48 protein-coding genes (2 of these 48 only partly in view) are annotated in these 57,671 nt (G+C 69.2%); 30 read left to right on the forward strand and 18 right to left on the reverse strand.

Going from position 1 to position 57,671, the window contains the following annotated elements:
- On the forward strand, positions 1 to 556 hold the 3' portion of the coding sequence (locus Ssi02_RS07875) for a MurR/RpiR family transcriptional regulator (protein WP_239128687.1). 302 nt of this gene lie to the left of the window's left edge; the window shows 556 of its 858 coding nt (coding positions 303-858); its start codon lies beyond the left edge, outside the window; its stop codon occupies positions 554 to 556.
- Positions 557 to 566: 10 nt separating this feature from the next.
- On the opposite strand, the gene Ssi02_RS07880 is transcribed toward Ssi02_RS07875, so the two are convergent.
- The 3 genes from Ssi02_RS07880 to Ssi02_RS07890 form a co-directional block, all read right to left on the reverse strand.
- The gene (locus Ssi02_RS07880) at positions 567 to 1,316 is read right to left on the reverse strand and encodes an ABC transporter permease (RefSeq protein WP_204022718.1); all 750 of its coding nucleotides are present in this window, start codon (positions 1,314 to 1,316) and stop codon (positions 567 to 569) included.
- 191 nt (positions 1,317 to 1,507) lie between these two features.
- Positions 1,508 to 2,464: an ATP-binding cassette domain-containing protein gene (locus Ssi02_RS07885; protein WP_204022719.1), complete on the reverse strand. Its 957-nt coding sequence runs from the start codon at positions 2,462 to 2,464 to the stop codon at positions 1,508 to 1,510.
- A 49-nt stretch (positions 2,465 to 2,513) separates the two neighbouring features.
- Positions 2,514 to 3,020 (reverse strand): PadR family transcriptional regulator, encoded by a 507-nt coding sequence (locus Ssi02_RS07890; RefSeq protein ID WP_204022721.1) that lies wholly within the window; start codon positions 3,018 to 3,020, stop codon positions 2,514 to 2,516.
- A gap of 84 nt (positions 3,021 to 3,104) precedes the next feature.
- Here Ssi02_RS07890 and Ssi02_RS07895 point away from each other — a divergent pair, with 84 nt between their 5' ends.
- From Ssi02_RS07895 to Ssi02_RS07955, 13 genes are all read left to right on the forward strand, one after another.
- Positions 3,105 to 4,292 carry an allantoate amidohydrolase gene (locus tag Ssi02_RS07895; protein WP_204022723.1) on the forward strand — a complete coding sequence of 396 codons (1,188 nt, stop codon included), beginning with the start codon at positions 3,105 to 3,107 and terminating at the stop codon, positions 4,290 to 4,292.
- Positions 4,289 to 5,674 carry a formimidoylglutamate deiminase gene (locus tag Ssi02_RS07900; RefSeq protein WP_204022726.1) on the forward strand — a complete coding sequence of 462 codons (1,386 nt, stop codon included), beginning with the start codon at positions 4,289 to 4,291 and terminating at the stop codon, positions 5,672 to 5,674. The genes Ssi02_RS07895 and Ssi02_RS07900 overlap by 4 nt, the downstream gene beginning before the upstream one ends.
- On the forward strand, positions 5,671 to 6,819 hold the full coding sequence (gene hutI, locus Ssi02_RS07905) for an imidazolonepropionase (RefSeq protein WP_204022728.1): 1,149 nt from the start codon (positions 5,671 to 5,673) through the stop codon (positions 6,817 to 6,819). The genes Ssi02_RS07900 and hutI overlap by 4 nt, the downstream gene beginning before the upstream one ends.
- Before the next feature lie 212 nt (positions 6,820 to 7,031).
- Positions 7,032 to 7,946, forward strand: coding sequence for a sigma-70 family RNA polymerase sigma factor (locus tag Ssi02_RS07910; protein ID WP_239128689.1), 915 nt, complete (start codon positions 7,032 to 7,034; stop codon positions 7,944 to 7,946).
- 472 nt (positions 7,947 to 8,418) lie between these two features.
- Positions 8,419 to 9,783 carry an ammonium transporter gene (locus tag Ssi02_RS07915; protein WP_204022730.1) on the forward strand — a complete coding sequence of 455 codons (1,365 nt, stop codon included), beginning with the start codon at positions 8,419 to 8,421 and terminating at the stop codon, positions 9,781 to 9,783.
- Positions 9,780 to 10,118 carry a P-II family nitrogen regulator gene (locus Ssi02_RS07920; protein ID WP_204022731.1) on the forward strand — a complete coding sequence of 113 codons (339 nt, stop codon included), beginning with the start codon at positions 9,780 to 9,782 and terminating at the stop codon, positions 10,116 to 10,118. Before Ssi02_RS07915 ends, Ssi02_RS07920 begins: the two co-directional genes overlap by 4 nt.
- Positions 10,119 to 10,184: 66 nt before the next feature.
- Positions 10,185 to 12,479 carry a [protein-PII] uridylyltransferase gene (locus tag Ssi02_RS07925; RefSeq protein ID WP_239128690.1) on the forward strand — a complete coding sequence of 765 codons (2,295 nt, stop codon included), beginning with the start codon at positions 10,185 to 10,187 and terminating at the stop codon, positions 12,477 to 12,479.
- Between the two features lie 217 nt (positions 12,480 to 12,696).
- Positions 12,697 to 15,951: a sensor histidine kinase gene (locus Ssi02_RS07930; protein WP_204022732.1), complete on the forward strand. Its 3,255-nt coding sequence runs from the start codon at positions 12,697 to 12,699 to the stop codon at positions 15,949 to 15,951.
- The gene (locus Ssi02_RS07935) at positions 15,948 to 16,373 is read left to right on the forward strand and encodes a roadblock/LC7 domain-containing protein (protein ID WP_275410620.1); all 426 of its coding nucleotides are present in this window, start codon (positions 15,948 to 15,950) and stop codon (positions 16,371 to 16,373) included. The genes Ssi02_RS07930 and Ssi02_RS07935 overlap by 4 nt, the downstream gene beginning before the upstream one ends.
- A 21-nt stretch (positions 16,374 to 16,394) precedes the next feature.
- Positions 16,395 to 16,757: a DUF742 domain-containing protein gene (locus tag Ssi02_RS07940; protein WP_204022734.1), complete on the forward strand. Its 363-nt coding sequence runs from the start codon at positions 16,395 to 16,397 to the stop codon at positions 16,755 to 16,757.
- A complete protein-coding gene (locus Ssi02_RS07945; RefSeq protein WP_239128691.1) occupies positions 16,738 to 17,322 on the forward strand; it encodes a GTP-binding protein in 585 nt (194 codons plus the stop codon). The genes Ssi02_RS07940 and Ssi02_RS07945 overlap by 20 nt, the downstream gene beginning before the upstream one ends.
- A gap of 364 nt (positions 17,323 to 17,686) precedes the next feature.
- Positions 17,687 to 18,517, forward strand: coding sequence for a phosphoribosylaminoimidazolesuccinocarboxamide synthase (locus Ssi02_RS07950; protein WP_204022969.1), 831 nt, complete (start codon positions 17,687 to 17,689; stop codon positions 18,515 to 18,517).
- Positions 18,518 to 18,740: 223 nt separating this feature from the next.
- Complete coding sequence (locus Ssi02_RS07955) at positions 18,741 to 18,917, forward strand: hypothetical protein (protein WP_204022736.1); 177 nt, start codon at positions 18,741 to 18,743, stop codon at positions 18,915 to 18,917.
- 96 nt (positions 18,918 to 19,013) lie between these two features.
- On the opposite strand, the gene Ssi02_RS07960 is transcribed toward Ssi02_RS07955, so the two are convergent.
- From Ssi02_RS07960 to Ssi02_RS07980, 5 genes are all read right to left on the reverse strand, one after another.
- Positions 19,014 to 19,883 (reverse strand): DUF11 domain-containing protein, encoded by an 870-nt coding sequence (locus Ssi02_RS07960; RefSeq protein ID WP_204022739.1) that lies wholly within the window; start codon positions 19,881 to 19,883, stop codon positions 19,014 to 19,016.
- 1,045 nt (positions 19,884 to 20,928) lie between these two features.
- Positions 20,929 to 21,879, reverse strand: coding sequence for an ABC transporter substrate-binding protein (locus Ssi02_RS07965; RefSeq protein ID WP_204022742.1), 951 nt, complete (start codon positions 21,877 to 21,879; stop codon positions 20,929 to 20,931).
- Positions 21,880 to 22,043: 164 nt separating this feature from the next.
- Positions 22,044 to 23,033: an ABC transporter substrate-binding protein gene (locus tag Ssi02_RS07970; protein WP_204022744.1), complete on the reverse strand. Its 990-nt coding sequence runs from the start codon at positions 23,031 to 23,033 to the stop codon at positions 22,044 to 22,046.
- Positions 23,030 to 24,979 carry an ABC transporter permease gene (locus tag Ssi02_RS07975; RefSeq protein WP_239128692.1) on the reverse strand — a complete coding sequence of 650 codons (1,950 nt, stop codon included), beginning with the start codon at positions 24,977 to 24,979 and terminating at the stop codon, positions 23,030 to 23,032. Before Ssi02_RS07975 ends, Ssi02_RS07970 begins: the two co-directional genes overlap by 4 nt.
- Positions 24,976 to 26,088 (reverse strand): quaternary amine ABC transporter ATP-binding protein, encoded by a 1,113-nt coding sequence (locus Ssi02_RS07980; protein WP_373870096.1) that lies wholly within the window; start codon positions 26,086 to 26,088, stop codon positions 24,976 to 24,978. The genes Ssi02_RS07975 and Ssi02_RS07980 overlap by 4 nt, the downstream gene beginning before the upstream one ends.
- A gap of 420 nt (positions 26,089 to 26,508) precedes the next feature.
- On the opposite strand from Ssi02_RS07980, the gene Ssi02_RS07985 reads away from it, so the two are divergent.
- From Ssi02_RS07985 to Ssi02_RS08000, 4 genes are read left to right on the forward strand one after another with little or no spacing between them, the layout of a single operon-like run.
- Positions 26,509 to 29,472, forward strand: a complete 2,964-nt coding sequence (locus Ssi02_RS07985; RefSeq protein WP_239128693.1) for a sensor histidine kinase — start codon at positions 26,509 to 26,511, stop codon at positions 29,470 to 29,472.
- Positions 29,469 to 29,891, forward strand: coding sequence for a roadblock/LC7 domain-containing protein (locus Ssi02_RS07990; protein WP_275410622.1), 423 nt, complete (start codon positions 29,469 to 29,471; stop codon positions 29,889 to 29,891). The genes Ssi02_RS07985 and Ssi02_RS07990 overlap by 4 nt, the downstream gene beginning before the upstream one ends.
- Positions 29,892 to 29,911: 20 nt before the next feature.
- Positions 29,912 to 30,397: a DUF742 domain-containing protein gene (locus Ssi02_RS39760; protein WP_373870097.1), complete on the forward strand. Its 486-nt coding sequence runs from the start codon at positions 29,912 to 29,914 to the stop codon at positions 30,395 to 30,397.
- A complete protein-coding gene (locus Ssi02_RS08000) occupies positions 30,378 to 30,953 on the forward strand; it encodes a GTP-binding protein (protein WP_204022748.1) in 576 nt (191 codons plus the stop codon). The genes Ssi02_RS39760 and Ssi02_RS08000 overlap by 20 nt, the downstream gene beginning before the upstream one ends.
- A gap of 97 nt (positions 30,954 to 31,050) precedes the next feature.
- Here the strand turns inward: Ssi02_RS08000 and Ssi02_RS08005 are convergent, their stop codons facing one another.
- Positions 31,051 to 31,608, reverse strand: a complete 558-nt coding sequence (locus tag Ssi02_RS08005; RefSeq protein WP_239128694.1) for a TetR/AcrR family transcriptional regulator — start codon at positions 31,606 to 31,608, stop codon at positions 31,051 to 31,053.
- Between the two features lie 66 nt (positions 31,609 to 31,674).
- Between Ssi02_RS08005 and Ssi02_RS08010 the strand changes: the two genes are divergently transcribed.
- The gene (locus Ssi02_RS08010; protein ID WP_204022754.1) at positions 31,675 to 33,522 is read left to right on the forward strand and encodes an ABC transporter ATP-binding protein; all 1,848 of its coding nucleotides are present in this window, start codon (positions 31,675 to 31,677) and stop codon (positions 33,520 to 33,522) included.
- Between the two features lie 97 nt (positions 33,523 to 33,619).
- Here the strand turns inward: Ssi02_RS08010 and Ssi02_RS08015 are convergent, their stop codons facing one another.
- The 3 genes from Ssi02_RS08015 to Ssi02_RS08025 form a co-directional block, all read right to left on the reverse strand.
- A complete protein-coding gene (locus tag Ssi02_RS08015) occupies positions 33,620 to 34,477 on the reverse strand; it encodes a DUF1707 SHOCT-like domain-containing protein (RefSeq protein ID WP_204022756.1) in 858 nt (285 codons plus the stop codon).
- 339 nt (positions 34,478 to 34,816) lie between these two features.
- Entirely contained in the window at positions 34,817 to 35,776 is a 960-nt protein-coding gene (locus Ssi02_RS08020) for an SIS domain-containing protein (RefSeq protein WP_204022758.1), read from the reverse strand.
- Positions 35,773 to 36,948, reverse strand: a complete 1,176-nt coding sequence (locus Ssi02_RS08025) for a hypothetical protein (protein ID WP_204022761.1) — start codon at positions 36,946 to 36,948, stop codon at positions 35,773 to 35,775. The genes Ssi02_RS08020 and Ssi02_RS08025 overlap by 4 nt, the downstream gene beginning before the upstream one ends.
- A gap of 158 nt (positions 36,949 to 37,106) precedes the next feature.
- On the opposite strand from Ssi02_RS08025, the gene Ssi02_RS08030 reads away from it, so the two are divergent.
- Genes Ssi02_RS08030 through Ssi02_RS08045 form a run of 4 tightly spaced genes read left to right on the forward strand, consistent with a single transcriptional unit; the run spans position 37,107 to position 40,976 of the window.
- Entirely contained in the window at positions 37,107 to 38,231 is a 1,125-nt protein-coding gene (locus Ssi02_RS08030; protein WP_204022763.1) for a polyamine ABC transporter substrate-binding protein, read from the forward strand.
- 9 nt (positions 38,232 to 38,240) lie between these two features.
- Positions 38,241 to 39,164: an ABC transporter permease gene (locus Ssi02_RS08035; RefSeq protein WP_204022766.1), complete on the forward strand. Its 924-nt coding sequence runs from the start codon at positions 38,241 to 38,243 to the stop codon at positions 39,162 to 39,164.
- Complete coding sequence (locus Ssi02_RS08040) at positions 39,157 to 39,930, forward strand: ABC transporter permease (RefSeq protein WP_204022767.1); 774 nt, start codon at positions 39,157 to 39,159, stop codon at positions 39,928 to 39,930. The genes Ssi02_RS08035 and Ssi02_RS08040 overlap by 8 nt, the downstream gene beginning before the upstream one ends.
- Positions 39,927 to 40,976 (forward strand): ABC transporter ATP-binding protein, encoded by a 1,050-nt coding sequence (locus tag Ssi02_RS08045; protein ID WP_204022769.1) that lies wholly within the window; start codon positions 39,927 to 39,929, stop codon positions 40,974 to 40,976. The genes Ssi02_RS08040 and Ssi02_RS08045 overlap by 4 nt, the downstream gene beginning before the upstream one ends.
- Before the next feature lie 60 nt (positions 40,977 to 41,036).
- Here Ssi02_RS08045 and Ssi02_RS08050 read toward each other — a convergent pair whose 3' ends face one another.
- On the reverse strand, positions 41,037 to 41,639 hold the full coding sequence (locus tag Ssi02_RS08050; RefSeq protein WP_204022771.1) for a TetR/AcrR family transcriptional regulator: 603 nt from the start codon (positions 41,637 to 41,639) through the stop codon (positions 41,037 to 41,039).
- A gap of 163 nt (positions 41,640 to 41,802) precedes the next feature.
- Here Ssi02_RS08050 and Ssi02_RS08055 point away from each other — a divergent pair, with 163 nt between their 5' ends.
- The 6 genes from Ssi02_RS08055 (at position 41,803) to Ssi02_RS08080 (ending at position 49,732) form a co-directional block, all read left to right on the forward strand.
- The gene (locus Ssi02_RS08055) at positions 41,803 to 43,092 is read left to right on the forward strand and encodes a glycosyltransferase (protein ID WP_204022773.1); all 1,290 of its coding nucleotides are present in this window, start codon (positions 41,803 to 41,805) and stop codon (positions 43,090 to 43,092) included.
- Between the two features lie 161 nt (positions 43,093 to 43,253).
- Positions 43,254 to 44,660: an aminobutyraldehyde dehydrogenase gene (locus Ssi02_RS08060; protein ID WP_204022775.1), complete on the forward strand. Its 1,407-nt coding sequence runs from the start codon at positions 43,254 to 43,256 to the stop codon at positions 44,658 to 44,660.
- A 356-nt stretch (positions 44,661 to 45,016) separates the two neighbouring features.
- The gene (locus tag Ssi02_RS08065; protein WP_204022777.1) at positions 45,017 to 48,259 is read left to right on the forward strand and encodes a sensor histidine kinase; all 3,243 of its coding nucleotides are present in this window, start codon (positions 45,017 to 45,019) and stop codon (positions 48,257 to 48,259) included.
- Positions 48,256 to 48,678, forward strand: a complete 423-nt coding sequence (locus Ssi02_RS08070) for a roadblock/LC7 domain-containing protein (RefSeq protein WP_275410623.1) — start codon at positions 48,256 to 48,258, stop codon at positions 48,676 to 48,678. Before Ssi02_RS08065 ends, Ssi02_RS08070 begins: the two co-directional genes overlap by 4 nt.
- Before the next feature lie 21 nt (positions 48,679 to 48,699).
- Positions 48,700 to 49,155, forward strand: coding sequence for a DUF742 domain-containing protein (locus tag Ssi02_RS08075; protein WP_204022779.1), 456 nt, complete (start codon positions 48,700 to 48,702; stop codon positions 49,153 to 49,155).
- Positions 49,136 to 49,732 carry a GTP-binding protein gene (locus Ssi02_RS08080; RefSeq protein WP_204022781.1) on the forward strand — a complete coding sequence of 199 codons (597 nt, stop codon included), beginning with the start codon at positions 49,136 to 49,138 and terminating at the stop codon, positions 49,730 to 49,732. The genes Ssi02_RS08075 and Ssi02_RS08080 overlap by 20 nt, the downstream gene beginning before the upstream one ends.
- 87 nt (positions 49,733 to 49,819) lie before the next feature.
- Here the strand turns inward: Ssi02_RS08080 and Ssi02_RS08085 are convergent, their stop codons facing one another.
- From Ssi02_RS08085 to Ssi02_RS08105, 5 genes are read right to left on the reverse strand one after another with little or no spacing between them, the layout of a single operon-like run.
- Complete coding sequence (locus Ssi02_RS08085) at positions 49,820 to 50,824, reverse strand: methyltransferase (protein ID WP_239128696.1); 1,005 nt, start codon at positions 50,822 to 50,824, stop codon at positions 49,820 to 49,822.
- Positions 50,821 to 51,588: an ABC transporter ATP-binding protein gene (locus Ssi02_RS08090; protein ID WP_204022783.1), complete on the reverse strand. Its 768-nt coding sequence runs from the start codon at positions 51,586 to 51,588 to the stop codon at positions 50,821 to 50,823. The genes Ssi02_RS08085 and Ssi02_RS08090 overlap by 4 nt, the downstream gene beginning before the upstream one ends.
- 15 nt (positions 51,589 to 51,603) lie before the next feature.
- Positions 51,604 to 52,419: an ABC transporter permease gene (locus Ssi02_RS08095; RefSeq protein ID WP_204022786.1), complete on the reverse strand. Its 816-nt coding sequence runs from the start codon at positions 52,417 to 52,419 to the stop codon at positions 51,604 to 51,606.
- Entirely contained in the window at positions 52,416 to 53,192 is a 777-nt protein-coding gene (locus Ssi02_RS08100; RefSeq protein ID WP_204022789.1) for an ABC transporter permease, read from the reverse strand. The genes Ssi02_RS08095 and Ssi02_RS08100 overlap by 4 nt, the downstream gene beginning before the upstream one ends.
- 13 nt (positions 53,193 to 53,205) lie before the next feature.
- Positions 53,206 to 54,108, reverse strand: a complete 903-nt coding sequence (locus tag Ssi02_RS08105) for an ABC transporter substrate-binding protein (RefSeq protein ID WP_239128697.1) — start codon at positions 54,106 to 54,108, stop codon at positions 53,206 to 53,208.
- Positions 54,109 to 54,709: 601 nt separating this feature from the next.
- On the opposite strand from Ssi02_RS08105, the gene Ssi02_RS08110 reads away from it, so the two are divergent.
- A protein-coding gene (locus tag Ssi02_RS08110; RefSeq protein WP_204022792.1) for a sensor histidine kinase crosses the window boundary here: on the forward strand, positions 54,710 to 57,671 show its 5' portion. 26 nt of this gene lie beyond the right edge of the window; 2,962 of the gene's 2,988 nt are visible here — the first part of the coding sequence; the start codon lies at positions 54,710 to 54,712; its stop codon lies off the right edge, out of view.

Consider the following 57,671-nt stretch of genomic DNA (forward strand, 5'->3'; position numbering starts at 1 on the left):
GAGCGGCGAGATCGCCAACCTGACCCAGGTGCGCGACCGGCTCGCCGGCGGCCTCGGCGACCGGGTGCGCGAGCTCGGCGCGGCCCTGGCCGCCGCCGAGCCGCTGCCGGTGCTGGGGCTCCGGGTGTCCTCAGGGCTCGCGAGCAGCTTCGCCTACTACGCCAGGCGCATCCACCCCGACGTGCGGCTGCTCGTCCACGGCGGCTCCGAACTGCGCGACCGCCTCCACACGGCACGCAGAGCCGGCGCCGAGTGGCTGCTCGCGGTGGTCCTGCCGCGCTATCCGGTGGAGGCGGCGCAGGCCCTTGACTACGCCAGGTCGCTGGGCCTGCGCATCGCGTTGATCACCGACGTGCCCGAGGTGCCGTTCGCCGCCGACGTGGTCCTCGACGCGCCCGTGGGCGACCGGCTGGTCTTCGACTCTCACGCCGCCCCCTTGGTGCTGGCGATGGTGCTGGTCGAGGCCATGGCGGACGCGTTGCCCCTGCGCACGCAGGCCCGGCTGGAAGAGCATGAGCGCATGACCGACACCACGGGGGTGTTCCTCCAGCCGTGACTCTTCCGGGTTACAGGGTGATGCGCCGGATGGAGGAGATCGACCAGCGGGTGGTGAGCATGGCGAGCGCGATGAGGGAGACGAAGGCGATGGCGATGGAGAGCTCCCCGAAGTCGCCGCGGAACAGCGCCTTGCCGGCCTCGACCGTGTGGTAGAGCGGGTTGAACTGCACGACGGCCTGCATCCACGCGGGGGCGAAGCTCATCGGCAACATGATGCCGGTGAGCAGGATCAGCGGCATCGACAGGAACGACAACATGGGCGACAGGGCGTTCACGTCGCGCACGGCCAGGGCCAGGCCGTAGGACAGGCCGGAGGCGAAGACGCCGGTCACCGCCATGAGCAACAGCATGACCAGCAGGCCGGGCAGGTGCGCGCGCATGCCGAAGGCCATGGCGATCACGACGAGCACCAGCGACTGCAGGATCAGCATGGTGACGTCGCGCAGGGTGCGGCCGAGCACGATGGCCGGGCGGCTCGCCGGGCTGACCGCTATGCGCTCCAGCACCCCGTTGCCGATCTCGCCGATGATGCCGAAGCCGACGAACAGCGAGCTGAAGAGCGCCACCATGACGAGCAGGCCCGGGGTGAAGTCGCGCAGCGCGTCGCCGAAGGGGACGCCGGGGGTGGTGTTCGCGACCAGCGGGGCGAACAACACGAGGTAGAAGAGCGGCTGCATGATGCCGAAGAGCGACCACGCGGGATTGCGCATCGTGGCCCGGATCTCATGGCCGTAGAAGAGGGCGATGTGGCGAAACATGGGTTTCCTCCAGGGGAGGGAGATTGGCGGCCCGGCGGGGGACACGCGGCCGGCGACGGCGGCGCCGTACTGTGCCGTGCCGTACGGTGCCCCCGGCCGGTGTGAGGAGTCGGTTTCCATAGGACGGCATGTGCTGGGAGGGCCTCTGAGCTCGGATCTCGGCGGACGCCCCGCGTGGTCCGCCGAGGGGGCTAGGAGGCGTCGCGCAGTGAGCGGCCCGTCTGGGTGAGGAAGACGTCGTCCAGGCTGGCGTGCTGCATGCCGAGCGACTGGAGGGTGAGGCCGTGCTCTTCCAGGAGCCGCAGCAGCACGGGCAGGGTGTGCTCCCCGTCGTCGACGTAGACCCGCAGGGTGTCGCCGTCCTCGCGGACCTCGCGGACACAGTGCGCCGATCGCAGCACATCGGCCGCGCCGGGGGCGCTGAGGCGGAGGGTGACGACATCGCCCGCGACGCGCTGCTTGAGCTCGGAGGGAGTGCCTTCGGCCACGACGACGCCGTGGTCGACGATGGCGAGGCGGTCGCACAGGGCGTCGGCCTCGTCGAGGTAGTGCGTGGTGAGCACCACGCTGGTGCCCTCCTCGCGGAGCCCGCGGATCTGGTCCCACAGGTTGGCGCGGTTCTGCGGGTCGAGGCCCGTGGTGGGCTCGTCGAGGAACAGCAGCGGCGGCCGGTGGACGAGGCCGAGGGCGAGCGCGACGCGGCGCTTCTGGCCGCCGGACAACGAACGGCCCTGGCGGTCGGCGAGTTCGGCGATGCCGAGGGCCGCGAAGATCTCCTCCGTGCGGCGGGCGGCCTCGGCCTTGCTCATGCCGTGGATGCGGGCCGCGAGCATGGTCTGGGTGCGCGGTGAGGAATAGTCGTTGACGCCGCCGGCCTGACCCACGTAGCCGAGTTTGCGGCGCACCTGGCCGGGCTCGCCGACGAGGTCGTGGCCCGCGACGGTGCCGCCGCCCGCGTCGGGGGTGAGCAGGGTGGCCAGCATGCGGATCGTGGTGGTCTTGCCGGCGCCGTTGGGGCCTAGCACCCCAAAGATCTCACCTTTCTTGACGGTCAGGTCGATCCCCCTGACCGCGTGCACGGTCTCGGGGGCTCCACGCCGTTTCCTGGTGGTGAAGGTCTTCTTCAGGTCGTGGGTGTCAATGATCACGTGACGTCTCCGTCGGGGCTGGGGGCCGGCGGTACGCGTGCACAGCCGGTTACGGCAGGTCGTTGTCCTTCACCCGGGGAATGGCCTGCTCAAGCCAGTCGAGCTGCACTTGAAGCATGGACCTGATCATGTCCAGGGACTCGTCGACGTGACGTGGGGCGCCGAAGCCCTGCTTGCCGCCTCTGGCGCGGGCCATCATGCCGACGGTCGCCGTGAGCTGCTGGGTGCGCTCATGCATCAGAGCCAGCAACCGGCCCTCGCTCATGCGGTCCATGAAGGTCACGGCCACCTGGAACGGGTCGACGATGGGCTTGACGTCACACCAATACTCCCCGAGCAGGAAGTAGAAGTGATCGCGCCCGGCCTGGGTGATCCCGTAGACGGTCTTGCCGCCCTTGCCGCTCTCGATGATCTCAAGCAGGCCCTCGTCCGCCATCTTCGACAAACCGTGGTAGATCGAGCCGTAGGCGACGTTGGCCCAGCTGTCGGCGCCCCAGAGCTCCAGCTTCCGCCGTACCTCGTAGCCGTGCAGCGGACCGTCGAGCAGGACACCCAAGAGAAGAACCCGAGTGGATGACATATGCAAATTTGTATACAAGTTTGTATGGCTAGCGCAAGTGGACTCCGCTCTTCCTCGTGAATGAGGTCATTCACTAGAGTGAGAGGCGTGCTTGAGGTGCTGGAGGAGATCGGCAGAGATCGCGACAGCGGCGGCTACGTCAGAGACGCCTGGTCGCCCGCCGATCTGGAATTGCGTGAATGGTTTAAAGGGGAGGCCGCCCGCCGCGGGCTCGACCTCGACGTAGACCGCAACGGCAATCTGTGGGCGTGGTGGGGTGATCCGGCCGCGGGTCCCGGGGTCGTCACCGGCAGCCATCTCGACTCCGTGCGCCAGGGCGGCCCCTTCGACGGTCCGCTGGGCGTCGTGTCCGCCTTCGCGGCGATCGACCTGATGCGGGAGCGCGGCCTCACTCCGGGCAGACCGCTCGCGGTGGTCTGCTTCACCGACGAGGAAGGCGCCAGGTTCGGCGTGCCCTGCATCGGATCGCGCCTGCTCACCGGCGTGCTCGACCCGGAGCGTGCACGGGGGCTGCGCGACGACGAGGGCGACACGATGGCCGACGTGCTGCGCCGCGCCGGCCGCGACCCCATGGCACTCGGCCGCGACGACGAGACCCTCGCCCGGGTGGGGGTCTTCGTCGAGCTCCACGTCGAGCAGGGGCGCGGGCTTGTCGGCAAGGGCGCCCCCGTGGGGGTGGCGAGCTCCATCTGGCCGCACGGCAGGTGGCGCTTCGACTTCCAGGGCACGGCCGACCACGCCGGCACGACCAGGCTCCACGACCGCGACGACCCCATGTTGCCCTTCGCCCGCGCGGTGCTCACGGCGCGGGTCGCCGCCGAGCGCCACGGAGTGCTCGCGACCTTCGGCAAGGTGCGCGTGTGGCCCGGCAACGCCAACGCGATCCCGGGCCGCGTGTCGGCCTGGCTCGACGCGCGGGGCGCGGGCGAGCGCGCGGTGCGTGCCCTGGTGTCGGAGCTGACGCTCGGGTCGGGGGCCACGGTCAGCGAGGAGTCCTGGACACCGGTGGTCGACTTCGACGTCCCGCTGCGCGACAAGGTCGCCGGCCTGCTCGGCGACGCGCCGATCCTGCCCACCGGGGCGGGACACGACGCGGGCATCCTGGCGTCGGCGGGGGTGCCCAGTGCGATGCTGTTCGTGCGCAACCCCACCGGGGTGTCGCACTCCCCGGCCGAGCACGCCGACGCCGACGACTGCCGGGCGGGTGTCACCGCCCTCTCATCGGTCCTGGAGGCGCTGTGCACATGACAGCATCGGAGGAGGCGCGGACAAGCGTGGTCACGTCATATTGGTGCGAGCTCGCCTGGGTGCCTCCGGGGGAGGTCGCCGAGGGTGTGCTCGTCACCGTCGCCGACGGCCGGTTCAACGACATCGTGCGCGATGTGCCCGCGCCCCCGCCGGGGGCCGAGCGGCTCGACGGCCTCACCCTGCCCGGCATGGCCAACGCCCACTCCCACGCCTTCCACCGCGCCCTGCGCGGCATCACCCACGGCGGGGGACTGGAGGGCGAGGCGAGTTTCTGGACGTGGCGCGAGCAGATGTACTCCGTGGCGGACCGGCTCGACCCCGACACCTATCTATCCCTGGCCCGCGCGACCTACGCCGAGATGGCCATGGCCGGCATCACGGCCGTGGGCGAGTTCCACTATCTGCACCACGCGCCCGGCGGCGTGCCATACTCCGACCCCAACGCGATGGGGCACGCGCTCATCCAGGCCGCCACCGAGGCCGGGCTGCGCATCTCGCTCATCGACGCCTGCTATCTGAGCGGCGGCGTGGGCATGCCGCTCACGGGCGCGCAGCGGCGGTTCGGCGACGGCGACGCCGAGCGCTGGGCCGTCCGCGCCGAGGCGCTCGCGTCGGCATATAAAGGTGAGCCCGCGGTCGAGGTGGGGGTCGCCATCCACTCGGTGCGCGCGGTGGCGCCCGAGCAGATGCGCACGGTCGTCGCGTTCTCCGACCACCACGCCGTCCCGCTGCACGCGCACGTCTCCGAGCAGCGCGCCGAGAACTCCGCCTGCGTGGAGATGTACTCCGCGACACCCGTCCAGGTGCTCCACGAGCACGGCGCGCTCGGCCCGCGGTCGACCGCCGTGCACGCCACCCACCTGTCCGATGTGGACATCGCGCTGCTCGGCCAGTCGGGCACCCACGTGTGCATGTGCCCGACCACCGAGCGCGACCTCGCCGACGGCATCGGCCAGGCCCGCACGCTCTTCGAGGCCGGCTCGCCCATCACGCTCGGCACCGACAGCAATGCGATTATCGACATGTTCGAGGAGGCCCGCGCGGTCGAGCTCGGCGAGCGGCTCGCCACCGAGCGCCGCTGCCACTGGACGGCGGCAGAGCTGCTGAGCGCCGCCACCTCGACCGGCCACGCCTCCCTGGGCTTCCCCGACGGCGGCACGCTCTGCCCCGGCGCGTGGGCGGACCTGGTCTCGGTGCGCCTCGACTCGGTGCGCACGGCGGGAGCCACCGTGGCGCGCGCCGCGGACGCCGTGGTGTTCGGCGCCGCCGCGGCCGACGTGCACAGTGTGGTCTCCGGCGGTCGGCGCGTCGTCGCCGGCGGGAATCACGTCCTCGGCGACGTGGGCGCCATGCTGGCCGAGGCGATCGGGCAGGTGCGATGACCTCGGTGCTGTTCGACCGGATCGGGTTGCTCTACACCGGCGACCCGGCCCGCGAGGAGATCGCGGACGCCGCCCTCGTGATCTCCGAGGGTCATGTCGTCTGGGTCGGTGAGGCCGGCGCCGCGCCCGAGGCGGACGAGCGGGTGGACGTCGACGGCCGGTGTGTTCTGCCGGGGTTTGTGGACAGCCACGCGCATCTGGTCTTCGCGGGCGACCGCACGGCGGAGTTCGCGGCCCGCATGTCGGGCGAGCCGTACACCGCGGGCGGCATCCACACGACCGTGGCCGCCACACGCGCGGCGAGCGACGAGACGCTCGCGGCGCGCACGGAGGCGCTGGTCGCCGAGATGCTCGCGCAGGGCACCACCACGGTCGAGATCAAGAGCGGCTACGGCCTGACCGTGCAGGACGAGCGCCGCGCGCTGGCGATCGCGGGGCGTTTCACCGGGGAGACGACTTACCTCGGCGCCCACGTCGTCCCGCGCGGGGCGTCCGCCGACGATTACGTGCGCCTGGTGACGGGGCCCATGCTGGACGCCTGCGCGCCATATGCGCGGTGGGTGGACGTGTTCTGCGAGCGGGGGGCGTTCGACGCCGATCAGGCGAGGGAGATCCTCGCCGCCGGTGTCGAGGCCGGGCTCGCGCCCAGGGTGCACGCCAACCAGCTCGGGCACGGGCCGGGGGTGCGCATCGCGTGCGAGTTCGCGGCGGCGTCTGCCGACCACTGCACGCACCTGACCGACGACGACGTCGACGCCCTGGCGTCCTCGGGCACGGTGGCCACGCTGCTGCCCGGGGCGGAGTTCTCGACGCGGTCGCCTTATCCGGAGGCGCGACGGCTCCTCGACGCGGGGGTGACGGTCGCGATCGCGACCGACTGCAACCCCGGCTCCTCTTATACGTCGTCGATGCCTTTCTGTGTGGCGCTCGCCGTCCGGGAGATGCGGATGACCCCTTTGGAGGCCGTGCGGGCGGCGACGAGGGGCGGGGCCCGTGCGCTCCGGCGGACCGATGTGGGCGTGTTGAAACGGGGGACACGAGCAGATCTCGTGATGTTGGATGCGCCGTCATATGTTCACTTGGCGTATCGCCCAGGAGTGCCTCTGGTGAGCGGCGTGTGGCAGGAGGGACGGCGGGTGGTATGAGCCGCTGACCTGCCGACTCGCTAAATGTCCGCTGGGGCATCCTCCTCTGGTAGGAATCGGAAACCATTCTGTAGACGTACTTTCTTCGGGAATCTTTGCCTTGGTTCGCACGTTGGCCGGGTTGAAAGCACAACTTCGGGATATTCCGAAAAAGCCGACGCATCGGGGCGGGAACGAGGTGCCAGGGGATGGCAAGGCCGACGGGGAATCGCATGCAGGAACAGCAGGTCTCCGACCGGGACCTGTTGGGGACATATCTCGCTGAGATCGGGCGTGTTCCCCTGCTCACCGCCGAAGAGGAGGTCGAGCTCGCCAAGCGCATCGAAGCCGGGCTTTTCGCGGGTCAGTTGCTTGACGGCGGGGGGAGCGAGCCGCGTTTCGCGGACGCCGCCGACGAGGAGCTGGAGCGGCTGGCGATCTCGGGTCTGCGTGCCAAGGAGGAGTTCATCCAGGCCAACCTGCGCCTGGTCGTGGCGGTGGCCCGGAAATACTCCGGGCGGGGGATGCCGCTCATCGACCTGGTCCAGGAGGGGAACCTGGGCCTGGTCAGGGCGGTGGAGAAGTTCGACTACCGGCGGGGGTACAAGTTCTCGACATATGCGACGTGGTGGATCCGGCAGTCGGTGGGGCGGGCCATCCACGAGCAGGCGCGGCCGGTGCGGCTGCCCACCCACGCCGGTGAGCAGATGACGCGGCTCATGCGGGTCCGGCGGGACATGCTCGCCGAGTTCGACGCCGAGCCGACCGACGCCGACCTCGCCGCGGTGCTCGAACTGCCCATCGAGCGGGTGCGCGAGCTGCGCCGCTGGGCGAGTGACCCGGTCTCGCTGCAACTGGGCGTGGGCGACGAGGACGAGACCGAGCTGGGCGACATGATCGCCGACGACACGTGGGGGGACCCCGAGCAGCAGGCGATCGACGTGCTTGAGCGTGAGCGGCTTGAGCAGTGGCTGACCGGCCTGGAGAACCAGACGCGCGACATGCTGCGCTGGCGCTACGGGCTCATCGACGGGCGGGAGCACACGCTGACCGAGGTCGGCGAGAGGTACGGCATAGGCCGCGACCGGGCCCGGCGCATCGAGCGTGACGCGCTGGCCCGGCTGCGCAAGCTCGCCACCGCAGCCTGAACCCCGCGCTCCCGTTCACGGCCCGCACTCGAAGGAGGCGGGACTCCCCGGCGGGACGGCGGGGCGGGTGGACCGCCTGAGGACGGCCATCCGCCCGCCGGTCCGTGAGCCCCGGAGGGACGATTCGCCGCGCCATGCGTTTAAGGCCCGCCTGCGTGTGGAACGAACGCTTACCGGTCCGCGGGCCGACGCGTCGGCCCGGCTCCGGCCGGTCCCCGTGGGAGGGCCCGGCCGGCTTGCCGCATGGCCTAAAGATGGGCCGTCTGATATCGCAGCCCCACCCGCTTGACGGCGGTTTGGGGCTGTTCTTTCTTTTATGGGCGTTGGGAAACATTCAGGAAACACGGAGTGACTGAGTTTCACCCATGTGAAACATCCGAGGTCGGACGCTGAAACTCCCGAAGCAGACGCTGTGGGGACCCGGTGGCGATGTCCCGGGCTCACAACCGATGTGGAAGGAGGGCCGCCGCATATGAAGATCGATAGCGGATCCACGGCCTGGATGCTCGTGAGCACTGCTCTGGTCCTGCTCATGACCCCGGGCCTTGCGTTCTTCTATGGGGGCATGACCAGGGCCAAGAGTGTGCTCAACATGATGATGATGTCGTTCGCGAGCATCGTCACCGTCACTGTCGCCTGGGTTCTCTACGGTCACTCGCTCGCCTTCACCGACAACGGAAGCGAACTGATCAACAGGTTCGTCGGCGGCCTCGACGCCCTCGGTCTCCAGAGTCTCATCGACACCGCCACCAAGAGCGACGGCACCGGCATGCCGAGCCTGGTGTTCTCGGCCTTCCAGATGTCCTTCGCCATCATCACCGTCGCGCTGATCAGCGGCGCCATAGCGGACCGTGCCAAATTCGGGGCGTGGGTGCTCTTCACCCTTGTCTGGGTGACGGTCGTCTATGTGCCGGTGGCCCACTGGGTGTGGGGCAACGGATGGCTGTTCAGCCTGGGCATCATGGACTTCGCCGGCGGCACGGTGGTCCACATCAACGCGGGAGCCGCGGGTCTCGCACTCGCGCTCGTGCTCGGCAGACGCACCGGCTGGCGCAAGGATCCGATGCGCCCCCACAGCCTCCCGCTCGTCCTGCTCGGCGCCGCCCTCCTGTGGTTCGGATGGTTCGGCTTCAACGCCGGATCCGAGCTCGCCGTCGACGGCACCACCGGGCTCGCCTTCATGAACACCCAGGTGGCGGCGGCCGTCGCGGCCGGTGCGTGGATCCTGGTGGAGAAGCTGAGGGACGGCCACTCCACGACCTTCGGCCTCGCCTCCGGCGTCGTGGCGGGTCTGGTGGCGGTCACCCCCGCCGCCGGTTTCGTCCAGCCGTGGGCCGCCATGCTCATCGGCCTCGTGGCCGGTGCCGCCTGCTCCTACGCCATCGGCCTGAAATATCGCTTCAACTACGACGACTCGCTCGACGTGGTCGGCGTTCACATGGTCGGCGGGCTCATCGGCGCGCTTTCCCTCGGCTTCCTCGCGGCCTACCCGGTGCTTGAGCAGCAGAACGAGGGCATTCTGTACGGCGGGGGCCTGACCCAGCTCGGCCTCCAGGCACTCGGCCCCGTGGCCGTCGGGCTCTACTCCTTCGGCGTCACCTTCGTCCTCGCCAAGATCATTGACGCCGTCATGGGCTTCCGGATCTCCAAGGAGGACGAGGTCAACGGCATCGACATCACGACCCACGCCGAGACCGGCTACGACCTCGGCACCGTCCACGCCTCCGCGGTCGGCTCGGCCACGGGGCAGGTGCCGCAGACCGTGCCGGCGGGCAGGCCGGCGGCCAACTCGGCGAACAGCGCGCCAAGCACGGCGGAAAAGAAGGTGGAAGCATGAGGCTGATCACGGCGGTCGTCAAGCCGTTCAAACTCGACGAGGTCAAGGCGGCCCTGGAGCAGTTCGGCGTCAAGGGCATGACCGTCAGCGAGGCGAGCGGCTACGGCAGGCAGCGGGGCCACACCGAGGTCTACCGCGGCGCGGAATACCAGGTGGACCTCGTGCCCAAGGTCCGCATCGAGGTGCTCGCCGAGGCGGAGGACGCCGAGGACGTGATCGACGTCATCGTCAAGGCGGCGCAGACCGGCAAGATCGGTGACGGCAAGGTCTGGTCGGTGCCCGTGGAGACGGTGATGCGCGTCCGCACGGGTGAGCGCGGGCCCGAGGCCCTCTGACCGTGGCCGGGACGCGCCGGTGCCGCGGTTCGGCACGCCGGCCGCTCGAACGGGGGGAGTGATCCGATGATGCGAGGTGGCGCCCGCTCCTTCTCCGCCGACCGCAAGGAGCGGTCGGCGGAGGTGGACCGCTGGCTGACCGGGTTGTTCCGTACCGCGTGCGCGATGCCATACGCGGCCGGCGGCGCGCTGCCGGGGCTCGGCGGGCGGGCGTCCGCGGGCGAGCGGGGCGGGCCTTCGGGTGTCGCGCTCATCACGGTCGGGAGCCACGGCCGCGGCGAACTCGCTCCCGGCAGCGACCTCGACCTCGTCCTGCTGCACGACGGCAGGGAGGACATCGGCGGCATCGCCGACTCCCTCTGGTATCCGATCTGGGACTCCGGGCTCGGCCTGGACCACTCGGTGCGCACGGTGCACGAGGCCGCCAAGGTCGCCCGCGACGACCTCAAGGTCGTGCTCGGCCTGATCCAGGCCCGCCACGTCGCCGGCGACCCCGGCCTCACCAAGGCGATGCGCGAGACCGTGCTCGCCGAATGGCGCGCCGACTCGCGCCGCCGGCTGGGCGAGCTCCGCGAGGCGTGCGACCAACGTGCCGCGGCCCGCGGGGAGCTCGCTTTCCTCCTTGAACCCGACCTCAGAGACGCCAAGGGCGGTCTGCGCGACGTCCAGGCGATGCAGGCCGTCGCCGCCGCGTGGGTGGCCTCCGCCCCGGGGCCGCGTGTACGGGAGGCATATGAGCTTCTCCTGGACATCCGGCACGGTCTTCACGTCGTGACCTCACGCGGGGCCGACCGGCTGGTCCTGCAAGAGCAGGACGCCGTGGCCGGCACCCTCGGCCTCATGGACGCCGAGGCGCTGATGCGCCGCCTCGCCGAGGCGGGCCGCACCATCGGCCACGCCTTCGACTCCACCTGGCGCACCGTTGACCGGCTCCTATCCGGTCCGGCCCCCCGCGGGCGCCGCCCGCTCGCCGACGGCGTGGTCGAGCACGCCGGCGAAGTGGTGCTGGCGCGCGGGGCCGACCCCCGCGACGACCCCACGCTCATCCTGCGGGCCGCCGCTGCCGCCGCAGGTGCGGGCCTGCCGCTCGCTCACGCGACCGTGACCCTCCTCGCCGCCCAGTCGCCGCCGCTGCCCGTGCCGTGGCCGCCTGAGGCGCGTGACGCCCTCGTGGCGCTGCTCGGCGCCGGGCGCGCCGCCGTGCCGGTGTGGGAGGAACTGGACCAGGCCGGGCTGCTGGTGCGCATCATCCCCGACTGGGAGCGTGTCCGCCATCGTCCGCAGCGCAGCCCCGTGCACCGCTTCACGGTCGACCGCCACCTCATCGAGACCGCCGCGGGCGCGGCGTCCTTCACCCGTGACGTGGGCCGGCCCGACCTGCTGCTCATCTCCGCCCTCCTGCACGACATCGGCAAGGGCTGGCCGGGCGACCACTCGGTGACCGGTGAAGTGGTCGCGCGGGACATCGGCGTGCGCATGGGACTGCCCCCGGCCGACGTAGGCGTGCTCGCCACAGTGGTCCGCCACCACCTTCTCCTCCCCGAGACCGCGACCCGCCGGGACCTCGACGACCCGGTGACCGTCTCCCGCGTGGCCGAGGCGGTGGGGTCGCGGGACGTCCTTGAGTTGCTGGCCGCGCTCGCCGTCGCCGACGGCAACGCCACCGGGCCCGCCGCGTGGAACACCTGGAAGTCCTCGCTCGTCGCCGACCTCGTGCGCAGAGTGCGCTCGGTGTTGTCGGGTTCGCCGCCGCCCGCCCCCGTGTCGCCGCCGGAGGCGGCGCTGCCGGCCAGGCACGGAGGCTGTGCCGTACGCGTCAAGCAGGGCGCGGTGACGGTCGTCGCGCAGGACCGCCAGGGCCTGCTGTGGCGTGCGGCGGGGGTGCTCGCGGCGCACCGCCTCGTGGTGCGCGCGGCGTCGGCGGCGTCGGCCGGTGCGACGGCGGTCATCGAGTTCGCCGTGCTGCCTGAATACGGGTCGCCGCCCGATCCGGCGACGCTGGAGGCCGACCTGAGACTGGTGCTCGCCGGGCGGCTGGACATCGAGCAGCGTCTGGCGGCGCGGGCCCGTTCGTCGCGTCCGTCGCGTGTGCCCGTCGCACCACCGAGAGTGACGCTTGTGGACGACGCCTCGGCCACGGCCACCGTCGTAGAAGTCCGGGCTCATGATCGTCCGGGCCTATTGTGGCGAATTGGTAGGGCATTTGGTGAATGTGCCCTTGACGTACGGGCCGCGCGCGTGGAGACTCTCGGCGCAGAGGCGGTTGACGTCTTCTACGTGGTGGACCGGACCGGCCGTCCGATCACAGACGAGGCGCAGCGAAGCCAGATTCGTGATCAGGTTCTTACGGCTCTTCGGTAAATAAATCTAGATGTTGTCACCTTTGTAACGATTAAGTCCGTTTCGCCTGGTAGCGGCTTGTGCGTCTTGACCTTGTGGTCGAATGAGCCCACTTGTGAACGAGGCTTGAGGGGTAGCGAGAGCGGTGACGACGGGTACAACCGAAAGTGGCCGTGCCAGGCGGGACCGTACAAAACGGTCATCTACACTCCGGCGTCTGGGACCGCGTTACTGGCGTGTGAGATCACGCCTCGCCGTGCTGATCCTCGTGCCTACGGCGGTCGGCGTGTTTCTCTCCGGCGCCCGGGTCGTGACCGCCGTGGAGGGCGTGTCCGAGCACCGCCGCGTCGGTCTGGCCGCCGAATACGCCGGGCACCTGCGCGATTTAGCTCATACGCTCGCGATCGAGCGGGACACCGGCACCTGGTGGGGAGCCTCCACCGACAAGGGCGAGCGGAGCGCGGCCTACAAGGACGCGCAGGCGGCGGTCAAACGCAGCGTGAGCGCGGTGCGCGCCGACCTCGAACTTGTGGACGCCTCCTACGGCGATCGCGTGGACACCATGACCAAACGTGTACGCGGTGGCCTTGAGGCGATCGACAGTCTGCAAGACAAGCCCGACCCCGATCGCTTCACCTATCTCATCGCCGACCTGTTCCGGCTGCACGACGCCTTCTCCCAGGTCAGCGACCAGAAGGAGCTGGGCGCGCAGTTCCGCGCCCTCGGCGCCCTGGCCAAAATCAAGGAGCAGGTGTCCATCCAGCGGGTGCGCATCCTGCGCGCGGCCTACGACAGGCGGCGCATCAACGACGACACGGTCCAGAAGTTCTTCGCCGACCGCGAGCGACTGCGCGAATACATCGCGCAATATGGCAACGAGGTCGGCCCCCAAGGCGCCGACGAGCTCGCGAGCAAGCTGAACCACCCGACCTTCCACCGGGTCGAGATCGAACGCAGCCGCGCCATCTTCCTCGCGAACCAGGCGGTCGCCGCCAGTCGGCCGGTCCACAACCTGCTCAGCGACGTCACCGGGTGGTTCGACACCAACGGCGACGTGATTCAGCTGGTCGACCAGTTCGAGGACGAGGTCGCCGCGGAAGTGGCGGCCGAGACCAAGGAACTCGAGAGCGCGGAGATGCGCAACGCGCTCATCGCCGGTGCCTCGATCCTTGCCCTGCTGCTGCTCGTCCTGCTCACCACCGTGCTCATCGCGCGGTCGATGGTCACGCCGCTGCGGCGCCTGCGCAGCGAGGCCCTGGAGATCGCCGGTTTCCGCCTTCCCGACGTGGTCCGCAACCTCCGCCTGTCGACCGACGCCAAGCCGCCCGTGGTCGCGCCGATCTCGACGACGACCGAGGACGAGATCGCCGAAGTCGCCCAGGCATTCGACGAGGTGCACCGGCAGGCCGTGCGCCTCGCCGCCGAAGAGGCCGGACTGCGCAGCAACATCAACGCGATGTTCGTCAACCTGTCCCGGCGCACCCAGACACTCGTCGAACGCCAGATCTCCCTCATCGACGGCCTGGAGAAGGGCGAGCAGGACGGCTCCCGTCTCGCGGACCTGTTCAAGCTCGACCACCTCGCCACCCGCATGCGGCGCAACAGTGAGAACCTCCTGGTCCTCGCCGGCCACGAGCCCAACCGGCGGCGCAGCCAGCCGGCCAAACTCGTGGACGTCGTGCGCGCCTCCCTGTCGGAGGTCGAGGACTACGAGCGGGTGCAGGTCAAGGTGCACCGGGCCACGGCCGTCGTGGGCTCGGCCGCCAACGACGTGGTGCACCTGGTCGCCGAGCTGGTGGAGAACGCCATCCAGTTCTCGCCCAGGCACACCAAGGTCGTCGTCGGCAGCAGTCTCATCGAGGGCGGCGCGGCGCTCCTGACGGTCGTGGACAACGGCATCGGGATGACCCAGGAGGAGCTCGTCGAGGCCAACCGGCGCCTCTCCGAGCCGCCTGTGGTCGATGTGTCGGTCTCGCGGCGCATGGGCCTGTTCGTGGTCGGCCGGCTTGCGCTCCGGCACGGCATCCGCGTGCAGCTGCGGCCGGGCGAGGGCGGCGGCGTCGTCGCCATGGTCCTGCTTCCGCCGGTCGTGGTCATCCAGGGGCAGCCCACGAACTCCGCTCCCATGGGCGGGCGTCCGGCGCAGAAGCCCGCCGAGAGCGCGCGTCCCTTCGGCGGGAGCACCACGGGACCCTTCGGCTCGGAGGGCACCGGGCCCTTCAGCCGGGAGGCGTCCCCGCTTCAGTCGTATTCGGGGGCTTCGTCGTTCGGCACAGGACCGGTGGAGTTCCCCTCGGGCCCGCTCGACCTGTCCGGGATGCCGCCGGGCGCCCACTCTGGGACCGGTCCGCAGCCGCTGGGAGGCACAGGCCCCCTGCCCGGCGCCGGCTCACCGGGTGCAGGAGCGTCGCCGGGCGCCAACGGAGGCGGGACCACCTCGGGCGGTCTGCCCCGCCGCTCACCCAAGCAGAAGCCGTCGGAGACCGGGAGCTTCTCCGTCGCCTCGGACTCCGGTGCCTTCACGCGCCCTGGCGAGTCCGACTCCGGTGGTTTCCCGCGTCCCGGGGCTTCGGACTCCGGTGCCTTCTCTCCGCCCCCTGTGTCGGACTCTGGGGGCTTCCCACGGCCTGGTGTGTCGGACTCCGGAGGCTTCCCCCACCCCGGTGTCTCCGACTCCGGCCCGCACCACATGCCGAGTGCGTCCGACTCCGGTCCGCATCGCATGCCGGGTTTGTCGGACTCCGGCTCGCACCGCATGCCCGGCGGGTCCGACACCGGAGGGCACGGCCTGCCGGGCGACACGGGTCCGTTCCGATTCGGCGGCGTGGCCGACACCGGTGCGCAGAGCGTGCCGGGTCCGGCCGACTCCGGCCCCTTCCGGCGTACGGCGGAGCCCGCCCAAGGCGGTGACCAAGCGCCGTCCTTCTCGGCCTGGGCCCCCACGGCCACCGGCGGGACATACGACAGCAGGTACGACGAGAAGACCCACGCCGACGACCCGGACACGGCGTCGATGCCCGCTGTAGATTTCTCCCCGCTTGAGGATGAAGGGGAGTTCCTGCCCATCTTCGCCTCGGTCGAGTCGGCGTGGTTCCGCCGTGCCGACCCAGAGGAAGACGGCGCCGCCTCGCAGGACACCACAACCGCCGAGCGGCGGCTGCCCACGCCCAGCCGCGTTCCCCCCGTCCAAGGGGGCGGGAACGACGGGTGGACGGGCGCGTCCGACGCGGGCTGGCGCGCCGCTCAGGCCGCCAGTCAGCCCGCCATGGGCGGCGTCACAGCCGCCGGGCTGCCGAAGCGCACCCCCAAAGCCAACCTCGTCCCAGGTACAGCCGCGCTCGGCGCGCCGACTCCCGCGCCGCCCGCCGCTCCCGTCTCGGCCGACCGCATCCGTAGCCGGATGTCGGGATTCCAACAGGGGGTACGGCGTGGCCGCGCCGAAATACGTGAGGAAAGCGCCCGCCCCCGGGCGGAAGAGGAGGAGAACTCGTGACCGTCCTGAGCCATGAGGCGCGCAGGTTCGATTGGTTGATCACAGAGTTCGTACGCGGCACGCCCGGTGTCGCGCACGCAGTCGTCGTATCCGCCGACGGCCTGTGCCTCGCCACCTCTGAGGGTTTCCCGCCGGACCGCGCCGACCAGCTCGCCGCGGTCTCCGCGGGATTGCTCAGCCTTACGGTGGGGGCCGCCAGAGTCTTCGAAGGCGGCCCCGTCACCCAGACCGTCGTGGAGATGCAGCGCGGGCTGATGTTGGTGATGGCCATCAGCGACGGCTCCGTGCTCGCTCTGCTCGCCGCGCCGGACTGCGACATGGGGCTGGTCGCCTATCAAATGACGTTGCTGGTCGAGCGGGCCGGGCAGGCGCTGACGCCGGCCCTTCGCGCGGAGCTTCAGGCGTCGAGGGGCGGTCGGTGAGCGGGATGATGGGAGCCGGTCGTGCTCGGTGACGACGGCGCCGGGGACGAAGAGCCGCTCTTCCGTCCCTACGCTGTAACCGGTGGTCGCTCGGAGCCGCGCTACCATCTGGCAGTGGAGACTCTGGTTTCCTCGATGTCCATCCCAGATGACGAGATGGCGCTGCTCACTCCTGAGCAGGAGACCATAGTCATGCTATGCCGATCATTTCGGTCGGTGGCCGAGATCTCCGCGTTGCTGAAGGTCCCGTTGGGGGTGGCCAGAGTGCTGGTGGCCGACATGGCAGACGAAAACCTCGTCCGCCTTCACCAGCCTCTCCTCAGCCAGGGACATCCAGACCTCAACATGCTCGAAAGGGTGCTCAGTGGACTTCGCAGGCTCTAACCACGGCGGCCTGACGTCGACCAAGATCGTGGTCGCGGGCGGGTTCGGCGTCGGCAAGACCACGTTCGTGGGCGCGGTGTCCGAGATCCTCCCGCTCACGACCGAAGCCGTGATGACCGACGCGAGCGCCGGTATCGACGACCTGGCCCACACTCCGAACAAGGCGACCACCACCGTCGCCATGGACTTCGGACGCCTCTCCCTTGAGCGCGACCTGATCCTGTATCTCTTCGGAACGCCGGGTCAGCACCGCTTCTGGTTCATGTGGGATGACCTGGTCAGAGGTGCGATCGGTGCCGTCGTCCTCATCGACACCCGCCGTCTCGCCGACAGCTTCCCGGCCATCGACTACTTCGAGGAGGCCCAGCTTCCTTTCGTCGTCGGTGTCAACGGGTGGGAGGGACAGTTCGCCCACAACGAGGCCGAGGTCCGCGAGGCGCTCGCCCTCGCACCGCACATCCCGATCGTCCGCTGTGACGCGCGCAGCCGGGAGTCGGTCAAAGCGACCTTGATCACACTTGTGGAGCACGTCGTCCGAGTACGGGCGGCCCACGTCCTCCTCTGACCACGGCACCGCCCACGGCGTCCGCCATCCGCCTCATGCCCCGCCGGACCGATCCGCCGGGGCATGAGGCGTACTCCGGCCCGCCTGAGCCACTGCGTGGGGCCGCCGCTTCACCGCCACCGGGCCGCTGTGGCCCCTGCCCGTCGCTTGGGCCGCTGTCGCCCGCCACAGGGCACGCCCTCACCGCTGGAACGTTGCCGTCCCGCCGGCGCCGCCTCGCGGGCGCCTCGCCGTACGAGCGTTGTCCGGGGTGATGGGGGAAGGACGCGGCCGGTGGGCTAGTCTGTCGGCCGTCTCCGCCTTGTCGTGGGGGTCGATGAACAACGCGCTCCGGCCGGGCGATCCCGGCAGAACAGGGAAAACGGTGAAGCTGCTCCACTCAGGGAAGGTCCGCGACGTCTACGAGGACCGTGGCGACATCATCCTGGTCGCCTCCGACCGTGTGTCGGTCTACGACGTGATCCTCCCCACACCTATCCCCGACAAGGGCAAGGTGCTCACGCAGCTTTCGCTCTGGTGGTTCGAGCAGCTCGCCGACCTGGTGCCCAACCACGTCATCTCGGCCGACGACGTGCCGGCGGAGTTCGCCGGGCGCGCCGTCCGCTGCCGCCGGCTTTCGATGGTGCAGGTCGAGTGCATCGCCAGGGGATATCTCGCCGGTCTCGGCCTCAAGGAATATCAGGCGAGCGGTTCGGTTTCCGGCGTGGCTCTGCCGCCCGGCCTGGTGGAGGGCTCGAAGCTGCCCGAGCCGGTGTTCACACCCACCACGAAGGCACCGCTCGGCGCCCACGACGAGTTCATCACCTACGGCGACGTGGTGGCGCAGGAGGGCGAGGAGCTCGCCGCGGAGCTGCGCCGCCTCACCCTTGAGGTCTACCGCCGGGGCGCGGAGCTGGCCGCCGCGCGCGGCGTCGTCATCGCCGACACCAAGCTCGAGTTCGGCAAGGACGCCGAGGGCCGGCTCACCCTCGGCGACGAGGTGCTGACCTCCGACTCGTCGAGGTTCTGGCCCGCCGACCAGTGGGAGCCGGGCCGCCCGCAGTTCTCCTTCGACAAGCAGTTCGTGCGCGACTGGGCGGCGGGCACCGGCTGGGACAAGCGTGCCCCCGCCCCCGAAGTGCCCGACCACATCGTGGAGACCACCCGCGCCCGCTACATCGAGGCATACGAACGCATCACCGGTAAATCCTTCTGACACCGGCCACGACCCGACCCGCGTCCAGGCCCCGCAGGCGTCCATGCCCTTGCCGCGCTCGTCCTGAGCCTCAGGTGTGCGCCGGCACGGTGTTCCTCCCGCGCCGGTCCGGGGCCATGCCGGCACGGTCCACCTGCCGGGGCCGAGCGGAAGGGCCCGGCAAGATACGGCGGATGCCGGCGCGGCCCACCCGCCGGGGAGGTCAGCTGATGAGGTCCCAAGGATGCCGGCGGCGGCCTATCTCGCCCGGGGTGAGAATCAGCGCGGCAACGTCGTGCACTGCCGCGCCCGCCACTTCGCCTGCCGGTGCCAGGCGTCCCGCATCCCCACGCTCAGCCGGCCCGGCCACCTCGCCACACTCACCTCCCGGGCGGCGCACATCAGCCCCATGGCCGTCTGAAACGCCCCGCCGTTGCCGACATGGCGGCGGCGGGCTTGTGCCGTACCTCTCCGTCCAGGCCACGATTCCGGGACGGAGAGGTACGGCGGAGCCCGGTCAGCAGAGGATGATCAGCCCGGTGATGACCGTGCAGTTGCGGCTCGCGGAGTCGTTGGCGGCGTTGGGGTCGGTGGTGGAGGAGGCGGTGCGGGTGGTGGTGACGGGGAGGGCCAGCCCGACGCTGAGCAGGCCCTGCTGGGCGGTGAACGAGCGGGTGGCGGTGGCGCCGCCCGCGACGGCGGGGATCGTGCAGGTCACCCGGTCGTCGGCGGTGGTGTGGAGGCAACCCGCGGGCAGGCTCGCGACCGAGGTCGTGCCGGCCGGGAGCTCCGTGGTCAGCACCACGTCGGCCGCGGCGCCGGGGCCGTTGTTGGTGGCGGAGGCGGTGACGCCGATGCGTCCGCCGAGGAGCGAGCCGGTGGTGCTGAGTCCGACAGCGATGTCGGCGTCGGTGCGCAGCACGGTGACGGTCGGGCCGTCCTGGGTGGCGTCGCCGCCGACCGACGTGCTGATCAACTGGTAGCGCACCACGAAGGTCGAGCCGGAGGGCACGGTGTCGTCTACGCGCAGCGTCAGCGATCCGGTGTAGGTGGTGCCGCCGACAAGGGTGCCGAGCGGCACCAGCGGCCCGAAGCCGTCCTCGGTGCACGCGCCGCCGAGGTTGCCGGTGCAGGATTCGACGCTGGTGAAGTCGTGGAGTCCGCCTAGCGGGTTGCCGAACTCCGTGTAGAAGCGCTGTGCGTAGTTCGTGCCGCTTCTTCGCGGGGTGGCGGTGAAGTCGATGGTGAAGGTGTCGCCGGGGGCGAGCGTTGTGGGGGCGACGGTGATGGTGGAGGCGGCGTGAGCCGTACCCGGCGTCATGAGGGTGGCGGCGGCCAGGAGGAGGGCGACCAGCAGCCGGGCGCCTCGCCGTGCGGTGGACGACATGGAACCTCTTTCCTTCGAAACGGAAAATCGACGGCATGAAGACATGATTCGGGGTACGGAAAATCCCGCGCGGGCCTCTGCGTGAAGTAAGACCGTGAAAGGGCCGACGACTCTCCGGAAACGGGCGGGCGGCTGTGGCCGGGCCCAGTCGAGATCGGGCGGGTGCGCCCAAGGCGTCGGTCGGCGATTGAGCGTGCGGCGGCAAGGACCTGTCGGGGGTCTTTATCCACGCACTTCTACGGCGGCGGCCCGCGGCCACGTGGGCGATCGCATATCAACTCGGTGAGTCATGGCCGCCGGCGATCGGGGGAGAGGCCGGTCGGTTCCGCCGGCATGTCGCCGCAGGGAGCGGTGCTTTCGCCCCTCGCGCGTGAGGTTTGCGTACTCGTCGATGTCTTCACAGATGGACAGGGTGTGATGGGCGGGCTCTGCCGTGGAGGACTATGCCGTGGTGAGGCCGTGGCGCGGTGGTGGGCCTCATGCGTCTCGGATGCGCCGACAGCCGACCTGAGGGAGTCTCATGGCTATCCCCGGCCTTTGGGTCAATCGCACAGTCAGGATCGAATGTCACGTTATCGCTCGATCACGAACTGTAATACGCCGTGCGCGTGACGGCAATACAGAAAATCAATGACAACCGCATGGTTGTCATGTGTGTCACACTCATGTGTGCAATTCTTCACGCCATTAAGATCATGAATGGCGGAGACGCCGGCTGTGGTTTCGGCCTGTTGTAATGTGTCGCCGGGGGGTTGAGAATGGCGGGTTTTCGCCTTACCGCCGTGACGGGCGCGTGGAGGTCGCCGCAGGGGCCACAAGGGCATGGCGGAGGTGCCGGCCCCCTCGCCCGGGCCGCCGGCGGGCAGCTGCCGTCCTGCCGGGCCGGGCCGTGGCCTCTGGTCCCCCGGGTCGGGCGGTCGAAGGGCGACGGGCGTCCTGCACTTGTTCCGTCCCGCACCCGCGCGACGTGCCGCGCGTCTCCGGTCGCGCGCGGTGGGATCGCCGGACCCCGGGAAGGGACGGCGGCCGTGGGGGGTGCCGGTGCCTACTTCGGCATCCACCCCTTCCACACGATCTTGTTGCTGTCCACCCACCTCTTGGCGGCCTCGTCCGGCGGGAGCTCCTTGTTGGTGATGTCGTCCGCGACGGAGTTCTGGTGGTCGTTGGTCCAGTGGAAATTGCGGACGAGCTCATATGCCTTGCCGCCGGTGGCGGCGAACCGCTTGCTCACGATCTTGTCGAGCAGATAGGGCGGATAGTCGCAGGCGATCTTCTTCGGATCCTTGTCGCACCCGATGGCGTACGGCGGAAGATTGATCTTGGCGAGTTTCACCTGTGTGAAGAGCCACTGCGGTTCGTAGAAGTACATCAGCAGCGGCGTCTTGTCCTCCGAGGCGCGTTTGGCCGCCTTGATGAGCGCCGCCTCACTCCCGGCGTAGACGACCTTGTAATTTAGGTCGAGGTTTTTGATGAGCGCGCTGTCGTTGGTGACGAACGACGGATCGCCGCTGAGGAACTGTCCCTGGCTCCCCGACTTCGAGGTTTTGAAGAGGTCGGCATACTTGTTGAGATTGCGCCAGTCGGTGATATCGGGATATCGGTCGACCATCCACTTCGGAACGTACCAACCGATAACCCCCTTGTTGCCGTTCGTCCCGGCGGACACGGCGACTTTCTTTTCCTCGATGTACTTCTTCTTCTCCGCCTCCCGCCCCCAGTTCTCGATGATGACGTCGACCTCGCCGTTCTCGATGCCCTCCCAGGATTTCGCCTCGTCCAGATGCTTCTTCTCCACCTCGTAGCCGAGTTCCTCGGCCAGCAGATAGGTGAGGACGGCGGCGCTGGCCTCGTAGCCGATCCACGGATTGATGGCCAGCCGCACCGTGCCCTTGCTCGGGGCCTCGGCCTTCTCGCTCGCACCGCCGCCGGTGCACCCGGCCAGCAGAAGCACGAACACGAGGGCCGAGGCCGCCGCTCTTCTTCCATGTGTTGCCATCGCATGCCCTTGTCGAGTGCGGTCGTGTGCGGGCCGTGGCCTGCGGCGAACGCGCCACAGGGCCACGGCGGGAGGGGTAAGGCCGGAGGGGTACGGCGAAGCCCGCCGCACCCGGAACCCGGAACGGCCGGTCGTGAGAGGCGGCCGGTCGGATCAGCCGAGGATCACGCGGGCAGCCACGCCTGCCACTTGGCGGGGTTGGCGTCGATCCACTTCTTGGCGGCGTCCTCGGCGGACATGCCGTTGTTGGTGATGTCGTTGGCGACGGCGTTCTGGTCCTCGTTGGTCCACGTGAAGTTCTTGACCAGCTGGTAGGCCTTCCCGCCGGAGTCGGCGAACCGCTTGCTCACGATCTTGTCGAGGTCCAGCTCGGCGTAGTCGCAGGCGACCTTCTTGGGGTCGGTGTCGCACCCCTCGGTGTAAGGCGGCAGGTTGACCCGGGCCAGCTTGGTGCGGCTGAACAGCCAGTGCGGGTCCCAGAAGTAGAAGAGCAGCGCCTTTTGCTGCTCCTGGGCCTGCGTGGCCGACTGGATCAGCGCGGCCTCGCTGCCGCCCGTTACCACCTTGTAGTTCAGCTTGAGGTTCTTGATGATGGCCTCCTCGTTGCTGACGTACGAGGGGTCACCGAACAGAAGCTGGCCCTTGCCGCCGGACTCGGAGGTCTTGAACAGCTCGGCGTACTTGTTGAGGTTCCTGTAGTCGGTGATGCCGGGATATTTGTCCACCATCCACTGCGGGACATACCACCCGATGACGCCCTTGTTCCCCGTCGAGCCCGCCTCGACCGCGACCTTCTTCTCCTCGATGAACTTCTTCTTGAGGTCGTCGTGTCCCCAGTTCTCGATGATGACGTCGACCTCGCCGGTCTCGAACCCCTCCCACGAGACCTGCTCCTTCAACTCCTTCAGCTCGACCGTGTAGCCCAGCTTGTCCTTCAGCAGATGGGCGACCACGGCCGCGCTGGCCTCGTAGCCGACCCACGGGTTCACGGCCAGCCTGACCGTTCCCGCGGCCGCCGGAGCGCTCGCGCCGCCGGGCGAGGGCTGGGCGGTGGAGTTCGTGCCATCGGCCACTCGGGCGCCGCCGCAGGCGGTGACGGCGAGGCCGAGCGTGAGCACGCCGGCGAGCAGGCGAACTCTACTTCCGATCCTCATGCGATCCTCATCTTCTGTTGTTGGGGCGAGGGGCGTCTCTCGGCGCCCTGAGTGATGCGGTCGAGCATGATTCCGAGCAGCACCGTGGCCGCGCCGGCCGCGAAGCCCATGCCGAAATCGCTGCTCTGGGAGAAGCCTGAGACGACGTCGAAGCCGAGCCCCCCGGCTCCGACCAGCCCGCCGACCACGACCATGGCGAGCGTCATGACGATGCCCTGGTTGGCGGCGAGGAGGATGGCCCGCCTGGCCATGGGGAACTGCACCTTCCACAGGAGTTGCCGCGTGGTGGATCCGCTGGACAGCGCGGCCTCCACGACCGTCTGGGGCACTCCCTTGATGCCGTCCTCCACGAGCCGCACGACGGGCGGGACCGCGTAGACCACCGAGGCGAACACGGCGGTGAACCGCGTCGTGCCGAACAGCGCCAGCGCGGGCAGCAGATAGATGAAGGCCGGCATGGTCTGCGCGGCGTCCAGCAGCGGCCGCTGCAGGGCCGCGTAGCGCGGGTGCCGCGCCGCGGCGACACCGAGCGCCAGTCCCGCGAGCAGGGTGAGCACGACGGCCACGAGGACGGTCGTGAGCGTCTCCATCGAGTGCTCCCAGAGGCCGAGCAGCGCCACCGCCAGCAGGCAGCCGAGGGCGGTGAAGGCCGGTACAGCCCCGCTCACCCGCCAGGCGAGCACGAGTACGGCGAGAGCCACGAGCCACCACGGCGACGATGTGAGGAGGTTCTGCAGCGGGTTCAGCAGCCCCTCGGTCGCGATGTTCTTGATCGCCTCTGTGACGTCGTACCAGGCCGACTGCATCCACCGCACCGCGTCGTCCACGGGCGGGCCGATCCGCCACTCCCACGATTCGGGATACTCCGCGGGGAGGACGAACGACAGCCCGATCCCGGCGGCCGCGAGGACCCCGGCCGCGCCGTACCGCGAGCGCCGCGGGGAGCGGGGGGCGGCGGTGGCCATCACCAGGCGGTCGAGCGCGATGCCCATGAAGACGATGGCGAGGCCCGCCGGCAGCATCACGCCGACGTTCGCCCTGGACAGGCCCCTGATGATGTCGGAGCCGAGGCCGGGGGCGGCGATCAGGGCGGCGATCACGACCATCGACAGCGCCATCATGATGGTCTGGTTGACGGCCAGCGTGATGGTGCGCCTGGCCATCGGCAGGTGCACCTTGCGCAGCGTCTGCCAGCGCGTCGCGCCCAGGGAGACCGACGCCTCGATCGCCGTGGGCGACACCTGTTCGACGGCCAGGGCGGTGATCCGGATGGCGGGCGGGATGGAATAGATCATCGTCGCGACGGTCGCCGACGCCGGGCCGATCTGGAAGAACAGCACCATCGGCCCGAGATAGGCGAAGGTCGGCATGATCTGCATGACGTCCAGCGCGGGTGTGATCAACCTCCGCACCCGCCGCGACCGTCCCGCCCACACCCCGAGCGGCAGCCCCACAAGCAGGGACAACAGCACCGCGGTCAGGGTGAGCGCGAGGGTGTCGACGCTCGCGGCGAAGACGCCGAGCACCCCGAAGGAGGCGAAACCGAGCCCCGCCACGAGCGCCACGCGCCGGCCGCCGGCCAGCCACCCCGCCGCGGCCGTCAGGGCGATCAGCGCGGGCCACGGCAGCGCGTGCAGACCGGCCGAGACGGCGTCGAACAGGCCGCCGATGCCGAGGCGCAGATAGTTGATGAGATACAGGAACAGCGGGTTTTCGTTCCTGTTGTCGTCCACCCAGTCCCGCACGTCGTTCAAAAACAGGAACGGCGCCGCCCCGTCGTCGTGAGGGAGCGTCGCCGTTCCACGAAAGACCAGGTAGAGCCCGGCGGCCACCGCCACGCCCACCACCGGGAGCACGAAGCGGGGCAAGCGCTCACGTGGGCGCCGCCGTACCGCCGGGGGCGGGGCCGGGGGGACGGCGGGCGACACCGTCGCCTGCGCCGTCACGATCTGCTCCTCGACCCGGGACGCGGCCGCTCGGGGCGGGCCGCCATCGCGGCGAGGATGTCGAGCCGGTCGACCACGCCGACGAGGCTCCCGCCCTCCACGACCCGGATGGGTCTGGCGGATCCGAGCACCGCCGGCACTGCGTCCTTGATGATCGTTTCCGCGTTCATGACCGGGCCGTCGAGGTGTTCGTTCTCGGCGGGGGTACGGCAGATCCAGCGCAGCGAGAGCACCTCGCTCTTGGCCACGTCCCGCACGAAGTCCGCCACGTAGTCGTCGGCCGGGGCGGCCACCAGCTCTTCCGGCGTGCCCAGTTGCACGACGGCCCCGTCCCGCATGATGGCGATACGCTGACCCAGTTTGAGGGCTTCCGACAGGTCGTGGGTGATGAAGACCATGGTCTTGCCGACGTCCCGGTGCAGGCGCACAACCTCGGCCTGCATGTCCCGGCGGATGAGCGGGTCCAGCGCACTGAACGGCTCGTCGAACAGCATGACCTGCGGATCCACGGCGAGAGCGCGGGCCAGGCCGACACGCTGCTGCATGCCGCCCGACAGCTGGTCGGGGTAGGACTGCGCGTGGCCGGCCAGGCCCACCAGGGAGAGGATCTCCTCGGCCCTGCGGTGACGTTCGGCCTTGGGGACCCGCTGGATCTCCAGGCCGTAGGCCACGTTGTCCACGACCCGCCGGTGCGGGAGCAGGCCGAAGTGCTGGAAGACCATGCTGACGCGGTGGCGGCGCAGCTCGCGGAGGGCCGCCGGGGACGCGGAGCACACGTCTTCACCGGCTATGTGGATCTTTCCGGCGGTGGGTTCGATGAGCCTGGTCAGGCAGCGTACGAGGGTGGATTTACCGCTTCCGGAGAGTCCCATGACGACGAACATCTCTCCGGCGCGCACCTCGAAGGTGACATCCCTGACTGCGGCCGTACATCCGGTTTTCTCAAGCAATGCGTTGGGATCAAGGTGAATGTCGGGGCCGTTGAGCACTCGATCGGCCCGGGGACCGAAAATCTTCCACAGTCCGCGCACGTCGATCGCGGTACTGCCCGATGGTCTGGCAGCCGGATCCGGAACCTGCCGCGCGGCTTCCACTGTCTCCTCTAACACGCTTGGCCTCGTGATTCTTCTTGAGAGGACTCGCCGGTTCCGAGTTTTCGAGGGTTGAGGGCGCTGCGCCACAAGATATGACCGAAATGCTCTCGACTACAACGTTGTGATCTTCCGGAGATCTATGTGCTTCTTTCACGTTACGGGAGCGCGTATCTGTGGAACGATGCAAACAGGCATAGGCGGACACGATGTGACTTCTATGCCCATCTGTCCTCTGGTGTACTTCCGATCATGTCGGGGAAAGACCCTAGTGAGGCTGCGTACATCACAAATGAATGTTTGTAGGTCAATGTTCGGTTGGCCGCACTGGTGAAGTTGTGTTCCAATTACCCGCACTTGCTGGATTTTCCCTGAGGTCTTGGGGACCGACAGGCCGCGAGGCTTCATATACGCCGCTTCGGCGAGAGGTTGCGTTCGGTGAGTACAGAGATGCGGCAGAGCGTCCAGGGTGGTGGCGACGGTAAGACGCGGGTGCCGCCTTCCACCCTTCTGGCAGAGGAAGAGGCCGGCGGTGGCTGGCGGCTGCGCAACTGGCGGGTGCGGTCACGGCTGGTCGCCATGATCCTTGTCCCGACAACCGCCGCCGTGCTGCTCGGCGGTGTCCAGGTCGTTTCCTCCGTGAACGCCGCCTCCGACTATCAACGGGTCAACGAACTCGCCAGGCTGTCCGAGCGCATCTCCGCCCTCACCCACGAACTCGCAGGTGAACGCAGCCGTATCGCCTGGTTCATCGCCCAGGACCGTCCCGGGCGCGTCTTACCCTCGGTGCGCGACCAGATAGACCGGGTGGACCGCGCGGTCGGGCAGGTGCGCTCCGTGGCGAGCGCCATCCGCGAAGGCGCCAGGGGCCGCGCCCAGGACGAGGTCGAGACAGCCCTGAACCGCCTGGAGGACCTCGCCGCCCTCCGCAACCAGGCCATTCAGTCGACCCTCCTGCCCGACGCCGCCATCAGCGCCTACACCCAGGTCATCGCCGACCTGCTCTCGCTCCACGACGAAATCGGCAAGGGCAGCGCCGACGACGTGCTGTTCGCCCGCTCCATGACGCTCACGGCCCTCGCCAAGGCCAAGGAGAGCGCCGCCCTCCGGCAGGCGCTGCTCACCGCGGTCCTCGTCAACGGGCGCTTTGAGCAGCAGCAACTCGAAGACTTCCTCGGCGCGATGTCGCGCGAGGAGAACGAACTCAAGAACTTCGCCGCCGAGGCCACCAGCGACGAACGCAGGTTCTTCGACGAGACCGTGCGGGGCAGGCCCTCCGACCGCGCCGAATCTCTCCAGGAACTCGTGCTGATCCGCAGCAGCATCGACGTGCCCCTGCGAGGACTGGACCTTTCCAAGTCGGACGACGCCCGCGAGTGGTTCGAGGCCATGGCCGTGGTCGTCGACCGGATGCGCGTCGTCGAGCAGCGCCACACCAAGTCCATCGTCACACGCAGCCAGGACCTCAGCGACCAGGAGCGCGGCCAGGCCGTGATGGCCGCCGGGGCGGTCGGCGCCCTGCTGCTCGCCGTACTCCTCATCACCAGCGGGGTGGCGCGCTCCCTGGTGCGGCCGCTGCGCAGGCTGCGCAGCGAGGCCCTGGAGATCGCCGGCGACCGGCTGCCCGACTTCGTGCAGCGGGTGCGCGAGACCCGCGACGCCGAGGCGGAAATCGAGGTCCCGCCGATCGGCATCTTCTCGCGCGACGAGGTGGGGCAGGTCGCGCGGGCCTTCGACGAGGTGCACCGCGAGGCGGTACGGCTGGCCGGGGACGAGGCCAGGCTCCGCGGCAACATCAACGCGATGTTCGTCAACCTCTCCCGCCGCAGCCAGACCCTCGTCGAACGCCAGCTCACCCTCATCGAGCGCCTGGAACAGGGCGAGCGGGACGACAGGCGCCTCGCGGACCTGTTCAAACTCGACCACCTCGCCACCCGTATGCGGCGCAACAGCGAGAACCTCCTGGTTCTCGCCGGCCAGGAGGCGGCACGCAAGTGGAGCCAGCCGGTCGAGCTGAACGACGTCGTGCGCGCCTCCCTGTCTGAGGTGGAGAGCTACGACCGGGTGGTCACCCACGGGCAGGCCGAGGTCGCCATCGGCGGCCAGGCCGTCAGCGACATCGTGCACCTGCTCGCCGAACTCGTGGAGAACGCAGTCTCCTTCTCCCCGCGTGACACCATGGTGGTCGTCACCAGCAACCACATCGAGGGCGGCGGGGGCGTCATGCTCTCGGTGACCGACCAGGGCATCGGCATGACGCCCGACGAGCAGGCGCAGGCCAACTGGCGGCTGGCCAACCCCCCGGTGGTGGACGTGTCGGTCTCCCGGCGGATGGGCCTGTTCGTGGTCGGCAGGCTGGCCTTACGGCACGGCGTGCGTGTCCAGCTCAGGCCGCACGAAGCGGGCGGTCTCACCGCGATGGTGGTGATCCCGGAGAAGCTTGTCGCCCCCATCCCCGGCGCCGCGAAGTACGCCCAGCCCGCTCAGCCCGCCTTCCCCTCGATGAACCCGCCCGCCGGAGGGTCGGCCTACCCCGGGCCCGGACATCCCTCGGGCGGCTACGACCTCCCACCGTTCGGCGACTCGGGGACACCCGTCATCCCCCAGCAGGGCCGCTCCGAGACGTTCTCCTCCGGCTCCCTGGGCTCCTCGGGGCCCCCGCTGCCCCGGCGCAAGGCGCCGCCGCTGTCCGCGCCCCCGTCGGCCCCCTCCTTACCGACGCCGTCCTCATCGTCCCCGGCCCCCGTCCCGCACTCCACTCCGCTGACCCCGCCCCCGCGCGTGCCCGCCCCGGGCGACTCGGGTGAGCAGACCTGGTTCACGTCGACCAACCCGCTCTCCCTCCCCCCGTCCGCGCAGGACGCCGGCGTCGTCAGCATGGCCCACGAACCCGGCCCCTTCCCCGTGATGGACGTGGACTCCTCGACCTACCCCCCGGGCTCGCTCTACGGGCGCGGGGCCGACCCGACCGGCCCTCTCCCACGCGTGGAGACCTCGGCGTTCGACAACTCCGGCGACGACTACCTGCCGATCTTCGCCGCCGTCGAATCCGACTGGTTCAAGAAGGGCGGCGCCCGATCCACCGCGGGCGACCAGTCGGCGGACACGTCGGAACCCGTGTGGCAGTCGTTGTCCGACGAGGGTTGGAAGGCGGCGGAGGCGGCCAGCGAACCCTCCCTCGGCGGGCTCACCGCGTCGGGACTGCCCAAGCGCAAACCGCGGGCCAACCTTGTGCCCGGTTCCGCGAAGTCGCGGTCCACCCCTTCCACGCCGGTGCCGATGCCGAAGCTTTCGCCAGACCATGTACGCAGTCGATTGTCTAGTTTCCAACAGGGCATCATGAGGGCCCGCGCGGAGGCCTCCGAGCCCGGCCGCGCCGAGGCCGTCGAGGAGGACCCGTGAGGGATATGAGCCAGGCAGCCAGAGACGTCAACTGGCTGGTCAGCGGTTTCGTGGATGAGGTACCGGGAGTCGCCCACGCGGTCGTGGTGTCCTCCGACGGCCTGCCTTTGGCCTTCTCCCGGGCCTTCCCCAAGGACCGCGCCGACCAGCTCGCGGCGGTCGCGGCGGGATTGATCAGTTTGACCCAGGGCGCGTCACGCGTCTTCGAAGGCGGTGCCGTCAGCCAGACCGTCGTCGAGATGCAGCGGGGACTGCTGCTGATCATGTCGATCAGCGACGGCTCGTGCCTCGCCGTACTCGCGGCACCCGACTGCGACATGGGACTGGTTGCTTATCAGATGACGATCCTGGTCGAAAGAGCAGGCCAGGTGCTTACACCGGCGGTGCGGGCCGAGCTTCAGGCATCGCATCCCTGGTGACAGCGTGACGGGAGGACATCGTGGCGCGCTATGACGAGGAGCCGATGTACGGCGGGGCCTCGCGAAACCCGCCTGCACGTGACGCCTATCCCGACTATGGAGAGGCTTCCGTGCCCTATGGCTCCTCCTACGGTGAACCCCCGCCGGGCCACAGCGAACTCAGCCCCGAGGAGACCAGCTCCCTCGTGCGCATGTACGCCGTCACCGGAGGACGCACCGCCCCGCAGACCGATCTGGCCATCGAGGCGCTCGTCTCCTCGGCCACCTCGGCGCAGCTCGGGCTGAAGTTCACCAAGGAATACCGGGCGATCAGCGAACTCTGCCGCCAGGTGCGATCCGTAGCGGAGATATCCGCACTGCTCAGCATCCCGCTGGGCGTGGCACGGGTGCTGATCGCCGACATGGAGGCCGAGGGGCTGGTGAGGGTCTACCAGCCGCATTTGGACGCTGGGCAACCGGATCTGAATTTGCTGGAAAGGGTACTCAGTGGACTTCGCAGGCTCTAGTCGGGGCGGAGGGCTCACCTCGACGAAGATCGTCGTCGCCGGTGGGTTCGGTGTCGGGAAGACGACGTTCGTCGGCGCGGTGTCGGAGATTCTCCCTCTCACCACCGAGGCTTTGATGACCAACGCCAGTGCGGGCATCGACGACCTCGCCTTCACCCCCGACAAGGCCACCACGACGGTGGCGATGGACTTCGGCCGTGTCTCGCTCGACCAGGATTTGATCCTTTACCTCTTCGGGACGCCGGGTCAGCATCGGTTCTGGTTCATGTGGGACGACTTGGTGCGCGGCGCGATCGGGGCGGTCGTGCTGGCCGACACCCGCCGGTTGTCCGACAGTTTCCCGGCCATCGACTACTTCGAGGAGGCGGGGCTCCCGTTCATCGTCGGGGTCAACGGCTGGGAGGGGCAGTTTCTGCACCGGGAGGAGGAGGTGCGCGACGCCCTGACCCTCGCCCCTCACATCCCCATCGTGCGCACCGACGCCAGAGCCAGAGAATCGGTCAAGACCACCCTCATCACGCTGGTGGAGCACGCCTTGACGATCCGTTCGTACTGACCTCGCCGCTCGAGGGACGGCTTTTCGAGGACTCGACTTTCCCGCGACATCGACCGAACGCCGGCGCTCAGGCACGCCGGCGTTCGGTCGTTTCGCCTTATGCCCGCACGGCCTTGGTGAACGCCCGCAGGCAGACCGCCAGGGCGTCGTGCTTGCGCGCGCCGTTGACCCTGGTGTGAGTCCACGCCGCGAAGAGGCAGGACCAGAGGAACTGTTCGATCCACTCGGCTGGCAGCGAGCGGTCGAGGACACCTTCGGCGTGGCCGCGCTCGATCAGCGGAAGCAGCTGACGAGTGCCGGAGCCGTCGTCGGCCGCCTCCTTTTCGGAGCCGCCCTGGTAGGCGAGCATGAGGATGTCGCCCAGCTCGAAATATTCCTCCAGCACGCGGGTCAGCGCCCGCACCACGTCTCCCTCGTCGACCCGCGCCCGCTCCGTGGCCTCCTCGACCCGCTCGTAGGCGTAGACGGAGAGGGCCTCCAGTAGGTCGGTGCGCTCGGCGAAGTAACGCTGGAGGGTGCTGCGGGACACCCCGGCGGCGCGTGCGACCTCGCCGAGTGAGGCGGAGGGGTTGTCGGTGAGCACGGTGACGGCCGCGTCGAGGATGGCCTGCCGTGTCCGCGCACGTGTGCGGGTCTCTCCAGCATCGGTTCGCACCACATCATGCTAACAGCGTCGGGCGCGACTTGCCGAAAACAGGTCAACGATGCTCTACTTTTTGTCATGAGTGACTCGTTAGTGAGTTCGCATGAATCAATTCGATTGGACAGGGTGCGACTTCTCTGGAGTCTCGCCCGCCCCCACTGGAGGACCCTCGCCCTCGGACTGCTCCTCGCGCTGCTCGGATCGGCCCTGGAACTCGCCGCGCCGATGGCCACCAAACTGGTCCTCGACTCCCTCAACGGCTCACTGCAACTCGCCTGGCCGGTCACGATCCTGCTCGGCCTGCTCGTGCTCGGCGCCCTGATCGCCGTCTGGCAGGGGTTCCTCCTCGGCGGCCTCGCCGAGCGCGTCATCCTCGGTGCCCGCGAGTCGCTCGTGCGCCGCTACCTCCGGATCGAGCTGCTCCCGCTGACCCAGAGGCCCGCGGGGGAGCTGATCACCCGGGTCACCTCCGACACCGTGCTGCTGCGCGAGGCGGTCACCTCCAGCGTCATCGGGCTTGTCAACGGGACGGTCCTGCTGATCGGGATCCTGGTGCTGATGGGGACGCTCGACCTGGTGCTCCTCGGCATCTGCACCGGCGCCGTCGTCGTGGTGGGCGCCGCCTTCATGACGCTGATGCCCGCCATCGCGAAGGCGTACGAGAAGGCGCAGGAGTCCCTCGGCCACATGGGCGGCCTGCTCGAAGGCGCGCTGCGGGCGCTGCGCACGGTCAAGGCGAGCCGGGCCGAGGAGCCGATCGGCGACCGGATCCTGGCCGGCGCCCGCACGGCGGCCGCGCACGGGGTGCGGGCGGTGCGCCGGGAGACGGTCGCCTGGGTCGTCGTCTACTCGGGCATTCAACTCGCGGTCATCGCGGTCCTCGCCGTCGGCGCGTGGCGGGTGTCGGCCGGGCTGCTGGAGGTGTCCAGCCTGATCGCGTTCCTGCTCTACGCCTTCGCCCTCATGGGGCCCATCGAGGAACTCTCCCGGCAGGCCTCCGCTCTCCAATCGGGGGTGGCCGCCGCCGCACGCATTCGCGAGGTCGAGGCGCTTCCGCTGGAGGCCGGGCACGGCGGAGACGTACCGGGCGCCGGTGTGCGGGCCCCTGCCGTACGGCACCGCCCCGGTGTGCGGGCCCGGGTGGTTCTTCCGCAGGATCCGGAGCGGCCCGTCGCCGAGTTGCGCGCGGTGACCGCGCGTTATGCGCCCGATGCCGAGCCCGCGGTCCGGGGGGTCGACCTCGCCGTGCCCCGGCGTGGTCACATGGCGCTCGTCGGGCCCTCAGGTGCGGGCAAGACAACGGTGTTCTCGCTGCTGCTGCGCTTCCTGCATCCGGAGAGCGGACAACTGCTTGTGGACGGTGTTCCCTACGACGAGCTCGCCCCGCCGGACATCCGCGCTCACTTCGCCTATGTGGAGCAGGACGCCCCCGTCATCCCCGGCAGCATCCGCGACAACCTTCTCATCTCCCACCCGGAGGCGACCGCCGAGGACATGTGGCGCGTCCTCGGCGATGTACGGCTGGCGCGGCACATCGAGGAATTGAGCGAAGGGCTGGACACGCCGCTGACCTCGACCTCGCTCTCGGGCGGGCAGCGCCAGCGCATCGCCCTGGCCCGGGCGCTCCTGCACGCCCCCGGCATATTGCTCCTCGACGAGGCGACGGCGCAGGTCGACGCGGTCACCGAGGCGGCGATCGGGGAATGTGTGCGCCGCCACGCCGAACGGTCAGCCGTCGTCACCATCGCGCATCGGTTGTCCACGGTCGTCCACGCCGACCGGATCGTGGTGATGGACGCCGGACGGGTGCGTGCCGCGGGGACACACGGGGAGCTGCTCCGTGCGGACGCGCTATACCGGGAGCTCGTCACGGCCCTGCACATCGCGGACGCCCCCGCGGAGCCGGTCGAGGCGCGGGCCGACTGAGGGCACCCGGCTTATCGCGATCTGGTCCGCCGGGCCGAATGCCGCGGAAGCTCGTCGGGAGTTCGTCGGGAGTTCGTCGGGAGTTCGGCGGGAGTCGTCAGGAGAAGGAGGCGGAGCAGTGGCCCGCGCCCGGCTCCTCCGGGGTGGCGGTGGCCACGATCTGCCCGTCGATCAGGATGGTGCAGGTGAGCGTGGGGGGCTTACGTCCGCTCCGCTTGCTGGGCAGGGCGTCGGCCGACAGGGTCACCGTACGTCCGGGGACGAGGTGGAAGTTCGCCATGCCCCGGTAGGGCAGTTCCGTTGTGCCGTCCATGTTGGGGGGCCGCTCCTCGACGACGGTTCCCATCCTGTGCACGGTGGAGCGGATGCGGCCACGAAGCTTGCTGTCGCTGTCGCTGGTTACCACGAGTTCGACCACGCTCCGGGGGCCGCCGAAGATGTCCCCGTCGTGGTGCTCGTGGCGGTCCATGGCGCCGAGGAAGGTGCCATAGGCCAGCACTCCGGCCGCCGTCAGGCCGCTGACCACGGCGATCTGCCCGCCTGAGCCGAACTTGCCGGCCTTCTTGCCCCGTGTCACAAGTGCCATGACGGCGAAGACGATGCCCGGGATGAACGTGACGCCCTCGGTGAGGAAACCGAGCCCGGTGCAGACCAGGGCGGCGGGCAGGTAGAAGCCGCCGGAGGAACGTGTCTTGCGCTGTGCGGGGGCGGGCGCCGGGGCGGGCGCGGGCCGCGCCTCGGGGTAGTGCTCGACCGCCGGCCGGTGCAGCGGCATGCCGGGGATCGGGGGCAGGTCGTGGAAGAGGGCGTAGAGGTCGCCCCACGTCACCGCCGTCTGCGCGGCCGTGATCCGGTGGCTCAGCGTCTCGTCGTCCAGTCGCCCCACGGCGTAGTGCTCTCGTAAGAGGGCACAGGCGCGATCGCGTTCTCCGTTTGATACGCGAATGTGGTGCACGTGACCTCCCCCAGGCTGATCAACTGGAAGTAGGCTACCCCAGCATGGGCGATTTGATGAGTCCTTCGTGTTTTGTTGGATTGGCCGATCTGTGAGGTGTGAAGTGGCATCCGCTATGCGGAACTACTTGTGTATTGCTTTGTACATGCGGTCAAGATAATCGGTCTCATCGGGTAAGAGCGCTGATGACCTGGGCAAATGCCGGTCTGCGGCGTGCGGCTGCCCCGGAACAGGGGACGACGTTCCCGAATCCAGGATTTGAAATCCGAAGGGGCCGAGGAAACCCGCGGCCCCCGGCGAAGTGAAATTCCCCGAGGGCCGCGAATAGAAGTGCCGGCGCTAGGAAGAAGGCCCCCACCAGTGCGCGGCCACCAGTTCGGCGACCAGCACCTCGGTGAGCAACGCGACCTCGGGATCGTCGTCGCCCGCGTAACGGAGGCAACGCGTGGCCCCGTCCACATCGCCCCCCACGGCGAGGACGGTGGACTTCCGCTGCCGCACCCAGTCCATCGCCTGTCCGTCGTAGCGCGACCCGGGATACAGGATCGCCCGATAATCCAGGGTCTTGGTGAGATAGACATCGACGTGCGCCCAGTCACCGGTCTCGCAGGCGTCCGCCTGCCGCCGCGGCCCCTCGCGGAACATCAGCGCCGACTGCTCGGCGGACGACAGCCGCTCGGCGGGCGCGATGGCGTAGACCCCGTGCGGTCCCTCGAGCAGCGCGCACACCTCCTCCAGCCACTCGCCGCGCCGGTCGAGCAGATCGGCCGAGGCCTCCGCCACACGCGTGAGCAGCGCCCCGAGGTCGAACGGCCGGCCTGTGAGACGCGCGGCCAGGCCCAGCAGCAGCGCGAGCGTGTGCTGGAAGGTGCGGCAGGCCACGCCGCCCGCCTCCAGCCCGGCCGCCATCGGCACCACCACATCGGCGCACTCGGCGACCTTCGACCCCGGGGTGTTGGTCAGGGCGACGACGAACGCCTGGCCCGCATAGCGTTCGAGCGCGTCCAGGGTCTCCACGCTCCCGCCGGTGGCCGAGATCGGCACGACGAGTGTGCCGGGGGCCGCAGGGTAGGACAACGAGGCCGAGCCGTACTCCGCAACGGCGTCGATCCCGGCGGCGCGCAGCCGCAGCGCGGCGACGCCGGCGGCATACCGCGAGCTGCCCATGCCGAGGAACACGACGCGCCGCACCTCCGAGGGCAGCGCGGCGAACGGGTCGCCCGCGCGCAGCGCGTCGGCGAGGTCGGCCAGCGCGGTGGGCTTGGCCTCGAGGTCGGCGAGGTAGAGGGCGGGGTTCACGGGGAGGACTCCTTCGGATACCAGGTGCGCAGCACACCCATCGGGGCATAGCGCCAGCGCGGCAGATGGCGTGCGGCGTAAATCAGTTCCCTGCACTCCTGCTCGATCGCGAACGGGCGCAGCAGGGAACGGTCGAACAAGTAGGAGTGGCAGCGCCCGGCCAGCCGGGAGGTGTAGGCGGCCAGCAGCCCGTCCCGCGCCGCCGCGGCCCAGCGGGCGGCGTCGTCGCGGGGGGTGCCCTTGCGCCTGATCGCCACCTGGGCGACGTGTTCGAGGCTGGTGCCGAGCTGGGCGAGGTCGCGGGCGGCGGGCTGGAAGTGGTCGCCCGCCGCGACGGTCGGGTTGCCGTCGAAGTCGATCACCGCGTAGCCGTTGCGCCACCGCAGGATCTGCCCGGCGTGCAGGTCTCCGTGGATGCGGATCAGCGGCGGGCAGGTCGCGCCCGCGAGCGGCGCGAGCCCGGCGCGCAGGGCCTCGGCGCGGGCGGCGAGCCAGGCGCCGTCGTCCCCGCCGGTCAGCGCGAGCGCCTCGGCGAGTGCTCCTTCGGCCCGGGTGTGTACGGCACGGGCCCACTCGTCCACACGCTCGCCGTCGGGCCCGTGGCGTACCGGCACCGGGAGTGACGACGACGGCGTGGCGAGGGCGACGTGCAGGTCGGCGGTGAGGACGCCGAGTTCGGCGGCGAAGCCGGACCGCCCGGCCGCCGCCTCGTCCACGCACCACTCCCATCCGTCGCGGGCGTCCGGCAGGTAGCCGGTGACGAGTGCGACCAGCGTGCCGCCGGCTCCGCCGTACCCGGGTGCGGCGGGATGGGCCGGCGCTCTGCGTATGAGGGCGGCGTACGGCGGGGCGGTGGCGGTGAAGCCGACCTCGGCGAGGTGGGCGAGCATCGCCGGGCCGGGCTGGGGGAGCGGGAGGGGAGGGGTGAGCCACTTGACGACGACAACCTCGCCGACGACCACCGAGTGGTTGGTCTGGTCGACGCTGAAACCCCGTTCGACGTGTGGGAACGTTCCTGCGGGGAGCGGCTGGAAGTGCCGGAACTCGAACGGGCCGGGACCGGAATCCCCGGTGGCGAGCGAGGTGAGCAGCTCAGCCGAGAGGCCGTCGCCGGCTTTCGGCGCCCGTTCGCCCAGGGAGATCAGGCGTGTCCAAACTGAACTCGAATTCAACACTCAACCCATACATCCAGCTAACAATGTCATGAAAAGTCTTGCCGATGTTGATATCGACTGCAACACTCCATCTTTGGTCTGCCGTGCCCTGTCTCGCTCTCATCGGCCCGAGCGACCGTTTCGTACGATTCCTGAATCTAGAAGGAGTAGCGGTCGTGTCCCGAATCCGGTACACCCGTCGTCTTCCGGCAGCCGTCGCGGCTGCCGGTGCCCTACTCGCCGTGGCCGCCTGCGGCGGCCAGTCGGGAGACACAAGCACCGCAGCCGCTCCCAACGCTCCAGCTCGTCTCGACCCCAACGCGAACCTCGCGAAACAGAAGCTGACGATCTCGATCTGGGACGGTTACAGCCCGGAGGACCTGCCCAAGCGGGTGAAGGACAAGTTCGGCACTTCGATGGAGGTCGCCAAGCACGCGACCAACGAAGAGGTCATGGGCAAGCTCACCGCCGGCGCCGACAGCGGCATCGACGTGGCCTTCGTATCCGGGCAATACGCGCAGGCCCTCAACGAGGCCGGGCTGCTTGAACCGCTCCACCCCGAGCTGATCCCGAACCTCGCGAACCTCTACCCCGAGGCCACGCAGCTCTCCTACGACAAGGGCAACAAGTTCTCCGTGCCCTACACCTGGGGCACCACCGGGATCTGCTACCGCACGGACCTGGTGGAGACCGCGCCCACGAGCTGGAAGGACCTGCTGGAGCCGGCCGACGACGTCAAGGGCAAGATCACCTTGATGACCACCGAGCGCTGGCTGGCCCTGCCCGCCATCAAAGCGCTCAACTATTCGGTGAACACCACCGACGACGCGCAGCTGCAGAAGGTGCGCGACCTGCTCACCTCGGCCAAGGAGCACCTGCTCGCCTTCGACGACACCACCTTCGGCGACCGCCTGAAGAAGGGCGAGGCCGTGATGGTGGAGGCGTGGGACGGATGGTGCCCCACCTCGGAGAAGAACATCAAGTTCGTCGTGCCCAAGGAGGGCAGCGATCTCTGGGTCGACACGATGGTGGTGCTGAAGTCCTCCAAGAACAAGGAGGCCGCGCACGCGCTCATCAACTACATCCTGGACCCGGAGATCCACAGCTGGGCGGCGGAGAACATCCTCTACAAGGTGCCCAACAAGGCCGCCATGGAGAAGGTGAAGCCCGAGCTGAAGGCGAAGGACTCCCCGCTCGCGATGACCCCGGCCCAGCTCCTGCAGGGTGAGCCGATCATCGACCTCGGCAAGGACTCGCAGAAGTACACCCGCCTGTCGACCGAGGTCGCGGCGAAGAACTAGGCCCTACCGGTGTCCACGACCAAAGAGCACGACGTCGCGACGCGACCGGCGCCCCGCGAGGGCCCGCGCCGGCCGCGCCGCACGCGTGGTTCGGGGAGGTTCTTCGCGGGGCTGGTCTTCCTCGGGCCGGGTCTCACCTATCTGATCGTGCTGCTGATGATCCCGCTCGCGCTGGTGCTCAGCTACTCGATCTTCCAGCGGGGCCGCTTCGGCGGTGTGGTCTACGAGCCCACCGGGGAGAACTTCACCCGCCTGCTGGACCCGCTCTACCTGGACGTGGTGCTGGGCTCGCTCAAGCTGGCCACGATCGCGACCCTGATCGCCCTGCTCGTCGGCTATCCCACGGCCTACATGATCGCGATGCTGCCGCGCAAATGGAAGACGATCGCCCTGGTGGCGATCGTGCTGCCGTTCTGGACGAACTTCCTGGTGCGCGTCTACGCCTGGATCGTGCTGCTCAGCGGGCCCGGAGTCGTCAACACCGCGCTCATCGACCTGGGCCTGATCGACGAACCCCTCGAATTCCTCTACAACCAGGGCACGATCGTCACCGGGCTCGTCTACTCGTATCTCCCGCTCATGGTGCTGCCGCTCTATGCCGCCATCGAGAAGCTCGACCCCACGCTCCGTGAGGCGTCGGCCAACCTCGGCGCCCGCCCCGCGCGCACCTTTTTCTCCGTGACGCTGCCGCTGACCGTGCCGGGTGTGCTCACCGGCTGCCTGTTCGTCTTCGTGCCGAGCTTCGGCAACTTCATCATCCCCGAACTGCTCGGCGGAGGCCGGTCCATCATGGTGGGCAACCTCATCAGGGACCAGTTCCTGAAGGCGCGCGACTGGCCGTTCGGCGCGACCCTGGCTCTGGCGCTGGTCGCGGTGCTCGTCGCCCTGCTGCTGGCGCAGGCGTGGGCGGCCAGGAGGTACAGCCGTGCGTAAACCGCGCCTGCTCCACGTGCCGTTCTGGCTCACCTACGTGTTCCTCTACGCCCCCATCGTGGTGCTCGTCGCCATGTCGGTGAACTCAGGGGACTCTCCGTATTCCTTCGACGGCTTCAGCCTCAAGTGGTATGGAGCGCTCGCGCAGAACGAGGACATCAGAGAGGGCCTGGTCAACACGCTGATCGTGGCGCTGGCCACGACGGTGCTCGCCACCGTGCTCGGCACCCTGCTCGCGGTCGGCATGGCACGTTACACCCGCTCGCGCACGCTGGACGCCATCGGGCTGCTGCCCGCCGTACTGCCCGACCTGGTGCTCGCCATCGGATTGCTCGTCCTCTACTCGGCGGTCCAGATGACGCTGGGCCTGCACTCGGTGCTTCTCGCCCACGTCGTGTTCGGCATGGCCTTCGTCGCCGCCGTGGTGCGCACCCGCCTGTCCCACGGCGACACCACCCTGGAGGAGGCCTCCCGGGACCTCGGCGCGGGCGCGGTGACGACCTTCCTGCGCATCACGCTGCCGCAGCTCGCCCCGGGCATCGCGGCGGGGGCGCTGCTCGCCTTCACCCTGTCGGTCGACGAGTTCGTCATCGCCTTCTTCACCTCGGCGCCGACCGAGCCGACCCTGCCCGTCGTCATCTACTCGATGGTCCGCTTCGGCGTCACACCCGAGATCAACGCGCTGGCGACGCTCCTGCTCGCGGTGAGCTTCACCGTCGTCATCGCCGCCCAGCGCATGACCCGTCTCACGGAGTCCCTGTCATGACCGACACAATCGTCGCGGTGGAAGGCGTCAGCCGGAGGTTCGGCGAGGTGACGGCCCTCGACGATGTCTCCTTCGACATCAAGCAGGGAGAGTTCTTCGCGCTGCTCGGCCCGAGCGGGTGCGGCAAGACGACGCTGCTGCGGGTCCTCGCCGGATTCGAGGCGCCCGACGCGGGCACGGTGACGCTGGACGGCGCCGACCTGCTCGCCATGCCCCCGCACAAACGGCCGGTCAACCTCATGTTCCAGTCCTACGCGCTGTTCCCCCACATGAGCGTGGCCAAGAACATCGCCTACGGGCTGGAGCGGGAGAGGCTGCGGCGCGCCGAGGTGAAGACCCGCGTCGAGGAGGTGCTGGAGACGGTCGGGCTGACCGAGCAGGCAGGCCGCAAACCGCACCAGCTCTCCGGCGGCCAGCGCCAGCGGGTCGCACTGGCCCGCGCCATCGTCAAACGACCGCGGCTGCTGCTGCTCGACGAGCCGCTGTCGGCACTGGATAAGAAGGTGCGCGGCGGTATGCAACTCGAACTCAAGCGGCTGCAGACCGAGGTGGGCATCACCTTTATCGTGGTCACCCACGACCAGGAGGAGGCGATGTCGCTGGCCGACCGCATCGCGGTCTTCGAGAAGGGCAAGGTGCTCCAGGTGGACGCGCCGGTCGCGCTCTATGAGCGGCCGCGCACCCGCTTCGTCGCCGACTTCGTCGGTGACAACAACCTCTTCGACGGTACGGCGCGGCCTGACGGCCTCGAAGCCGTGCACCTCGGCCTGCTCCCCAGCGCCACCCCCGCCCCCGACGGCACCGCCGCTGTGCTCGCCGTGCGCCCGGAGCGGGTGAAACTCGGCGCCCCAGGCACCGGCCTGCTCAACGGCACGGTGGTGGACGTCAGCTTCTACGGCGGCGTCTCCCATGTGTCGGTGCGGGTGCCTGGCCATGAGAACCCCGTGCTGGTCGCCTCGCAGGGCGCGAGCCAGGTGCAGGCGGGCGCGCAGGTGGGACTGGCGTGGGGGCCCGCCGACGCCGTGCTGGTGCCGGCGGACCGCTGAGCGGAGCGGCCGGTGGAGACGAGCATGCGGGCCCCGGCGGCGCCGGAGCGGCGCGCGCGGTCACTTGAGCGGGCAGCCGGTCATGCCCCGTGCGTAGGAGAGAATCAGCTCGGTGGCCTCGTCCGGGCCGATGGTCGGATGGCGGGCCGTGATGCGATAGCCGTACGCGTCCTCCAGCGCCACCAGATTGCGCGCGACCGTGAGCGGCTCGTCGACCAGCGTGAACACCCCAAGTGCGGCCCCCGTGTCGAGGATGCTCTGGTACATCGACACCTGCCGGTCGTAGAGCGTGGTCAGCAGCAGGCCGTAGATCCGGTTGCGGCCCGCCGCGCCGCCGAGCTCGTTGAGCAGGCGCACATCCGGGTCGAGAGGTCCGGTGGGCAGGCCCGAGCGGATCGTCACGACGAGCTTCTCGCGCGGATCCGTGATCTTGGAGATCTGCCGGAGCCGCTGCTCGTAGAAACGCTCGGTGCTCGCGTGGTGGGCCTCGACCAGCAGCTCGCCGAGGTCGGGATAGTGATAGAGCACAGCCCCGGAGGTGAGCCCGGCCTCCTCGGCGACGTGGTTGAGGTGCACACCCTCGATGCCGTGGCGGATGACGGCACGCCGCGCGGCCTCGATGAGGTCCAGCCGCCGGTCGGCCCGGCTCTTGCGCGGGGTCATGCGCGCCTCCGTATTTACATCGATGTTGAAAACGAACGACTTGTGCCGATCGCAGCCTGCCGCCAGGCGCACGCTCGGTACGGACTCCATGGTGACGCGGAGTCGACCTTCCCGCTAGTGCAAAAACTGAACCCCTATTCAATAAAGTTGAGCTGGAGTCATGATGTCTGAGCGACCCCTCACGATTCTGTTCATGCCCGAGAGCGCCTACGGACCGACGAACAACTGCATCGGGGTCGGCGACATCCTCCGCCGGCGCGGTCACCGGGTCGTCTTCGCCGCCGAAGCGACGTGGAAGGGCAAGCTGACCGCGCTCGGCTTCGAGGAGGACCTCGTCGACCTCGCCCCGCCCGCCGAGGAGGAGCAGGACCCCGGCCAATTCTGGAAGGACTTCATCCGCGACACCGCGCCGGAATACCGCAAGAGCACCAAGGAACAGCTCGAAACCGTCACCAAGCCCATCTGGGAAGCCCTCATCGACGGCGCGAAGTACTGCGAGCCCCAGCTCAAGGCCATTATCGAGCGGGTGAACCCCGACGTCATCGTCGAGGACAACGTCATCCTCTTCCCCGCCCTGGTGACCGCGGGCAAGCCGTACGTGCGCATCGTCTCCTGCAACCCGCTGGAGGTCAGGGGCGAGAACGTCGCCCCGGTCTTCTCAGGACTCCCGGCCGCCGACCGCGGCGAGTGGGACGACTTCCGCGCGGAATACGACCGCACCCACCGCGAGCTCTGGACCGCCTTCAACGAGTGGGCCGTCGAGCAGGGCGCCCCGCCGCTGCCCGACCTCGACTTCATCCCCGAGGGCGACCTGAACCTCTACGTCTATCCCGAGGCCCTCGACTACGTGGACGCGCGCCCGCTGGGGGACACCTGGCACCGGCTCGACTCCTCGGTGCGGGAGACCGACGAGGAGTTCCAGATCCCCGCCGCGCTCGCCGCCAAGGAGGGCGCACTCGTCTACTTCTCCCTGGGGTCGCTCGGCTCGGCCGACGTCGAGCTGATGCAGCGTGTCATCGACGTGCTGGCCACCACCCCGCACCGCTACATCGTGTCCAAGGGACCGCTCCACGAGGAGATCAAGCTCGCCGACAACATGTGGGGCGCGGAGTTCGTCCCGCAGACGAAGATCATCCCCCAGGCGGACCTCGTCATCACCCACGGCGGCAACAACACCACCACCGAGGCCATGCACTTCGGCAAGCCGATGATCCTGCTGCCGCTCTTCTGGGATCAGTACGACAACGCCCAGCGTGTCCACGAGCTGGGCTTCGGTGTGCGCCTGTCGACCTACACCTTCGCCGACGAGGAACTGACCGGCGCACTCGACCGCCTGCTCGGCGACACCGAGCTGCGGGCGAGGCTCGCCGCCGCGGGCGAGGAGATCCGCGGGCGCGACGGGCTGCGCAAGGCGGCCGACCTGATCGAGCGGGCCGGGCGCACCTCGGCCTGATATTAACCGGACAAACCGGGCCTTCGCCGTACATCTGCACCGCTGGAAGGCTTGGAATTCGCTGTGAATCTGCGCGCGGCCGGGGCGGTGCCCCGACCCCGGCCGCGAGCGGTGCTCGTCCCCAGTGAGGCGGCCTCGCTCGGCCGCCGTGAGAGATCGAGATGCGCAACCTGATCAACCCGGCGACCGGCCGGTCATTCGGCGAGATTCCTGACACGTCTATTGAAGAGGTGGGCGCCGCCGTCACCGCCGCCCGCGCGGCCTTCGAGGAGTGGTCGGCCCTCACCCCCGCGGAGCGCTCCAGAGTGCTGCTGCGCCTCGCCGACCTGGTCGAATCCCACGCCGGCGAACTCACCCGCCTAGAGGTCGAGGAGACCGGCAAACCCGTCGCCGTCTTCCGCGAGGGCGAACTCCCCTTCGCCGTCGACAACCTGCGGTTCTTCGCCGGAGCCGCCAGGTCCCTCGACGGCACGGGCGCCGGCACCTTCAGCGCGGGCTACACCTCCATGCTGCTCCGGCGGCCGGTGGGCGTCGTCGCCTCCATCGCCCCGTGGAACTTCCCGTTCGTCATGGCCATCTGGAAGATCGGTCCCGCGCTGGCGGCCGGCAACGCCGTCGTGATCAAGCCCGCCCCGCAGACGCCGAGCACGACTCTGCGGCTGGCCGAGCTTGTGGCCGAGGCCGGAGCCCCCGAGGGCCTCGTGCGCGCCGTCACCGGCGACGCCGAGGTCGGCGAGGCGCTCGTCACCCACCCCGGCGTCGACATGGTCAGCGTCACCGGCTCCACCGAGACCGGCCGCGCCGTCATGCGCGGCGCCGCGGGCTCACTCAAGCGTGTGCACCTGGAGCTCGGCGGCAAGGCCCCTGCCCTGGTGTTCGCCGACGCCGACCTGCCCGCCATGGCGCGCGGCGTCTCGATGGGCGCGACCTACAACACCGGCCAGGACTGCACCGCGGCGACCCGCGTCTACGTGCAGCGCGAGGTGTACGCCGAAGCCGTGGAGGCCCTGCGCGCCACCCTGGCGGCGATCACCGTGGGCGACCCCGCAGGCCCCGCGACCGACATCGGCCCGCTGATCTCGGCCGCCCACCGGGAGCGGGTGCACGGATTCGTCGAGCGCGCGGTCGCCGAGGGCGCCTCCGTCGTGGCCGGGGGAGCGCCGCTGCCCGGCCCGGGGTTCTACTATCCGCCGACGTTGGTGACGGGCGCGCGGCAGGACAGCGAGATCGTCCAGGGCGAGATTTTCGGTCCCGTGCTCGTCGTGCTCCCCTTCGACGAGGAGGACGACGCCGTGCGCCTCGCCAACGATTCGAGGTATGGCCTGGCCTCCTCGGTGTGGTCCCGCGACGTCTCGCGGGCGCTACGCGTGTGCCACCGCCTCGACGCGGGGGTGACCTGGGTGAACGATCACCTTCCGCTGGCCTCGGAAGCGCCGCACGGGGGCGTCAAGGGCAGCGGATTCGGCAAGGATATGAGCCAGGAGGCGGTCCTGGAATACTCCGTGACCAGGCATTTGATGATCAAACATGCCTCTCCGGTGGAGCATACCGCCTTCCGCCCCGCTTAGTTGATCATCCAACTAGTGGGGGATTGTGTCGCAAAAGCAGTATTTGGTCATCTTTAATGTCCTGTGTGCGGTTGGCCGATCTGGTCGGGGTGTGTTCCAATTACCCTCGCCTATGGACGTCCCCCACGTCCCGTGCGCCCCACGCGTGACTTGATCTCCGTGCACGCAAGGTTCGGCGAGAGGTTCGAAATTCAGTGAGGACGGAAAATCCCTGGAACACCGCAGGTTCCGGGGCTGACACCGGTGGCCCGGCTCCGCAGCAGGCGGCGCCTCCGCCTGCCCCACCCGTGCCGCCTGCCCCGCGCAGAGACGGCGGCCGGTTCCGGCTGGCGAACTGGCGTGTGCGGTCGCGTCTCGTGGCCCTCATCCTCATTCCCACGGCTGTGGCCGTGCTGCTCGCCGGCATCCAGCTGACCACCTCCATCAGCACGTCCGCGCATTACCAGCGGGTCATCCAGGTGGCCGAGCTGGCGGAGCGGATCGGCGCGCTCACCCACGAACTCGGGCGGGAGCGCGCCCTCACCGCGTGGGCCATCGCCGACGAGGCGCGGCGCACGGCCCGCCTGAAGACGGTCACCGAGCACTACAAGCAGGTCGACAAGATCGCCTCCGAGGTGACCAAACTCGCCTCGGCGATCGACCACAACCACTCGTCCCGTGTCCGGAACGAGGCCGACCAGGTGCTCCGCTGGACGCGAGGACTCCCGGGTCTCCGCAAGAAGATCACCGAGGACACCGTCCCCCCGCGCGCGGCCATCGTGCTCTACTCGCGGATCGTCGGCGACCTCCAGCAGCTCCAGGGCGAGCTCGGCACCGAAGGCGAGCAGGTGGGCCTCATCGGCACCGCCACCGCCACGGGCGCGCTCGACCGAGTGAAGGAGGAGGTCTCCCGGCAGCAGGCCATCCTGCTCGTAGCCCTCGTGGGCGGCGGCGGCGCGATGGACCACGACGACCTGTCGGACTTCCTCGGCTCGTGGAACCGGCAGCAGTCCGAGCTGGCCGTCTTCGAGCGGGAGGCCACGGCGGCCGACCAGGCGTTCTACCGGGCCACCGTTCGCGGACTCCAGGTGAACGAGGCCGACGCGCTCAGGCAGCGCGCCCTCGCGCAGTTCCGCGAGTTCCAGCGGGTCGACGACCTCGTCTTGAACCGCACCCTGAACTGGGACATCCGGCACTGGTACAACACCACGAACGCGACGATCGACCGGCTGCGCCAGGTCGAGGAACGTATGGGCGCCTCGATGGTGACCCAGACCCACGGGTTCCAGGAGGAGGCTCGCGGTGACGCGGTCTTCAACGGCGTCCTGATTCTGCTCCTGCTGCTGCTCGTCATCGGCGTCACCTTCGCCGTGGCCGGTTCGCTGGTGCGCCCGCTGCGCCGCCTGCGCATCGAGGCACTCAACATCGCCGGCACCAGGTTGCCCGAGACCGTCCGCGTGTTGCGTGAATCCCCGGACAACGTCGACACACCGCAGGTCGGCTCCATCGCCATCACCTCGGTCGACGAGATCGGCGAGGTGGCCCGCGCCTTCGACGAGGTCCACCGCGAGGCGGTGCGCATGGCGGCCGAGGAGTCCCGCCTCCGCAACAACATCAACGCGATGTTCGTCAACCTGTCCCGCCGCAGCCAGACGCTCGTCGAGCGCCAGCTCAGCCTGATCGAAGGCCTTGAGCAGGGCGAACCCGACGAGAACCGGCTCGGCGACCTGTTCAAACTCGACCACCTCGCCACCCGCATGCGGCGCAACAGCGAAAACCTGCTGGTCCTCGCCGGTCAGGAGCCCGCCCGCCGGTGGAGCCAGCCCATCCAGCTCGTGGACGTCGCCCGCGCCTCCCTGTCGGAGGTCGAGAGCTACGAGCGTGTCGCCCTGCAGGTCCAGTCGGGCGTGGCGGTGGCCGGCCAGGCGGTCAGCGACGTCGTCCACCTCCTCGCCGAGCTGGTGGAGAACGCGACCTCCTTCTCGCCGCGCGAGACCAAGGTCACCGTGGCGAGCAACCGCATCGAGGGCGGCGGAGTGATGGTCTCCGTCAGCGACCTCGGCATCGGCATGACCCAGGACGAGCTCGCCCAGGCCAACTGGCGCCTCGCCAACCCGCCCACCGTGGACGTGTCGGTGTCCCGGCGCATGGGTCTGTTCGTGGTCGGCCGCCTCGCGCTGCGGCACGGCATCCGCGTGCAGCTCCGCCAGCAGGACGTCGGCGGCCTCACCGCGATGGTGCTGCTGCCCGACACCCTCATCGCGCTCCCCGCGGGGGCGAAGCAGCCGGGCGGGTCCAGCCAGACGGGTGGTTTCCCGTCGTTCGGCACGAGTCCGAACCCGTTCGAGATCCCGAATCCGTTCGAGATGCCGAACCCGTTCGACTCGCCCTTCGACATGTCCTCCACGTCAGGGACGTTCGACCTGGCGTCGGCGTCGGGCACGCACAACGTGGCCTCCCCCTCGGACGCGCTCGACGCGCCGGTGCTGGCCAGCCCGACGGCCTTCGACACGCCGCCGGCCACCAAGTCCGATCCGCTGACGGCGTCGGACCCCTTTGGCACGGACCTGTTTGGGAAATCCGATCCCTTCGCCAAGTCGGATCCGTTTGGGACTGACTCATTTGGCAAGTCCGATCCCTTTGGTACGTCCGATTTTGGGTCGTCCGATCGTGCCGCCGGGTCGGACCCGTTCGCCAAGTCCGATCCCTTCGGCACCTCCGACCCGTTCGGCAAGTCCGATCCGTTCGGCACCGCGGACCCCTTCGCCAAGTCCGATCCGTTCGACACCTCGTCGACGGGGGAGCGCGATCTGTTCGCCTCGCCGGGTTCGGGGGCTTCGCCGTACGGCGGCACCCCGGTGGACACCGCGTGGCCGGGCAGCTTGCCCGCGCCCGGCAGCACCTCGTGGCCGAGCCTCGGCGACGACCGTGAGCCCCCCGCCTTCAGCGGGCTCGGCGGCGTCGGGGAGACCACCGGCGGCGGCACGCTCGCCGGGGGAGACCCGCACGCCAGTGGCGCCTGGTCGGTCCCGTCGTCGTTCGACGCCGCGCGATTCGACGCGTTCGGCCGCACCGACGAGGCCGACCACACCGGTCCGCTGCCGAGGGTGGATTCGCCCATGGACACGGGCGAGAACGAGTTCCTGCCCATCTTCGCCGCGGTGGAGAGCGACTGGTTCCGCAAGGTCGCGCCCGACGACCTGGTGATCGGCGACGATCCGCTGACCGACCGGGACAGCCCGGAGACCACGGAGATTCCGGCGATCACCGACAGCCTGCCGATCGCCGAGTCCCGCCGGTCGGCGTGGGCATCGCCGGCCGACAGCGGCTGGCAAGCGGCGCAAGCCGCATCCACTCCCACCATGGGCGGGATGACCACATCCGGCCTGCCGAAGCGTGTGCCGAAGGCCAACCTGGTGCCTGGCAGCGCGCCTGGCGGGAAGTCCGATCAGACGGCGGCGTCCGCGGTGCCCATGCCACCGCCGTCGCTCTCACCCGACCGGGTGCGGAGCCGTCTGTCCAGCTTCCAGCAGGGTGTGCGCCAGGCGCGAGGTGAGATCAGCGGCGAACTGCCGCTGCCTCGGCAGCCTGATCACGGAAACAATAAGGAGGGCTCGTGAGGGAGCTGAGCCAGGGAGCTCGCGGGGTCAACTGGCTGATCACCGACTTTGTGAATAATGTGCCGGGCGTCGCGCATGCGGTCGTCGTATCGGCCGACGGATTGCCACTCGCCTATTCCGAGGGCTTTCCCAAGGACCGTGCCGACCAGCTTGCGGCGGTCGCGGCCGGGTTGATCAGTTTGACTCAAGGTGCGTCGCGCGTATTTGAGGGCGGCTCGGTGACGCAGACGGTTGTCGAGATGCAACGGGGGCTATTGTTGATCATGTCGATCAGTGATGGTTCCTGCCTTGGTGTGTTGGCCGCCCCTGACTGCGATATGGGCCTCGTGGCTTATCAGATGACGCTTCTTGTAGAGCGGGCGGGCCAGGTGCTCACCCCTGCCGTGCGCGCTGAACTCCAGGCGTCACATCCCCGCTGACCGGGGTGACAGGAGAACAACATGGTTGGACAGAGTTGGGCTGGTGATAACGCTCCGTTGGGCGGTGGATCTACATATTCCCCAGCGGATGGCACGTATGGATACGAAGGTGCACAGCCCGCGGCGACCCCTCCACAGGAGCCCAGTTCCCTGGTCCGGCCCTATGCCGTGACCGGTGGCCGCACGGCGCCGCGGACCAAGCTGGCCATGGAAGCGTTGGTGTCGTCCATGGCATCACCGCATCAGGATCTTTCTTCGTACACTCCCGAGTATCAGGCGATCATCTCGCTGTGCCGGCAGGTGCGCTCGGTGGCGGAGATCTCCGCCATGTTGCGCATGCCGCTCGGCGTGGCACGGATCCTGATCGCGGATATGGAGGCCGAGGGCCTGCTCCGCCTGCACCAGCCGAAGCTCGATGCGGGCAAGCCGGATCTCAACCTGCTGGAAAGGGTGCTAAGTGGACTTCGCAGGCTCTAGCCGGGGCGGAGGACTCACCTCGACGAAGATCGTCGTCGCGGGCGGGTTCGGCGTCGGCAAGACAACCTTCGTAAAGGCGGTCTCCGAGATTCTCCCCCTCACCACTGAGGCGGTGATGACCGATGCGAGCGCCGGCATCGACGATCTCGGATTAACCCCCAACAAGACCACCACGACGGTGGCGATGGACTTCGGCCGTGTCTCGCTCGACCGGGACCTGATCCTTTACCTCTTCGGGACGCCGGGTCAGCATCGGTTCTGGTTCATGTGGGACGACTTGGTGCGCGGCGCGATCGGGGCGGTCGTGCTGGCCGACACCCGCCGCTTGTCCGACAGTTTCCCGGCCATCGACTACTTCGAGGAGGCGGGGCTCCCGTTCATCATCGGGGTCAACGGCTGGGACGGGCACTACCCCCATGGGGACGACGAGGTGCGTGAGGCACTCACGCTCGCGCCCAACATCCCCATCATGCGGGTGGACGCGCGGGTCAGGGACTCCGTGAAGAGCACCCTGATCTCACTCGTCGAGCACGCGCTGACCATGCGCATGGCCGTCCCCGGCTGGGGCGGCCGTTAGGCGGTCCCCCGCCGGGCCCACGGCCCAGGCGGGGGCCGCCCACCACCGGGTTCCACCCTGCTCGGTCTCAGGCTCTCAAACGGCGGCTCAGACGGGGACCGCCTCGATCAGCGCGGCCTGTCCCGGCAGGTCCACCACGCGCGACACCGCCAATCCGGCCTTGCCCAGCAGCGTGCCGTATTCCGAATGTGTCCGCTCGGTTCCCTCACCGAAGAGTGCGAGCATGCGGATGTCGACGTCTTTCCCCAGGTGGGGGGAGTCATCGTCGGGCAGGACATACTCCAGCACGAGCAGGCGCGCCCGGCTCCCCATCGCCCGCCGCACCGACCCGAGCACACGTGTCGCGTCCGCGTCGTCCCAGTTGTGGATCACACTGGCCAGCAGGTAGACGTCGCCCCCTTCGGGCACCGCGTCGAAGAAGTCCCCTTCGACGAAGCGGGTCCGTTCCGCCACCCCCTCGGCCGACAGGCACTCCCGCGCCACCGGAACCACCGAGGGCAGGTCGAACAGCACGCCCCGCATCTCGGGATGGGCCCGCAACACCGACGCGAGCATGTGCCCCCGCCCGCCGGCCACGTCGATCAGAGTGCCCACCCCGGAGAAGTCATAACACCGGGGCAGCCCCTCGATGACCGCCAAGGACCGCGCCACCATGTAGTCATCGAAAATGCGCCCCGAATCCGGATTAGCCGCAAGATAGTTGTAGAGCGGCCCAAAACGCTCGACGAACACCGACCGCCCCCGCCGCACCGTCTCCGGCACCGAGCCGAGCGCCGTCCAGAAGGCATGCTCACCCAGCATGCGTACGGCGGCGCGCTGTGAGCCCGGCACCCCGCCGCGCAGCCGCGCCCCGTGGCGGGTGAGCACGAAGGCGTCCTCCGCCGTGCGCTCCACGATGCCGAAGGACGCGAGATGCCGCAGCACCCGCCGCAACGACGGCGCGTGCGCGCCGCACCGGCCGGCCAGCTCGGCCACCGTGAGCGGCCCGTCCGCCAGGTGGTCGGCGCAGCCGAGCTCGGCCATCGTCGACAACGAGGCGAATCTGGAAAGGCCTAGCAGGGTCTCCCATATGGGGTCGTCCTCGGAGGTCACTGTGACTCCTTGTCCACGGGTCGGCCCCGGACCAGTTTTCCGACTTCCGCGCGCAGCCGTACAAAGGCCTCAAGCTCGCGGGTCGCGATCTGGTCGCGGGGAAACGGCAGGTCCACCGCGAGGTCTTGCACGACCCTCGCGGGCGCCCGGGTCAGCACCACCACCCGGTCCCCGACATAGACGCTCTCGTCGATGTCGTGTGTGATGAGCAGAATGCTCATGTTGTGGGTCGCGCGCACGGCGAGCAGTAAATCCTCAAGTTCCTCCCTGGTCTGGGCGTCCACAGAGGCGAAGGGCTCGTCCATCAGCAGCAGGGCCGGGCGGAAGGCGAGGGCCCGCGCGATGGCCACCCGCTGCTGCATGCCGCCCGACATCTCGAAGGGGTATTTGCCGGCGGCCCCGCCCAGCCCGACCTGTTCCAGCGCCGCGCGGGCGGCGTCCCGCCGCTCGCGCCGGGACAGGCCCTTGCGCCGCAGCGGAAGCGCCACGTTGGCCGCGGCCGACATCCAGGGGAACAGCGAGCGGCTGTAGTCCTGGAAGACCACGGCGAGGTCGTCCGGGGTCTGCGCCACCGGCACCCCGTTGATGAGAACCTGACCCGCGGCGGGGCGGACAAGCCCCGCGATCGAGCGCAACAGTGTCGACTTGCCGCAGCCGGAAGGGCCGACCACCGACACCAGCTCCCCGTCTCCCACAGTCAGATCGACGCCGTCAAGGACGTGGTGCGATCCGTAGGCATGGGCCAGGTTGTCTACCTTGAGCACGGAACTCCTCTCGTCTCAGGTCACTCCTCCCGTCTCGGGCCGTCCAGGCCCGGATCGCCGCGTCCCCGGCACATGCCGTTCGACCACGACGAACAGGCTGTTCAGCGCATAACCCAGCACGCCCAGGAGCAGGATCGTCCCCCACACACCGGGCGAGTCGAAGTTCCGCTGCGCCACCAGGAGCTGATAGCCGATCCCGTCACTGCCCACCAGTTCGGAGATCACCATGAGGATCAAGGCCAGCGACAGGCTCAGCCGCAGGCCCGCGAAGATCTTCGGTGCGGCGGCGGGCAGGACGACGCGGAGGAGGCGCTCGTGCCGTCGCAGACCGAACACCGCTGCCGTGTCCAGATAGCCCCGATCCACCGATCTGGCGCCTTCCATGGCGTTCAGGAGCACGGGCCAGATCACCCCGAACACGATGACCGCCAGCTGGGTCTGGGTACTCGACCTGAACACCAGGACAAACGGGGTGATCAGCAGTGGGGGAGGGATGGCCCTTCCGAAATGCAGCAACGGCTCCACATAGTGCGACGCCACGGCCGACCGTCCCAACGCCACTCCCGCCACCACTCCGAGTAGCGACGCCAGCAGCCAGCCGGTGAACATGCGGCCGAGGCCCGGCAGGAGTTCGGACAACGTGTCGTCGCTGAGGAACAGGCGTGAGGGCGGGCCGGACAACCACAACTCGCGCATCCGGGCCACGATCAGCGACGGCGCGGGAAAATCGATCTTCCCCGCCGCCCGCGCTCCCGCCTCCCACAGCAGCACGACGAGCACGACCAGCCAAAACCGCCCCGCGAACCTCCGTAGCCGGCCCGCCGCCTTCACGACGCCACCCCGCTGCGGAGGTGGTGCCAGCGGAATACCCGGCGTTCGGCGGCCACCAGGGCGGCGTTGCACGCCATGCCGCCGAGGCCGGCCCACAGGACGGCGGCGAGCATGAGGTCGGTGCGGTTGCCGCTGCCCGCCCGGATGACGAACACCCCGAGCCCTTCCGCGCCACCGGCGAGCAGTTCGGCGCTGACGGCCAGGACGAGCGCGATGCCGGCCGACAGCCGGACACCGGTCACGATGAAGGGAGCGGTGCTCGGCAGGCTCACCCGCAACAACACCGAGGCCCGGCCGAAGCCGAAGGCGCGCAGCGAGTCCTTGGCGAGGGGGTCCACCTCGCGCAAGCCGTACACCGTGTTGATCAGGATGGGCCAGAGCGATGCGTACACGATCACCGAGACCTTCATCAGGAAATCGTCGGGCACCAGCAGGATCGCGAGGGGGATGAGGGCCACCGAGGGGATCGGGCGCAGGAACTCAAGCAGCGGCCGCGTGGCCCGCTCCACACCCGGCAGCGACCCCAGCAGCACCCCCAGGGGCACCGCCAGGGCGATCGCGAGGGCCAGGCCGCCGAGCCAGCGGGAGACGGTGCCGGTCAGGCCCGCCGTGAACACCGGATCGGCCGGCAGCAGGGCCGCCTCCCTCAACACGACGGACGGGGGCGGCAGCAGCCGGGCGTCGAGAAGACCGGTCCTGATCGCGGCCTCGGCGGCGGCGAGGAACCCCGCGACGCCTACGGCGCCGCGGAGTGTCCGCGCTCCAATCGTCATCGCGGCGGGCGCGTCACGGAGTCGCGGCCGGTTGGGGCGCCAGCAGTGTGGTGACGTCGAGTTTCCCGGTGAGAATGCCGTACTCGGCCATCAGGTCGGCCACGCGCTGCAAACGGGTTTCGTTAAGCGTGGTGGGGAAGGTGCCGAGCGTGATCACCGCCGCGGTCTCCTTTTTGATCGATGTGTAGGTCGGGACGATCGCCTCCACCTCCTTGCGGTCCTTGGCGGCGATCTCCTGCCCCCTGGCCAGGGCCCGCTGGAACGCGGCCAGCGTCTTGGGGTTGTTCTTGGCGAATTCCTCGGTGGTCATCCATCCGGCGATCGGGAAGTTCGCCGTCTGGCCGGACATCGTGTCCACGAGCTTGCGGGTGCCGAGGTCGGACTGCGTGACGGTGATGAAGGGCTCGGTCATCCACGCGGCGTCCACCTGGCCCGTGGTCAGCGCCGCCGCCATCTGCGGGAACTGAAATTCCTTGAAGGTCACGTCGTCCTTTGTCAACCCGGCCACCTTCAACGTCGCCGTCACGGCGAGGGTGCCGATGTTGTTGAAGGTGTTGACCGCGATGGTCTTGCCCTTCAAGTCGGCGGGCGTCTGGATGGGGGAGTTTTTCGGCACCATCAAAACAAAGGTATTCGGCCCGGCCTGATATGCGTCGGCGATCAGTTTTAGCTTCTCCCCCTTGCTCACCGCGCTGAACGTGGACACGTAGTTGGTCTGGGAGATGTCCAAGATCTCGCTCTTGAGCGAGTTGACGGCCACGGCGCCGCCCTGGATGGTCACGGGTTCAATGGTGAGCCCTTCTTCTTTGAAGAAGCCCTTGGTGTTGGCGATGTAGAGTGCGGCTGGGTCCGGAATCGGAATCGCGCCGACCTTTAACTTGGTTTTCTCCAGACCGTTATTGGCCGCAGCCTTCATGGAATCCGTAGAGCCACCCCCGCAGGCGGCCAAGGCCAGCGTGACCGCTACCCCGAGGACGAAGGTGAGAGCTCCAGACGTGCGCCTCATCGGTTCTCCTATAGGTGAGAGGGAGTCACCTTTCTTCGACACGCCGGTTGGCGTGCCCGAACAACGGGCGTGAGCGTAGCGGACAAAGATCGAACCCCACCAAGATTTCACAGCATATGTGCAGTGAGTGGAGCATAGTCGGCTTGGTGCTGGCAATGAAAAGAGTGTGACCTATAGAGCTTTGGCGCGTTCTAAAGTGCTACTTGTCCGAATATTTTGGGCTGTATTACGGAACCGCTGACAGACCTGTCACATCACTGCATGCTGGTTGTGCGGATTATTTGGAACGCTTCAAGACTTGCGGGTTATCTACAGAAGGTAGGAGGCTTGTGTTCAAATTGCTCCCCTGCTCGCCTGTAATCACCCCTGCTCCCGGATCACGGGAACTCGGAGGACGCGACCGGACCGCACATTCGGAACGCGCCCACGGGATCCGTCTACGGGGCAAGGGCCTTTGCAATGCAGGCCGGGCGCCTTCCTCCGGCGCACAGCCCGTGAGAGGTCGTGACCATTGAGGCCCGCAGCGAACCCCTCGAACGCAGCGGCGATCCCGCCTGCCGCCGCGGCCCCGGCGGCCGGACACTTACGCCAGGGCGACGACGGCGGCTCACCGGCGGCCGGGGCGGCGCGGGGTCAGGCCCTCGATGTGGGGAGCCGGCTCGCACCGCACAACTGGCGGGTGCGCACCCGGCTGATCGCCCTCATCGTGGTTCCCACGGCTGTGGCCGTACTCCTCGGCAGCCTGCGCGTCTTCACTTCCGTGAGCAGCGCCACCGAGTACGGCAGAGCCGAGGTGGCGGCGCAGTTCGTCGGCCTCCTCGGGGACCTGTCCCACGAACTGCAATATGAACGCGACCTCTCCGCCCGCTTCGTGGCGGCCGGGCGCCGGAGCGACGACGAAGCGCAGGTCACCGAGCAAAGACTTGTCGTCGACACCGCCGTCACCCGGATGAAATATCAATCCGGGCTCATCGGCGACGCACTTTCGGACAGCGCGAGGGGCAAACTCAGCCACGTCACGGGCCGGCTCGAAGGCCTCGTCTCCCTGCGCGCCGTCGTCTCCAAGAGCCGCATGCCTCCGCTGCCCGTGATCGAGAAATACTCGTTCACGCTGGAGGACATCATCGGTCTCTACGACGAGATGGTGCAGGGCAGCGGCGACGAGTCCTTCACCGCCACCCGCGCCGCGCTCACCGCCCTGGCACGGGCCAAGGAGGAGGGATCCAAGCAGCGCGGGATCCTGGCCGTGGGGATCACCGCCGGGCGGCTCGACCCCGCCGAGAACGAGGCGTACAACCAGGCCCGATCCCGGCAGAGCAGCGCCCTTGATACCTTCCTCGTCACGGCCTCCGCCGAGCAGCGCCAGCTTTACAGCGACACCGTGACCGGCCAGCGCATCGACCGCGCCGCCTTTCTCGCCATGCGCGCGACCGTACTCCAGGACCAGGGCCTCTCCCTCAAAGAGCTTGCGCCCGGCGACGACCTCAGCCGCTGGTTCGAGGCCATGAACGAGACCCTCACCCGCATGCACAAGGTCGAGCGGGACCTCTCGGACTCGCTCGCCCTGCACAGCCGCGACGTGCGGGCCTCCGACACCAGCCTCGCCCTGGTCAACGCGAGCGTCGTCGCCGGACTGCTGGTGCTGGTCCTCGTCATCACCCTGTTCATGGCCCGCTCCCTGGTGCTGCCGCTGCGGCGGCTGCGCAGCGAGGCCCTGGAGGTGGCCGAGATCCGCCTCCCCACCGTCGTGGAGAAACTCCGCGAAGCCTCCCCGGGCACCGAACCCCCACAAGTGCAGCCCATGAGAGTGGTCTCGGCCGACGAGATCGGCGAGGTCGCGCGGGCCTTCGACGAGGTGCACCGCGAAGCCGTACGGCTGGCCGGAGAGGAATCCCGGCTCCGCGGCAACATCAACGCGATGTTCGTCAACCTCTCCCGCCGCACCCAGACCCTCGTCGAGCGGCAAATCTCCCTGATCGACGGCCTTGAGCAGGGAGAAGGCGATGAGAAACGGCTGGACGACCTGTTTAAACTCGACCACCTGGCCACCCGCATGCGCAGGAACAGCGAGAACCTCCTGGTTCTCGCCGGTCAGGAGCCACCTCGCCGGTGGAGCCGGCCGGTGGAGCTCGTGGACGTCGTGCGGGCCTCCCTTTCGGAGGTCGAGAACTACGAGCGCGTGAACATCCGGGTCCCCTCCGGCATCACCGTCAGCGGCCTGGCCGTCAACGACGTCATCCACCTGCTCGCCGAGCTGGTCGAGAACGCCATCTCCTTCTCGCCGCGCGAGACGCGCGTGATTGTGGCCGCCAACCGCATCGACGGGGGAGCGGTCATGCTGCTCATCACAGACTCGGGCATCGGCATGACCGGCGACGAGCTCACGAATGCGAACTGGCGCCTCAGCAACCCACCCAACGTGGACGTCTCGGTCTCGCGGCGCATGGGGCTGTTCGTGGTGTCCAAACTCGCCCGCAGGCACCACATCCGCGTGCAACTCCGCCCGCATGACACAGGCGGCCTGACCGCCATGGTCCTCCTGCCGGACGCACTCACCGGCGTCGGCACCCAGGCGATGTTCGGCGCAGGGTACGGTCTGCCGGCCTCAGCCGATTCCGGACTCAGCGAACTGCAGTCCGCCCCTTCCCACGGTCCCAAGGACGCGGGCGGCTCGTGGAACCCCGAACTCACCCCCGCCGGCGGCACCCCGTGGCCGCCCCGGGCGGGGCAGTCGAAGGACTGGAATTTCGCGGTGGAGTCCCTGCTCCCGGCCCCGGTCCCGGCCGTCGCCGAACCGCAGGAGACCGTGGACCGGTGGTACGACGACCGCGGCGGCTTCCCGCCCCCGCCCGTCGACCACCTGGAGCACGTGGTCAGGCCCGACCCGGCGTCCGACACCTTCCCGCCGCACCTGCCGATCGGGGGGTTCGTCGACCAGGAAGCCGCGACGGGCCCGCTGCCCCCGCTGCCGCCCGACCCGGCGTTCGGCCCCCCACAGCACTCGTCCCCCGTGCGTGAGCTGCCCCATCTGCCCTCCTCCCGGCTTTCGAACCCCGGGCGGGAGGAGGAGTTCCTCCCGATCTTCGCCTCCATCGAGTCCGCGTGGTTCCGCCAGACGCGCACCGACGACGATCAGCCGGAATCCGACAAGCCGCCGCAGGACTGGGACGCCGTCGCCTCCGACCCCGGCTGGAACGCGGCCGAGGTCGTCAACGCCCCGGTCAACGAGGGCTCCACCGCCTCCGGACTGCCCAAGCGGGTGCCGAAGGCCAACCTGGTGCCCGGAGCGGCGGAGCCGCTCTCCGAGCAGAAGACGCCGAAACCGGAGCCGGCCTCTCCCGAGCGGATGCGCAGCAGACTTGCCGAATATCAGCAGGGCATCAAGGCCGCCCGCGCCGACATAGGCGACGGCAAGGTGCGGCTACCTGGCCCCTCGGGAGAGGAGCAGGCCGACGACGATTCCTCGGCGGATC

It is taken from the genome of Sinosporangium siamense (assembly GCF_016863435.1).
Lineage (GTDB): Bacteria > Actinomycetota > Actinomycetes > Streptosporangiales > Streptosporangiaceae > Sinosporangium > Sinosporangium siamense.

What these genes read in the sequence shown, in the direction of transcription:
- Ssi02_RS07880 (WP_204022718.1), bottom strand. Translation starts at nt 1,316, where the DNA reads ATGTTTCGCCACATCGCCCTCTTCTACGGCCATGAGATCCGGGCCACG.
- Ssi02_RS07895 (WP_204022723.1), top strand. Translation starts at nt 3,105, where the DNA reads ATGAGGTCATTCACTAGAGTGAGAGGCGTGCTTGAGGTGCTGGAGGAG.
- Ssi02_RS07900 (WP_204022726.1), top strand. Translation starts at nt 4,289, where the DNA reads ATGACAGCATCGGAGGAGGCGCGGACAAGCGTGGTCACGTCATATTGG.
- hutI (WP_204022728.1), top strand. Translation starts at nt 5,671, where the DNA reads ATGACCTCGGTGCTGTTCGACCGGATCGGGTTGCTCTACACCGGCGAC.
- Ssi02_RS07910 (WP_239128689.1), top strand. Translation starts at nt 7,032, where the DNA reads ATGCAGGAACAGCAGGTCTCCGACCGGGACCTGTTGGGGACATATCTC.
- Ssi02_RS07915 (WP_204022730.1), top strand. Translation starts at nt 8,419, where the DNA reads ATGAAGATCGATAGCGGATCCACGGCCTGGATGCTCGTGAGCACTGCT.
- Ssi02_RS07920 (WP_204022731.1), top strand. Translation starts at nt 9,780, where the DNA reads ATGAGGCTGATCACGGCGGTCGTCAAGCCGTTCAAACTCGACGAGGTC.
- Ssi02_RS07925 (WP_239128690.1), top strand. Translation starts at nt 10,185, where the DNA reads ATGATGCGAGGTGGCGCCCGCTCCTTCTCCGCCGACCGCAAGGAGCGG.
- Ssi02_RS07955 (WP_204022736.1), top strand. Translation starts at nt 18,741, where the DNA reads ATGCCGGCGGCGGCCTATCTCGCCCGGGGTGAGAATCAGCGCGGCAAC.
- Ssi02_RS07960 (WP_204022739.1), bottom strand. Translation starts at nt 19,883, where the DNA reads ATGTCGTCCACCGCACGGCGAGGCGCCCGGCTGCTGGTCGCCCTCCTC.
- Ssi02_RS07965 (WP_204022742.1), bottom strand. Translation starts at nt 21,879, where the DNA reads ATGGCAACACATGGAAGAAGAGCGGCGGCCTCGGCCCTCGTGTTCGTG.
- Ssi02_RS07970 (WP_204022744.1), bottom strand. Translation starts at nt 23,033, where the DNA reads ATGAGGATCGGAAGTAGAGTTCGCCTGCTCGCCGGCGTGCTCACGCTC.
- Ssi02_RS08010 (WP_204022754.1), top strand. Translation starts at nt 31,675, where the DNA reads ATGAGTGACTCGTTAGTGAGTTCGCATGAATCAATTCGATTGGACAGG.
- Ssi02_RS08045 (WP_204022769.1), top strand. Translation starts at nt 39,927, where the DNA reads ATGACCGACACAATCGTCGCGGTGGAAGGCGTCAGCCGGAGGTTCGGC.
- Ssi02_RS08050 (WP_204022771.1), bottom strand. Translation starts at nt 41,639, where the DNA reads ATGACCCCGCGCAAGAGCCGGGCCGACCGGCGGCTGGACCTCATCGAG.
- Ssi02_RS08055 (WP_204022773.1), top strand. Translation starts at nt 41,803, where the DNA reads ATGTCTGAGCGACCCCTCACGATTCTGTTCATGCCCGAGAGCGCCTAC.
- Ssi02_RS08060 (WP_204022775.1), top strand. Translation starts at nt 43,254, where the DNA reads ATGCGCAACCTGATCAACCCGGCGACCGGCCGGTCATTCGGCGAGATT.
- Ssi02_RS08075 (WP_204022779.1), top strand. Translation starts at nt 48,700, where the DNA reads ATGGTTGGACAGAGTTGGGCTGGTGATAACGCTCCGTTGGGCGGTGGA.
- Ssi02_RS08100 (WP_204022789.1), bottom strand. Translation starts at nt 53,192, where the DNA reads ATGACGATTGGAGCGCGGACACTCCGCGGCGCCGTAGGCGTCGCGGGG.
- Ssi02_RS08105 (WP_239128697.1), bottom strand. Translation starts at nt 54,108, where the DNA reads ATGAAGGCTGCGGCCAATAACGGTCTGGAGAAAACCAAGTTAAAGGTC.